The sequence below is a fragment of the Actinospica acidithermotolerans genome (assembly GCF_018139625.1).
GTDB lineage: Bacteria > Actinomycetota > Actinomycetes > Streptomycetales > Catenulisporaceae > Actinospica > Actinospica acidithermotolerans.
In genome coordinates this window covers 1-55,350 of the sequence record NZ_JAGSOH010000022.1, presented here as the reverse complement: position 1 = coordinate 55,350, position 55,350 = coordinate 1, and the positions used below count along the sequence as shown (strand labels likewise).

Here is a 55,350-nt window from a genome sequence, read left to right as displayed (position 1 = left end):
GTCAGGTCGAGGTGGTAGAGGCGTCCGAGGTCGAGCAGCACGTCGGGGCCGGTGCCGGCGCCCGCGGCGGCCGCGAGCGCGGTGCTGAACTCCGCCGCCGTCCCCGCCTCGAGCTCGCCGTCCACGCCGAGCACCAGCGGCTCGCCTGTTTGGAGCGCCGCGGCGCCGCGCACCTGGATGGATGTGGTGGGGATGGGCTCGGTGACGGTCACGGCGGGTCCCTTCGTCGGCAGTCAGACGTTTCAGCCGGTTAACCGCTTCCGCCCGATCCATGCCTCTTGTGATCTTCCTCTCAGCCGCGCGGCCGGGTTTGCGAGACGATGGGACGGTTAAGAGGCCGACTGAATCCGAGGAGGCTTGACCCATGGAAGACGAGGGATCCGCGGCGGCGGCGGCGAAGCTCGGCCTGGCACCGGGAACGCGAGGCTGCCTGTTCGACCTGGACGGCGTGCTCACCCAGACCGCCAAGATCCACGCCAAGGCCTGGAAGAAGACCTTCGACACCTTCCTGCACGCCTACGACAGGCGGACCGGCCGGCAGGACGCGCCCTTCGACGAGAAGGCCGACTACGAGGACTACGTCGACGGCAAGACCCGCGAGGACGGCATCCGCTCCTTCCTGGCCGCGCGCGGCATCCAGGTGCCGGAGGGGGGTCCGGAGGACGCGCCGGGCACCGAGTCGGTGCACGGCATCGGCGCGGCGAAGCAGTGGGCGTTCGTCTCGCTGCTCGAGCAGCACGGGCCGCAGGTGTACGAGGGCTCGATCCGCTACGTGAAGGCCGCGCGGGAGGCCGGGCTCGGCTGCGCGGTGGTCACCTCGAGCACGAACTGCGCGGACATCCTGCGCGCGGCCGGGATCACCGACCTGTTCGACGCGACGGTCGACGGGCACGACGTGTCCGCGCAGAAGCTGCGCGGCAAGCCGGCCCCGGACAGCTATCTCGCCGGTGCCAAGGCGCTCGGGGTCGATCCCGCGTACGCGGCGGTGTTCGAGGACGCGCTCTCCGGCGTCGAGGCGGGCCGCGCGGGCGGATTCGGCACCGTCGTCGGCGTCGACCGCATCGGCGGCGACCACGCCGCGCATCTGTCGCAGCACGGCGCTACGGTCGTGGTCAAGGACCTGAGCGACCTGCTGGGAGCCAATCGGTGATCGGACACACCTGCTTCGACAACGACCCCTGGACCCTGCCGGAGAACCGGTTCGAGATCGACCTGCTGCCGCACACCGAGTCGCTCTTCGCGCTCTCGAACGGCCACATCGGCTGGCGCGGCATCCTCGACGAGGGCGAGCCGCACGGGCTGCCGGGCACCTACCTGAACGGCGTGCACGAGCTGCACCCGCTGCCGTACGCCGAGGCGGGATACGGCTACCCGGAGTCCGGTCAGACGGTCATCAACGTCACCAACGGGAAGATCATCAGGCTCCTGGTGGACGACGAGCCCTTCGACGTGCGCTACGGCACGCTCGTGTCGCACAAGCGCGTCCTCGACCTGCGCGCCGGAGTCCTGCGGCGCGACGTCGTGTGGACCTCCCCGACTGGCCGGACCGTGCGCATCCGCTCGACGCGGCTGATCTCGCTGACGCAGCGGGCCATCGCGGCCGTGCGCTACGAGGTCGAGCCGCTGGACGGCCCCGCGCGCATCTCGCTGGTCTCGGAGCTCGTCGCCAACGAGGAGCTGCCGCACCGGCACAACGATCCCCGCGCCGCCGCGATGCTGGAGAACCCCCTCGTCAGCGACCTGCACGCCGTCGGCAAGACGCGCATCACGCTCGTGCACACCGTGCGGCACAGCGGTCTGCGGGTGGCGGCCGCGATGGACCACACCGTGGAGCTGCTGTCCGAGCACGAGGGCGAGTGGAACGACCCGGAGGCGCTCGACGTGCGCGTCGACTCCGAGCCGGACCTCGGCCGCTGCCTGGTCAGCGGCGTGGTCCAGCCGCACCAGACCGTGCGGCTGACGAAGTTCGTCGCGCACGGCTGGTCCGCGAGCCGCTCGCTGCCCGCGATGCGCGACCAGGTGGACGCCGCGCTCGCCGCCGCGCACTACGGCGGCTGGGACGCGCTGTGCGCCGAGCAGGCCGACTGCCTCGGCGAGTTCTGGAGCCGCGCCGACGTCGAGATCGAGGGAGACGCCGAGATCCAGCAGGCGGTCCGCTTTGCGCTCTTCCAGCTCGTGCAGTCCGCGCGCCGGGCCGAGCAGCGCGCCATCCCGGCCAAGGGGCTGACCGGCAACGGCTACGACGGCCACGCTTTCTGGGACACGGAGTCGTTCGTGCTCCAGGTGCTGACGTACATCGACCCGCAGCCGGTGGCGCACGCCCTGCGCTGGCGGCATTCGACGCTGCCCGACGCCCGCGAGCGCGCCGCGCAGCTCGGGCTGAACGGCTGCGCGTTCCCCTGGCGGACCATAACGGGACAGGAATGCTCGGCGTACTGGCCGGCGGGTACGGCGGCGTTTCACGTCAACGCCGACATCGCCGACGCCGTGATCCGGTACCTGCGCGTCACCGGCGACGTCGAATTCGCGCACGGCGAAGGCATGGAACTGCTCGTCGAGACGGCCCGGCTCTGGCATTCGCTCGGCCATATGGACGAAGCCGGGGACTTCCGGATCAACGGCGTCACCGGTCCGGACGAATACAGCGCCATCGTGGACAACAACATCTACACGAATCTGATGGCGCAGCAGAACATGCTGGTCGCCGCCGAGGTCGTCGCGCACCACCCGGAGCACGCCAGGAAGCTCGGCGTGGCCGCGGAAGAGGCCGAGGCTTGGCGCGAGGCGGCGGACGCGATGTTCATCCCCTATGACGAACTGCGCGACGTGCATCCGCAGTCGGACGGATTCACCGACCACGAGATGTGGGATTTCGCGGGCACGCCTCCCGAGCACTACCCGCTCCTGCTGCAGTACCCGTACTTCCAGCTCTATCGGAAGCAGGTCGTCAAGCAGGCCGACCTCGTCCTCGCGCTGCAGATGCGGTCCGAGATGTTCACGCTCGACGAGAAGCAGCGCGACTTCGACTACTACGAGCCCCTGACGGTGCGTGACTCCTCGCTCTCCGCATGCAGTCAGGCGGTCATCGCCGCGGAGGTCGGCTGCGGCCGCCTCGCGTACGACTACCTGGCCGAGGCCGCGCTGATGGACATCGACGACCTCGAGCGCAACACGTCGGACGGCCTGCATCTCGCGTCGCTGGCCGGATCCTGGATCGCGCTCGTCTCCGGCTTCGGCGGAATGCGGCACACGGACGCCGGGCTCTCGTTCTCGCCGCAGCTGCCGGAGGGCTGGACGCGGCTGTGCTTCGGGCTCGTCCTCGGCGACGGCCGGCTGCGGGTCGATGTGCGGACCGATGGGGTCACGTATGAGTACACGGGCAAAGGCCCGCTCGAAGTGCGTCATGGTGACACGCTGATGCAGCTCGAACCGGGCACGTCGGAGACTCAGCCGCTCAGCCCGCCCAAGCAGCGACCCGCGCCGCCCCAGCCCGCGGGACGCCAACCGGCGCGCCGCGCGCACGACGCCGTTCGCGTCTCGGTGTGATCGCAGCTGACATGTGATCGAATCAGCGGGCCGGCAATGCGTTTGCGATCGCGCGGAACGGTCACTCGGTGGATCGGTCGCGGAATGAGGGAACCGGGACTGGCGCCTGGCGCGTCAACTTCAGGCGTCGGTGCGCGTGTGCCAAGGTGGAGAAGCCGTCGATGAGTCTCACGGAATCCCGCGGAACACCCGGTGCGGTTACGCCGGACGGTTCGCGGTTTCGGCACGAGGCGCTGTTCTATGCGGGAGTCGAGCAGTTCGTGCGGCGTACGGCCCGGTACGTCCGCGAGGCGCTCGCCGCCGCGGAGCCGGTGCTCGTCGCCGTGGTGGAGCCGCGCGCCAAACTGCTGCGCGAGGAGCTGGGTGCCGAAGCGGACGCGGTCGAGTTCTTCGACATGGAGCGCGTCGGACGCAACCCGGCCCGGATCATCCCGGCCTGGCAGGACTGGGCGCAGCGGAACCTGGGGGCGGGCTCCCGGTTTCGCGGCGTGAGCGAACCGCTCTGGCCCGGCCGCACGAGCGCCGAGATCCGCGAATGCCAGAAGCACGAGCAACTGCTCGAGGCCGCGTTCACCGGCGGGCCGGCCTGGTCGCTGCTGTGCCCCTACGACCTCGAGGCGCTGCCGGTGGACGTCATCGCGGCCGCGCACCGCGCGCACGCGGGCATCTCGACCGGGAACGTGCTCGTGGACCCGCTGCCCGACCTCGGCGCGCCGATCATCGAGGTCCGGTTCGACCTCGACGCGCTCGCCGACCTTCGCGCGGCCATCCGCTCCCACGCGGCCGAACTCGGCCTCGCCGACCTGCGCATGGCGGACTTCGTGCTCGTGGCCGACGAACTGGCGGCGAACAGCGTGCGCCACGGCGGCGGCAGCGGCGTCCTGCGGCTGTGGCGCCAGGGCGACTACGCGGTCTGCGAGGTGCACGACCTCGGCGTGATCACCGACCCGCTCGTCGGCCGTCGGCGGCCCGACTTCGCGCACCACGTCGGCGGGGCCGGCCTGTGGACCGCGAACCTGCTGTGCGACCTGCTGCTCATCCGCTCGGCCGAGGCCTACGGGACCTCGGTGCGGGCGCACTTCTCCGTCGTCGCCGGAGGCTGAGGACCGGCCCCGCGGGGCGCAGACGCCCGGGGCCCCCGTGCCGTACGATGCGCTGAGCGATCGCTTACCGGTCCGCGCGCCGACAGACGAGGAGCACCCGATGGACGCCGACGTCATCATCGTGGGAGCCGGCCTGGCCGGGCTCACCGCGGCCCACGAGCTCACCTCGCGCGGCCGCAGGGTGGCGCTGGTCGACCAGGAGAACGCCGCGAACCTCGGCGGCCAGGCCTTCTGGTCCTTCGGCGGGCTCTTCTTCGTCGACTCGCCCGAGCAGCGCCGGATGGGCGTGCACGACTCGCTCGAACTGGCCTGGAGCGACTGGCTCGGCAGCGCGCGGTTCGACCGCGAGCAGGACGAGGACGGCTGGGCCAAGCGCTGGGCCCGCGCGTACGTCGAGTTCGCCGCGGGGGAGAAGCGCTCCTGGCTGCTCTCCCACGGCCTGGCCTTCCTGCCCACCGTCGGCTGGGCCGAGCGCGGCGACCTGCGCGCCGACGGGCACGGCAACTCCGTCCCCCGCTTCCACGTCACCTGGGGCACCGGCACCGGCGTCGTCGAGCCCTTCGTGCGCTACGCGAAGCAGGCCGCCGCGTCGGGCCTGCTCACCTTCCACCACCGCCACCGCGTCGACGACGTGGTCGTGACCGGCGGCACGGCCAGCGGCGTGCGCGGCAAGGTCCTCGCCGAGGACGACTCCGCGCGCGGCGTGAAGTCCAACCGCGACGAGATCGCCGACTTCGAACTCAGCGCCCAGGCCGTCATCCTGACCACCGGCGGCATCGGCGCCGACCACGACCTCGTCCGCCGCCACTGGCCCGAGCGGCTCGGCACCGCGCCGAAGACGATGGTCAGCGGCGTCCCCGCGTACGTCGACGGCCGCGGCCTGGAGATCGGCCGGCGCGCCGGCGGCCGCCTGGTCAACAGCGACCGGATGTGGCACTACACCGAGGGCATCCAGAACTGGAACCCCGTCTGGCCGGGCCACGGCATCAGAATCCTGCCGGGCCCGTCCTCGATGTGGTTCGACGCGCTCGGCCGGCGTCTGCCCAGCCCCTGCCTCCCCGGCTACGACACCCTCGGCACGCTCAAGTACCTGCGCACCACCCCCGACATCGCCGAGTACGACCACTCCTGGTTCGTGCTCACCCAGAAGATCGTCGAGAAGGAGTTCGCCCTCTCCGGCTCGGAGCAGAACCCGGACATCACCGCCAAGGACCGCAAGTCCGTCCTGCGCGAGCGCGTGCTCGGCAAGGGCGCCCCGGCGCCCGTCGACGCCTTCCTCAAGCGCGGCGCCGACTTCGTCGTGGCCGGAAACCTGACCGATCTCGTCAGGAAGATGAACTCGCTCACCGCCGAGCCCCTGCTCGACCCCGACCTCCTGCGCCGCCAGATCGAGGCGCGGGATCTGCAGATGGCCAATCCGTACAACAAGGACGCCCAGGTCCAGGGCATCCGCAACGCCCGCAGGTTCCTCGGCGACCGGCTCGGCCGCGTCGCCTCGCCGCACCGCCTGCTCGATCCGTCCTGCGGGCCGCTCATCGGCGTGAAGCTGCACATCCTCACCCGCAAGACCCTCGGCGGCATCCAGACCGACCTCGACTCGCGCGTCCTCGGCGACGACGGCGCTCCGGTGCCCGGACTCTACGCGGCCGGGGAGGTCGCCGGCTTCGGCGGCGGCGGCGTGCACGGCTACAACGCCCTCGAGGGCACCTTCCTCGGCGGCTGCCTCTTCTCCGGCCGCGCGGCCGGTCGGGCCGCGGCCGCCGCTACGGCCGGCTGATCCCCCCGGCGTCGGCCTCCGCGCCGGCCGTGTCGGCCTTGCCGGAAGCCGCGTCCGCGCCGGCGTCGAGGGTCGCCAGGAACGCGGCGGAGGCCCGGTACGCGCGCTGGATCCGGTCGTGCGCCTGGCTGTAGTCGCGGTAGCGCAGGTAGCGGCCGATGCCCTCGTCCGGGTCGTCCGGCGTGTTGCCGGTCGGCATCAGGTACGCGGCGGCGCCGGCCGGCAGGTCGGTGAACGCGCGGGTGAAACGGTGCCGGCGGGCGATCTCGAAGACGACCGAGGCGACCTCCCACGGCTGCTTCGGCGCGGCCAGCGGCTTCTCGACCAGCCCGGCGTGCAGGATGAAGATCCGGCGCGCGCCCAGCCGGACCGCGCGGCTGAGCGGCACGCTGTCCACGAGGCCGCCGTCGAGGTAGTGCTCGCCGTCGATCTCGACCGGCGGCAGCAGGCCGGGGACGGCGCACGAAGCCAGCACCGCCTCGATGACCGGCCCCTCCGTGAACCAGTGCTCCGCGGCACGCTCGATCGAGGCGGCCACGCACTGGAACGGCAGCGCGAGCTCCTCGATCCGGGCGCCGGCGAGCTCGTCGGCGAGCAGCCTGCGCAGCGTGTCGTTCGAGAACAGGTGCGTGCGGCTGCGGATCGCCGTACTCAGGCGCGTGAACAGCGAGCCCTCGAACACGCCGCCGGAATCCAGCTCGGTCCAGACCTTCTCGAGCCGCCCCACGCACTCGAGGCCCGGGTCGGCCGCGAAGGCGGAGCCGTTGATCGCGCCCACCGACGTGCCCAGGATGAGATCCGGTTCGATGCCCGCTTCGAGCAGTGCCCGGAGCATGCCCACCTCGTAGGCGCCCCAGGCGCCGCCGCCGCCGAGGACGAAGGCGGTCTCCACGCTCACGGACTGGGACAGCTGCTGAGACATCCGGTGAATCCCCCGGCCGCTCGTGCCTACGGTCACGGCCATCGTATCGGCTCGCCCGGCGCCCGGATGTTTAGCTTCCGGCTCGCCGGTTACCCGTGCGTCCGTATCTGCAGGGCCGAACGACCGGAAGTGAAGCTGATCGATGACGCGCACCTCGCTGGACGAACAGGGGCTCGACTCGCCCGACGAGAGGGGCCGGGCCGCCGAGCCGCTGCGGGAGGTTCCGGTCGAGCGCGCGCCGCGGCGTCTGGCGGTACTCAGCTTCGCCGCGGACAAGGACCACCTCGCGCTCGCCCGGATGACGGCGATGCACGTGGCGGGTCTCGCCGGGCTGCCGATCGGCCGGGTGACGGACATCAGGCTCGCGGTGGACGAGGCGTGCGCGCTGTTCCTGGGCGCGCTGCGCGGGCCGCGAACCGACGCCATGGTCACGCTGCGCTTCGACCGGCTCCCGCAGCACCTGCGGATATCCGTCAGCGGGCCCGCGCCCGAGCGCAACCCGGACGCCGAGGACCTCGGCTGGCTGATGCTCTGCGCGCTCGTCGGCCCCCCGCACTGGGAGGTACGCGACGGGATCGGCACGCTGACCATGACCGAACCGCTCTCCCCGGCGGCCGGCGCCTGACGATGAAGACGGACACCATCGCCCGCGATGAGCAGCGCGCCGCGACGATGAAGGTGCTGCGCCACCTCGCGACGCTCTCCCCGGAAGACCCCGACCGCGATCGGCTGCGCGCCGAGATCGTCGAGGACCACATGCCGTACGCGCGGCACCTGGCGCACCGCTACGTGCGCGGCGGCGCGTCCGAGGAGGACTTCGAGCAGGTCGCCTATCTCGGCCTGATCAAGGCCGTGGACAACTTCGACCCCTCCTACGGGACCGGCTTCCTCGGGTACGCGACGCCGATGATCGTCGGCGAGATCAAACGCTACTTCCGCGACACGACGTGGTCGGTGCACGTGCCGCGCCGGCTGCAGGAGCTGACCGGCGCGCTGCGCAAGGCGGTCGAGGAGATGGTCTCCGAGCTCGGCCGCGAGCCGACCGTGCTCGAACTCGCCGAGCGGCTCGAGGCGACGGAGGAGGAGATCGTCGAGGCGATCGACGCCTCCGAGGCGTACACCACCGCGTCGCTCGACCACCCGGTCGGCGAGGAGGCGGACGGCGCGCTGCTCGGCGAACTGCTCGGCGACCAGGACCCGGCGTTCGACCTGATGATAGACCGCCAGGTGCTCAAGAACCTGGTCGCCGGGCTCGGCGAGCGGGACAAGCGGATCCTGCTGATGCGCTACTTCCGCGGGATGACCCAGACGGAGATCGGCGCGGAGCTCGGCGTGTCCCAGATGCAGGTCTCCCGGCTGCTCACCCGGATCCTGCGCGACCTGCGGTCCGGCTTCGGCGGGTAATTCGCTTGCGGTGAGCCCCCCGCTGCCGGAACATCGTGGGCATGTTCCGGCACTCCTTCGCGCACCCGTCCGCAGTCGCGGGCGCGCCGAGGGCTGCCCTGATCTTCCCGGCCTCAGCGCACGCGGCGATCGCAGCGCTGCTCGACGGCGTCCGAAGCTGACCGTTCCCGACCTCGACCCCTGACGGAGTCCCGTGCGGGGGCGGTCGGCGATCCAGGGACTCCGCAGGACTCTTATCCAGGCGGGAACATCGGAATCATGGCGAAGACGCCTTACGTGCGCACGAAGCCGCACGTCAACATCGGCACCATGGGTCATGTCGACCACGGCAAGACCACCCTCACCGCGGCCATCACCAAGGTGCTCGCCGAGCGCGGCAGCGGCACGTTCGTGCCGTTCGACCGGATCGACCGGGCCCCGGAGGAGGCGCGGCGGGGGATCACCATCAACATCGCGCACGTCGAGTACGAGACCGCGACCAGGCACTACGCGCACGTGGACATGCCGGGTCACGCCGACTACGTCAAGAACATGATCACCGGCGCCGCCCAGCTGGACGGCGCGATCCTGGTCGTGTCCGCGGCCGACGGCGTGATGCCGCAGACCGCCGAGCACGTGCTGCTGGCCCGTCAGGTCGGCGTCGAGCACCTGGTCGTCGCGCTGAACAAGGCCGACGGCGCCGACCCGGAGCTGCTCGACCTCGTCGAGATGGAGGTCCGCGAGCTGCTGACCGCGCAGGGCTACCCCGGCGCGACGGTCCCGGTCGTCCGCGTCTCCGGGCTGCGCGCGTTGCAGGGCGAGCCGGAGTGGACCGCCTCGATCGTCGCGCTGCTCGACGCGGTCGACGAGGCCGTGCCGATGCCGGAGCGCTACACCGACGCGCCCTTCCTGCTGCCGGTGGAGAACGTGCTGACCATCACCGGCCGCGGCACGGTCGTCACCGGAGCGGTCGAGCGCGGCGTGGTCCGCCTCGGCGACCGCGTCGAGCTGATCGGCGCCGCCGGCGAGGCGCTGGGCACGGTCGTCACCGGCGTGGAGACCTTCGGCAAGCCGATGGAGTACGCGCAGGCCGGCGACAACGTGGCGCTGCTGCTGCGTTCGATCGACCGCGGGCAGGTCCGCCGCGGCGTGATCGTCGCCGCGCCCGGCAGCGTCACCCCGCGCAGCTCGTTCACCGCGCGGGTCTACCTGCTCTCGGCGAAGGAGGGCGGCCGCCGCACGGCGATCGCCACCGGATACCGGCCGCAGTTCTACCTGCGCACCGCGGACGTGGTCGGCGACATGGACTTCGGCGAGGCCGGCACCGCGCTGCCCGGCCAGACGGTCGAGGTCGGCGTCGCGCTCGGCCGGCCGATGCCGATCGAGCCCGGGCTCGGCTTCGCGATCCGCGAGGGCGGCCGCACCGTCGGCGCCGGCACCGTGACCGCGGTGGTCGAATAGCGGGACGAGATGAAGGACGGCGAGGCGGAGGATCCTGACACGGACCTCCGCCTCACCGCGTTTCCCGGCGATCCCGGTAGAGCTCTGTCACCGCGCGCGCGGCCTCGGCGAGTTCGGCGCGCGCCTCCGGCGGGTCGAGGACCTCGACGGAGTCGGCGTGCGGGAGGAGTTGGCGTACGGCGCGCAGGGCGGGGTACGCGAGCTGCACCTCGGTCCACTCGCCAGCGGACTCGACAGGGTATTGCGCCAGCTGGGTGCCGCTGACGCGGATGAACCAGGCGAGCCGTTCGGTGCGCACGCGGGCGCGGACCGCCACGCCGGCCGAGCGCCGCTCGACCTCGTTGCGCAGGCCGGACCAGACATCGGCGAGTTCGGCCCCGGTGCGGCGGCGTACGGGGTCGTCGGTGATGCGCGCGCCGAGGATGCGGTCCGCGCGGAACAGCCTCGGCTTGGCCTGCCGGTCGGCGACCAGGTACCAGGTCCCTGCCTTGAAGACGAGGCCGTAGGGGTCGACCGTGTACGTGTGGACCTTCGGGTCGTCGCTGTGCCGGTAGCGGATCACGAGCCGGTGATCGGTCACGACTGCGGCGTGCAGCAGGTCGATGTCGACCTCGGCACGCGGCGCCGGCCACCAGCGCTCCGGGTCCACGAGAATCCGGCGGCTCGTCAGCTCGGCGGCCGGGCGATGCGGCGCGGGCAGCGCCGCCATGATCTTGCGCAGCGCCGAGCCGAGTGCCGCGTCCAGGCCGAGCGCGCTGTGCGCGCAGCTCGTGGCCATCACGAACAGCGCCCTCGCCTCGTCGCCGGTCATGCCGGTCACATCGGTGCGGAAGCCCGGCAGCAGTTCGATCCCGCCGAAACGGCCGCGTTCGGCGTACACCGGGACTCCGGCGGCCGAGAGCGCCTCGACGTCGCGGTAGATCGTGCGCGGCGTCACCTCGAGCCGCCGCGCCAGCTCGCTCGCGGGCACCCGGCCGCGCGTCTGGAGCAGCAGCAGGATCGAGAGCAGTCGGTCGGATTTCACCCTGGCATCCTGGCACCAAAACCTGACGGGTTCTGTCTGGTTTAAGCGTGAGCATCGTTTCGCCGCGGCGTCCGGTCGCGGGGGAGAGACGATGGTTCACGGAGGACCTCATGGCAGACGACCGCAGCATCGGCGAGAGCAGCGACCGCGACCGCGCCGGCGACCGCACCGACGGCGGGCAGATCGCCGACCCGCGTCCGTGGTACGCCCGGGCCCGCGCCCAGATGGCGGAGCTGGTCGCCGCCGCGAAGGCCGAGCAGATGCCGGCGCCGACGCCGTGTGCGGAGTTCGACGTGCGCGACCTGCTCGGGCACGTCCTCGGCGGCTGCAACAGGTGGGCGCTGATCGGCGAGGGCGGAAACGGGCTGGCGCTCGAGCCGATGGTCCGCGGCGTGGCGGACGACGAGTGGAGCGCCGCGTACGACGAGGCCTCCGGCCGCGTGGCGAAGGCGTGGGCCGCCGAGGCGAGCATGGAGGCCCTGGTCGCGGTGCCGTGGGGGAGCGCGCCGGGCCGGTTCGCGTTCCACGGCTACGTGATGGAAACGGCGACGCACGCCTGGGACCTGGCGCGTGCGCTCGGCGTCGACACGGCCGGGCTGGATCAGGAGCTGGCCGAGTTCGTGCTCGGATTCGCCCGCACGGTGCTGCCCCCGGAGCGGCGCGGCGCCGAGGTGCCGTTCGCCGCGGTGCACGCCGCCGATGCGGGATCGGCGCCGTGCGACCGGCTCGCGGGCTGGCTGGGCCGCGACCCGAACTGGCGTGCGCGGGCCTGAGATCGTGCGGGGAGGAGCGGCGCGGCGCCGAGGTGCCGTTCGCCGAGGTGCACGCCGCCGATGCGGGATCGGCGCCGTGCGACCGGCTCGCGGGCTGGCTGGGCCGCGACCCGAACTGGGGTGCGCGGGCCTGAGATCGTGCGGGGAGGAGCGGCGCGGTGCCGAGGTGCCGTTCGCCGAGGTGCACGCCGCCGATGCGGGATCGGCGCCGTGCGACCGGCTCGCGGGCTGGCTGGGCCGCGACCCGGACTGGCGTGCGCGGGCCTGAGATCGTGCGGGGAGGATTCGCCGGGCGAAGCGACTCCTCCCCGAAGCGAGCTCCGGTCCGGCCGCGGTGGGGCGCGGGCGTCGGGAACCCCCGCCCCACCGCTGCTCAGAGCTCGATGTTGTCGGCCACGACGCGCAGCTGGTGCCGCGCGAGCGCCAGGTTGCCGCGCGACTTGTCCAGCGCCAGGTAGAGGAACAGCCCGGCCCCGGCGCGCGAGGTCAGCGGCACGATCAGGTGGAACTGGCGGCCGAGGGTGATCAGGATGTCCTCGATCGCGTCGTTCATCTTGAGCATCTCCATCGTGCGCATCTTGGCGCGCACGACCTCGGTGTTGCCCGCGGCCGCGACCGTCAGGTCGAGTTCCTTCGACGCGCTCACCGCGCCGAGCGACATGCCGCTGCTGTAGTCGACCAGCGCTGCTCCGATCGCGCCGTCGACACTCATCGCCTCCTTGAGCGCGGCGTCTACGGTCATGGACATGGGGTGCTCCTTAGATGGTCGTCTGACTTCGGATCTGCTGGTTTCGGCGGCCGCCGCGCCCCCGGGCGCCGGGAGGCCAGCGGCGGCCTGCGGATCGTTCCTTCTCCTGCGTGTCGGCACGCGTATCCACCTCAGCCGCGAACCTCTTTTCGAGTTCCGTTCCGTGCGATTGCCCACCCACCCTCGCAGCGCGGTTCGCCGGCCGGGGCCGGTTCCGCGGGAAAGTCCGCCGAAAGTCCGTTCGAGGGCGCGCGCCACGGCGCTGGCCACCCCCCCGTGGCGTGCGCTGGGCGAACGCCCGGAAAACGCCGCGCGGACCCGGCACTTCGCGGTAAGCCTTTGGCGGTACGCGCGAACCCGCCGCCGAGGCGCGTGCCCCCGCCCCGAAGATCCAAGGACCTTGATGCTCTTTACGCGGTCGACCGCCGACTCCGCCCACCTGACGACCGCCCCGGTACTCACGGCGACGCTGGCCTTCCTGGCCGGTTTCGCCGTCGCGGCTTACGCGGCGTGGCTGCGCGGCCGCCGGATCCGCGCCCGGTACGAGGCGGAGCTCGACGAGGCCACCCGGCTGCGGCCGAACGGCGATCCGCGCGAGAGCGCCCGGCGCGCCTTCGTCAACCTCGCCCGCCGCATCCAGGCCCTGGTCGACCAGCAGCTGCGCGAGCTGCGGGACATGGAGTCCCGGCACGGCGCCGACGCCGACGTGTTCGGCGACCTGCTGCACGTCGACCACGGCACGGCGCTGATCGGCCGGCTCGCCGACAGCCTGGCCGTACTCGGCGGCGAGCGCCCGGAACGCCGTTGGCCGCGGCCGATCCCGGTGCTCGGCGTGCTGCGCGGCGCCATGGCGCGGATCACCGAGTACCCGCGCGTGGACATCGGCCGGCTGCCGGAGCACTCGGTGGTCGACGGCGCGTGCGCCGAACCGCTGATCCACGCGCTCGCCGAGCTGCTGGACAACGCCACCCGCTACTCCCCGCCGGAGGCCAGGGTCGAGGTGAGCGCCTACGAGGTGCCGAACGGGCTCGTCATCGACGTGCTGGACGCGGGCATCGGCATGGGGCCGAACACGCTCGGCCGCGCGGACCTGGCGCTGCGCACCGAGACCATCGGCTTCGAGCTGTCCGCGCTCGGCGAGACGCCGCAGCTCGGGCTCGCGGTGGTCGGCAAGCTGGCCCGCGCGGCAGGGTTCGAAGTCACCCTGCAGCGCGCCGGCGACGTCGGGATCCGGGCCTCGATCCGGGTCCCGGAGGTGCTGCTGCGCGGCGCGCCGGACCCGCGGCCCGAGGTACGGTCCGCGCCCGAGGCCGGGCAGCCCGCGCCCGCCCGCCCGCGACCCGCGCACCGAGGCCCGCGCAGCGCCGAGCCGGCCGAGGTCACCGGCCAGGGCCTGCCGAGACGGCGGCGGTACGACCCGGCCGCCGAGGTCGTCGAGCCATGATGCGGCGACCCGCCCGGCCTGGCGCGGACGCGGCGCAGGACCAGGGCCCGATGGTGCGGCGATCCGCCCGGCCTGGCGCGGATGCGGCGCAGGACCAGGGCCCGATGGTGCGGCGATCCGCCCGGCCTGGCGCGGATGCGGCGCAGGACCCGGGCTCGATGGTGCGGCGACCGGCCCGGCCGTCCGCGGACGCGGCACAGGACCCGGGCCCGATGGTGCGGCGACCCGCCCGGCCCGGCGTGGACGCGGCGCAGGATTCGGGCCCGATGGTGCGGCGATCCGCCCGGCCTGGCGCGGATGCGGCGCAGGACACGGGCCCCGAGCGGATCTACGTGCTCACCGGCGGCCGCGGCGGACCGGCGGCGCGGACCCGGCTCGACCTGGTCACGCTCGTCGTCGCGATCGGCACGCCCTGGCAGAGCTCCGCGGTGACCCAGGCGGTGAGCGCGCAGCGCCGCCTGTTCCCCGAGCACCTCGACATCCTCCGCCGCTGCCGCAGCCCGCTGTCCGTCGCCGAGCTCTCGGCCCATCTGCGGCTGCCGTTCAGCGCCGTGGCCGTGCTGGTCGAGGACCTGCTGCGGGCCGAGCTCGTGCGCACCAGGGACGCGGTGCTGCCCGCCGTCCCCGACCCGGCACTGATCGAGGAGGTACTGCGTGGCCTTCAACGGCTCTGATCCGTTCGGCGGCGTGCGGACCGGAGTACGCGAGCTGGAACCCACCGCGACGGTCGCGCTCAAGATCGCGATCGTCGGCCCGCTCGGCGTCGGCAAGTCCACCATGGTCCGCTCGGTCAGCGAGATCAGCCCGCTGACGACCGAGGAGACGATGTCGCGGCGCTCGGTCCCGGTCGACGCGCTCGGTCCGTCCTCGGCCAAGACCGAGACCACCGTCGCGATGGACTTCGGCCGGATCACGGTCAGCGACCGGGTCGTGCTCTACCTGTTCGGCACGCCGGGACAGGAGCGCTTCTGGTTCCTGTGGGACGGTCTCGTCGAGGGGGCGCTCGGCGCGGTCGTGATCGTCGACGTGCTGCGGCTGGCCGAGAGCTTCGACGTGCTCGAACGCCTCGAGCGGCGCGGCTGCGCGTTCATCGTCGCGGCCAACCGCTTCCCCGGCGCGCCGGTCTACCGGCCGGAGGAGCTGCGCGAGGCGCTCGACCTGCCCACGACGGTCCCGGTGGTCGACTTCGACGCCCGCGAGCGCGAATCCTGCCGCGACGTGCTCATCAGCCTGGCCCGATACCTGCTTGCCGCCTCCCGGGCGCCGCGCGTCGTACGCTGAGGCCATGAGGATGCAGGCGGTCTGGAACGGGAGAGTGCTGGCCGAGAGCGACCGGACGGTGGTCGTCGAGGGCAACCACTACTTCCCGGCGGAAACGGTGAACCGCGAGCTGTTCGCGGACAGCGACACGCACACGGTCTGCCCGTGGAAGGGGACGGCCAGCTACTACACGGTGTCCGTGGACGGCCAGTCCAACCAGGACGCCGCCTGGTACTACCCCGAGCCGAAGCCCGAGGCCGAGCAGATCCGCAACCATGTGGCGTTCTGGCACGGCGTCGAGGTCGGCCCGGCCGAGTAGCCGGCGGCCGGCCACCCGCTCGGCGCCGACCGGTCGCCGATCAGATCTTGCGCGCGATCCCGCCGTAGGCCGGCTGGGAGCGCTTCGGGTCGGCGGGCGGGTCCGGCATCCATTCGTCGATCGGGACCAGGCCCGGCGGGAGCGGCTTGAGCGGGCCGAGCAGCGCGGCGACCTCCTCCGGCGTGCGCGCGATGAAGGGGGTCGCGACCCTTGCCGCGTACGAGCGGGCCGCGTCCTGCTGCGCGCCCGGGTCGTGCCGGTCCGGCGTGCCGTGCGAGATCGCCAAGTAGCTGCCGTCCGGGACGGCCTCCATGAAGTCGCGCACGATCAGCTCGGGCGAGGCGTCGTCCGGGATGAAGTGCAGCACCGCGAACATCATCACCGCGACCGGCCGCGCCAGGTCGATGGTCGAGCGCAGCAGCGGGTGGTCCAGCACCGCGGCCGGGTTGCGCAGGTCGGCCAGGATCGCCTCGCAGCCGTCCACGTCCGCCAGCAGCGCGCGGGCGTGCGCGATCGCGACCGGGTCGATGTCCACGTAGACGACCCGCGCTTCCGGGTTCGCCGCACGCGCCACCTCGTGCACGTTCCCGGCGGTCGGCACCCCAGAGCCGAGGTCGAGCAGCTGGTCCACGCCCAGGTCGGCGACCAGATGGTGGACCACGCGGCCGAGGAAGGCGCGGTTCGCCCGCGCCGCGATGGGCAGCTGCGGCATGGCCTCGGCGCTGCGCCGCCCGACCTCGCGGTCCGCCGCGAAGTTGTTCGAGCCGCCGAGCCAGAAGTCGTAGATGCGCGCGGGGCTCGGCGTGTCCGGGTCGATCTCTCCCAGGCTGAGGGCCAGCTCGGCCCGGTCGACGGGGTCCATCATGCTCACCAGTCTGTCACCGCCGCGCCTCCCGCGCCGGTTTCGGCCGCTGACCTGCGCGGACGGAAGAAATAGCTGGGTGGTGGCCGCCCCGCGGCCGTGGTGCGGGGCGAACACCACCCGGTCCGGCGGCCGGACCCCCACAAGGCCGGGCAACCGGAGGTCACCAGGGCGCGAAGGGGCTCTTTCCACCCGTTGGACGCCCCTTACCCTAGGCGGCGGCGCCCTTCGGTTGCGTCCGCCGCACTGATGATTACCCACAGTCGCCTACGACGGCGGTCGGCGGCCGCGTACGACGCTGGTATGAGGCGCCGACAATTCTCTTAACGCGCAACGCTTTCCGAACGGGTGCCGACGGCGCGTATCCGCTGACGTGAGCGCCGAGCGACCGTATAGTCGCAACCAGAAGTCGAAGGCGGGGATGGCGCACTGAGATGAGCGACGGTTGGATGGCCGAGGCCGGCCCGGATCCGACGGCGACCGCACGCGCGATCGCCGGGGTGAAGGAGGCGTTCCTGGCCGGCGAGGAGGTCGGCGGCGTCGGCCCGCGGGTCCGCCCGGTGGTCGCGCAGTCCTGGCAGCGCTGCGTCGGCCTCGACCCCGCCGAGCACGCCCCGGTCACGCTCACCGGCACCGACCTCGAGAGCTACCGCGCCGCGCACCCGCTCGCCCAGGTCATGGAACTGCTGCGGGAGCTCGTCGGCGGCGTCGCCGAGGACGGCAAGCACCTCATGGCCGTGTGCGACGCGACCGGCAGGCTGCTCTGGGTCGAGGGGCACCGGTGGGCCCGGGGCCGGGCCGAGCGGATGAACTTCGTCGAGGGCGCGGTCTGGGACGAGGCCAGCGCGGGCACCAACGCCCCCGGCACCGCGCTCGCCCTCGATCATGCCGTGCAGATCTTCGCCTCCGAGCACTTCCGGCCCGCCGTGCAGTCCTGGACCTGCGCCGCCGCGCCGATCCACGACCCGGCGACCGGCCGGATCCTCGGCATCGTGGACGTGACCGGGGGCGACATCGTCGCGCACCCGCACAGCCTCGCACTGGTCAATGCGGCGGCGAAGGCCGCGGAGGCGCAGCTCGCCGCGAGCCCGGGCTGGCGGCGCGAGTCCGACGGCGCGCTCTGGGTGCCCGGGGCCGGCGAACCGGCCTCGCAGCCGTACGCCGCGGCACGGCTGCTCGCGCTCGGCCGCGATCAGGCGGTGCTGGTCCAGCGCGGCCGCGAGACGCGCTTCAACCGCAGGCACAGCGAGATACTGGCCATCCTGGCCCGGCATCCCGAGGGCCTGACGGGCGATCAGCTGGCCACGGCCCTCTACGACGACGACTCCGCCTCGGAGGCGACCGTGCGCGTCGAGGTGACGCGGCTGCGCCGGGTGCTCGGCGATCTGATCGGATCCCGCCCCTACCGGCTGACCGCTCCGGTCACCGCCGACTTCCTGGACGTGGCCAGGGCGCTGCGCGAGAAGAACGCGCAGGCCGCGCTCGACGCGTACGCCGGTCCGCTGCTGCCGCGCTCCGAGGCCCCGTCCGTACTCGACGAGCGGAACCGGATCGACGCCAGGCTGCGCACCGCAGTGCTCGAATCCGGCGACCCGAAGCTGATCGACGTCTGGCTCGAACGCTGCGGCCCCGACGACCTCGACGCCTGGGAGCGCCTCGTCCCGCTGCTGCCGCCCGGGGCGCGCCGCGCCGAAGCGGCCGGCCACGTGCGCCGATTGGCCGGGGACCGGGTGCCGCGGCCCGTACGTCACCGAATGCAACGTTGACGTAACGTTCCGCGGACTAGCCTCGGGATCGAGGCCGCGCAACGGCGAGCGGCCCGACTCTCCCGTGGAGGCGCACGATGACGCGGTACGCGGCGCCGGGCCAGCCCGACGCACTGATGTCCTTTTCGACCCGGTACGACCACTGGATCGGCGGCGAGTACGTCCCGCCGGCCGGCGGCAGGTACTTCGAGAACCCGACCCCGGTCACCGGGCAGACGTTCTGCGAGGTCGCCCGGGGCACCGCCGAGGACGTCGAGCGCGCCCTCGACGCCGCGCACGCGGCCGCGCCCGGCTGGGGCCGCACCCCCGCCGCGCAGCGCGCCGACGTGCTCAACAAGATCGCCGACCGGATGCAGGAGCACCTCGCCGAACTCGCGCTCGCCGAGACCTGGGAGAACGGCAAGCCGATCCGGGAGACCCTGGCCGCCGACATCCCGCTCGCGATCGACCACTTCCGCTACTTCGCCGGAGCCCTGCGCGCCCAGGAGGGCAGCCTCGCCGAGCTCGACGACGCCACCGTCGCGTACCACTTCCACGAGCCGCTCGGCGTCGTCGGCCAGATCATCCCGTGGAACTTCCCGATCCTGATGGCCGTCTGGAAGCTCGCCCCGGCGCTCGCCGCGGGCAACGCCGTGGTGCTCAAGCCGGCGGAGCAGACCCCGGCGTCGGTGCACTTCCTCATGGGCCTGATCGCGGACCTGCTGCCGCCCGGCGTGGTCAACATCGTCAACGGCTTCGGTGTCGAGGCGGGCAAGCCGCTCGCCTCCAGCGCCCGGGTCGCCAAGATCGCCTTCACCGGCGAGACCACCACCGGCCGGCTGATCATGCAGTACGCCAGCGAGAACATCAAGCCGGTCACCCTGGAGCTCGGCGGCAAGAGCCCGAACGTGTTCTTCGACGACGTCTCCAGCGCCCGCGACGACTTCTACGACAAGGCGCTCGAGGGCTTCACGATGTTCGCGCTGAACCAGGGCGAGGTGTGCACCTGCCCGAGCAGGGCCCTGATCCAGCGCGGCCACTACCACGACTTCCTCGCCGACGCGGTCGCCCGCACCGAGCGGATCGTGCGGGGCCACCCGCTGGACACCGACACGATGGTGGGCGCGCAGGCCTCGAACGACCAGCTCGAGAAGATCCTGTCCTACCTGGAGATCGGCCAGGCCGAGGGCGCCAAGGTGCTCACCGGCGGCGAGCGCCTCGACCTCGGCGGCGAGCTGAGCGGCGGCTACTACGTGCAGCCGACGATCTTCGAGGGCGCGAACCACATGCGGATCTTCCAGGAGGAGATCTTCGGCCCGGTCGTCTCGGTCGCCGCCTTCGACGACTTCGACGACGCGATCAAGATCGCCAACGACACGCTCTACGGCCTCGGGGCCGGCGTGTGGACCCGCGACGCCGGGACCGCCTACCGGGCCGGCCGGGCGATCCAGGCCGGCCGGGTGTGGACGAACTGCTACCACCTCTACCCGGCGCACGCGGCTTTCGGCGGGTACAAGGGCTCGGGCATCGGCCGGGAGAACCACAAGATGATGCTCGAGCACTACCAGCAGACGAAGAACCTGCTGGTCAGCTATAGCCCGAAGGCGATGGGCTTCTTCTAGGCCGCGGCCGCAGGGGAGCGAGGGCGGCCGGCGCCGGGGCAGCGGCGCCGGCCGGAGACATCGACGTCACGCGAACAACGAAGGGCGGTGCGGAGCGAAGATGGCTGAGGAAACGGCGGTCCACCGCGTCGCCGTCACCGAGGCGGCGGCCGCGGTGCTGCGCGACCTGTACGCGGCCAACGGGCCGCTGATGTTCCATCAGAGCGGAGGCTGCTGCGACGGCAGCTCGCCGATGTGCTACCTCGCCGGGGAGTTCCGCACGGGTTCCGCGGACGTGCTCCTGGAGCGGCTCGAGGTGCCCGGCGTCGCCGAACCGGTCTCCTTCTGGATGGGCGCCGGGCAGTTCGAGCGCTGGCGCCACACACACCTGACCGTGGACGTCGTCCCAGGACGCGGCAGCGGTTTCTCGCTGGAGGCTCCCGAGGGCGTGCGATTCATGATCAGGTCGCGGCTGCTCACCGATCTCGAAGAGGAGGTACTTGATCGAAGAGCGCTGAGATAGATGGATCCCTGCAGCCCGCCGTGCCGATCCTCGTCGGCACGGCGGGTATCCGTCTGCCCGCAATCCCCATCCAAACGCGGCGACGCGGTACGCGGCGGAGCCCCGGGCGTCGGGAGAGGTGTGACGCCCGGGACCTCGTCGCGTACCGCGTGGTGCGCTGTGCGTGAGGTCCGCGGTGCCGGCGGTGCCGGCTCTTCGGCCTAGTAGCCGTACCAGCAGGAGCCGCCGCAGCGGGCGGACACGACGTTGTCCAGGCCGCCGTAGGTGTCCTGCGCGTAGATCGCGGCCGCGATGATGTTGTCGACCGGGTTCCAGATGTCGTTGTAGCCGGAGAGGGCGTACGCGTCGAAGGTGGTCTGCGTGGTCTGCATCAGACCCTTCGACGGGTTGCCGTTGGCGGCGTTCGAGTCGGAGTTGTTCTCGGCGTCCGGGTTGCCGCTCGACTCGTTCATCGCGGTCTCGTAGATCGCGTTGTACGAGACGGAGTAGCCGTTCGCGTTCAGGATCGAGATGGCCTCGTTGATCCAGCCGTCCAGGTTGTCCGCGTACGAGGTGGACGAGGAGCTCGACGAGGAGGAGGACGACGCCGAGTCGGCGGAGGCGCTGGACGAGCTGCCGCTGGAGCTCGACGAGCTGCTCGAGCTCGACGAGGCGGAGCCGTCCGAGTCGGAGGAGGAGCTCGACGAGTTCGACGAGCCGGAGCTGCTCTCGGTGGCCGAGGCCGTCGGGATCTCGAGGGTCCAGCCCGGGTAGATCAGGTTCGGGTCGGTGAAGGTGCGGCCGTCCGACTCGGACTTGTCCTTGTTCGCCGAGAAGATCTCGGAGTACTTGTCGCCGCTGCCCAGCTCGCGCTCGGCGATGCCGGACAGGGTGTCACCGGAGACCACGGTGTAGGTCTTGTCGCTCGAGGACGAGGACGACGAGGAGCCGGTGGTGTCCGAGACGGCGATGACGGTGCCGGTGCTCGTGGCCTTGGCCGCCTGCAGGGCCGCGGTGCGCACGACGGCGCTGGCGACGTGCGTGGTGGCCTTGGGGTGCACGGTCACGGCGGCGGTCGCGCTCGACCCGCTGGTCGCGGCCTGAGCGAGGGCGGGCATCGCGGCGGCGCCGATGGTGGCGGCACACAGGGTTACGGCCCGGGCCCGCTTTCGGGCGCTGAAAAGCCTGGGCTTGCGGTGCGAAGACATGCTTGCTCTTTCCTCTTTGGCCGCCTACCGGGTTAGCTGACGGGTTCGGGCGCAAGAGGTCGCCCTACCGCGCGGACGCGGATTCACCCCAGGGGGATTGGGTCCCCGGCTCCTCGCGGACGGCTGTCGCGTCCGCGTGAACTCGGCGGTGTTGCTGTCGATGCGTAAGTTCGTATCTGAACACCAGCAACTGGATGAGCACACTAGGCCAAAACGGACCCGGGTTTCGAGCCAGAAATGTCACTGAACGATAACGATGCGGAGGGTGGTTGATCCACTCCTCAAACGGCTGTGCGCAGACTTCGATATTCATGAATAATTCGGACAATTTCCGGGAATTGACGCCGGGTCAGCTGACGGGCCGTGGATTCCGCGGCGCTCGCGCGGGGTGGCGTAGGGTCGATCCGAAGCGGTCTGAACGGCGGCGATCGACGGTGAGAGGGCGGTTCCCGTGGCGGAATTCGATACCCAGGGCGACGAAGGCGTCACCCGGGATGCGGCGGACCCGGCGGCGGGGGGCGAGGGCGGCTGGCGGATCCGCGAGGTGGCGGTGCGCGACCTGACCTTCACCGTGGCCGAGCGGGGCGTCCCCGGCGGCCGCCCGGTGCTGCTGCTGCACGGCTTCCCGCAGACCCACCGCGCGTACGACGCGGTCGCGGCCCGGCTCGCCGCGTCGCGAGCTCCGCTCCGGCTCATCGCCCCTGACCAGCGAGGATACTCTCCGGGAGCGCGCCCGGCCGACCCGTCCGCGTACGCCCTGCCGGCGCTCGCCGCCGACATCGCGGGCCTGCTCGACGCGTGCGGGATCGAACACGTGGACGTCGTCGGCCACGACTGGGGGGCGATGGTGGGCTGGTACCTCGCGGCCCGCTATCCGGAGCGTGTTCGCACGCTCACCGCGGTCTCGGTCCCGCACCCGGCCGCGTTCGCCGAGGCGCTCGCGCAGAGTCCGCGGCAGCGGAAGATGTCCGAATACGTCCAGCTCTTCCGCGATCCGGAGAAGGCCGTCGGGGTTCTGCTCGAGGACGGCGCGCGGCGATTGCGTGCTCTTTATCACCCCTTGCCGGATTCCGTGATCGAACCGCACCTCTCCGTGCTCGGCGAGCCGGACGCGCTGCGCGCCGCCCTCAACTGGTACCGCGCGGCCAAGTTCGGCGAGGGCACCTCGGTGCCCGCTATCGAGGCCCCGGTGGTCTTCGTCTGGTCGACGGGCGACATCGCGATCTCGCGCGACGCCGCCGAGCGCTGCGTGGCGTACGCGGCCGGCCCGTACCGCTTCGTCGAGCTCGAGGGCGTGAGCCACTGGATCCCGGACGAGGCGGCCGACGCGCTCGTCGACGTGCTGCCGTTCCCGACCTCCGCCGATCACGAACCCGGGAGGGCCGCATCGTGAGCGCACCTGCCGCCGGCCTCGACCCGTCGCCGCTCGGGCCGTCCGACGTCAAGGCCGCGCAGGACCGCATCGCCGGCCGTGTCCGCCCGCTCGCGGTCGCGCCCGCGGACACGGACCTCCATCCTGGCCGCCGGGTCACGTTCGCGCTCGAGTACATGCAGCACACCGGCAGCTTCAAGGCGCGCGGCGCGGCGAACCTCGCGGGTTTCCATCTGCGGGGCGGCACGATGCCCGAGGCGGGCATCGCCATCGCCTCTGGCGGCAACGCGGGCCTGGCGTGCGCGTGGGCGGCCCGGGCGACGCAGACCCGTGCGACGGTCTTCGTGCCGGAGACCGCGCCCGCGTTCAAGGTCGCCAAGCTGCGCGGCTACGGAGCGGACGTGCGCCTGGTCGGCACCGAGTACGCGCACGCCCTCGCCGCGTCGATCGAATTCGCCCGCGAATCCGGCGCCCTGCTCTCCCACGCGTACGACAACCCCCTGATCGCCGCCGGCGCGGGCACCATCGCGACGGAACTGCTCGGGCAGGTCCCCGACGTGGACACGATCGTCGTGTCGGTCGGCGGCGGCGGCCTGTTCTCCGGAATCGCCGCGGCCGTCGCCGACAGCCCGATCCGCGTCGTGGCCGTCGAACCGGAGAACTGCCGCGCGCTGAACGCGTCCCTCGAGGCCGGCCGCCCCGTCGACGTCGCCGTGGACTCGGTCGCGGCCGACGCCCTCGGCGCACGCCGCGTCTCCCGGATGGCCTTCGACCTGGCCCAGAGCCCGAACGTGACCAGCCTCCTGGTCACCGACGACGCGATCATGCAGGCGCGACGCGACCTGTGGGACCGCAGAAGGGTGGTCGTCGAGCCCGGCGGCGCCACCGCGTTCGCCGCACTGTCGCAGGGCGTATACGTGCCCGAAGAAGATGAGCACGTGGCCGTGATCCTGTGCGGCGCCAACACCGACCCGGCGAGCGTGCTCGCGTGACGGAGCCGGCCCTGGACCGCCGGTCGGCGGTCCAGGGCCGTGGCACGCGGCGCTGAGCTGTGCTGTGCCGCGTTACACACCGCGGCGCGCCGCGCTGAGTCGGACTGTGCCGCGCCGCACGAGTGACTGGGTGTCTCCGCCCTTACGCGCTGGCGCGCCGCTTGCGCAGGAAGAGCCATGCACCGCCGCCGATCAGGACCAGCGCGATACCCTCCGCCAACCCGCCCGGCGTCGTCAGCGACGCGCCGTCGCCGGTCTTCGCGCCGCCGGTCGGATTCACGCCGGAGCTCGCACCAGACGCGACCTTGAGCGTGCCGGTGAACGGGCCTTCGGTATGCCCGCCCGAGGTCGTGCACGTCAGCGAGACCTGATACGTGCCAGGCGTCGCCTTGGCCGGGATCGGACCGGTGCCGCCGATCATGTTCTGCAGGGGGCTGATGCGGATGGACGGAATGGCCACGCTCCCGCCGCCCGTGAACGTGACGGTTCCGGTGGACGGGAAGTCGCAGTTGCCGCCGTCGAACACCGAGATCGTCCCGCCCGGAGCGACCGGGTTCGGCTGAATGATGATCGGATTGGCCGCCGCGCCGACCGCGCTGCCCGCCGCGCACACCGCCGCGAGCGCCACGCCGCCGATGACCGCCGTCCGCCGGCACCTCGTCGTTTCCATGATCGACATGCTGGTGCACCCGCGACCCGGCCACGACCCGCGCTACTCCTTCCAGGGCTTTATTCGAAAGCGCCCGGCGGTCACACCGCGGCTGGGGTGTCCGAGTTCCGTCGGGCGGCGACGATCAGGCTGACCGCCGCGGTCGCCGCGAGGACCACGGCGATGACCGAGAGGGACAGCGACGTCGAGATGTGCGGCGGGTGCACCCCGATGGACGGGAGCGCCTCGAGGACCAGCTTCACGCCGATGAAGCCGAGGATCGCCGCGAGCCCGTACGAGAGGTAGATCAGCCGGTCGAGCAGGCTGCCGATGAGGAAGTAGAGCTGGCGCAGGCCCATCAGCGCGAAGGCGTTCGCGGTGAAGACGATGTACGGGTCCTTCGTCAGGCCGAAGATCGCCGGGATCGAGTCCAGCGCGAACAGCAGGTCCGTCGTCCCCAGCGCGACGATGACCACGAACAGCGGCGTGACCAGGCGGCGGCCGGCCTCGCGGACCGTCAGCCGGGTGCCGTGGTAGCCCTCGGTGCTCGGCAGGGCCTTGCGCACGCGGCGAAGCAGGGCGTTCTCGTGGAACTCCTCCTCGGCCGTGCCGCCGCCGGTGACCAGCTTCCACGCCGTCCACACGAGCACCGCGCCGAAGATGAAGAAGACCCAGGTGAACGAGGCGATGACGGCGGCGCCGAGGGCGATGAACGCCGTGCGCATGACGAGCGCGAGCAGCACCCCGACCAGCAGCACGCGCTGCCGAAGCTCGGCCGGGACCGCGAAGCGGCTCATGATGAGCACGAAGACGAAGAGGTTGTCGACGGACAGGGACTTCTCCGTCACATAGCCGGCGAGGAACTCGCCCGCCTCGCGCGCGCCGCCGGACCACCAGAGTCCGGCGCAGAAGACGCCCGCGGCGACCACCCAGAAAACACCCCAGAGCGCGGCCTCGCGGAGGCTGACGCGGTGCGGCTTGCGGCCGACGAAGAAGTCGACGGCGATCAGGACGGACAGGCCGGCGACCGTGGCCGCCCAGACCCAGAAGGGGACGTGCATGGCATTCCTCCGGCGTACGAGACATCGCCGGAGGTCTCTTCCACCCGCGTCGCGAACGCGCGGGCCGACCGGCCGGGACCGGCCATGGGGCCGATCCGTGGTGACGACCGAATCGTCGGGGGAATACTCCCCTCCACTCACTATTCTGGCAGCTCACCGAGAGCGTGTCGAGGATCGCAGGTCAGCCCGCCGGTCACGTCGCCGAGTCGGGCTCCGCGCCGTCGGCCTCCCTGCTCGCGTCCGGCGGATTCCCGTCGTCTTCGCCCGCCGCCGCCTCCTTGGGGGGCCGGCCGCGGCGGGGCATGCCGCCGACCTCGCGCGGCAGCCGGCCCGCCTGGGCGAGGCCCTGCCTGAGCAGGAACTCGATCTGGGCCGTGGTGCTGCGCAGCTCGTCCGAGGCCCAGCGCGCGAGCGCGTCGTGGACCTTCGGATCGAGCCGGAGCAGGATGCTCTTGCGCTCTGCCATATCAGCTCACTGGTAGAGCGTGCCGGTGTTCACCACCGGCGACGCCGGTTGGTCGCTGCACAGCACCACCAGCAGGTTGCTGACCATCGTGGCCTTGCGCTCCTCGTCCAGGTCCACCAGGTTCTCCTCCGCGATCTGCCGCAGCGCCGTGCGCACCATGCCCACCGCTCCCTCCACCAGCCGCTCGCGGGCGGCGACGACGGCGTCGGCCTGCTGGCGGCGCAGCATCGCCTGCGCGATCTCCGTAGCGTAGGACAACCGCGTGATCCGCGATTCGATGATGGTCACGCCCGCCGCCGCGACCCGCTGCGAGAGCTCGCTGGAGAGCTGCGAGGTGACCTCGTCGGCGCTGTCGCGCAGCGAGATCCGGTCGAGGCCGCGCGAGTCGTACGGGTAGTGGCCGGCGATGTGCCGCACGGCGGTCTCGGCCTGGGTGGTGACGAAGTCGCGCGCGTCCTCGACCGAGTAGACGGACTTCGCGGTGTCCTCGACCTGCCAGACGACGACTGCGGCCATCTCGATCGGGTTGCCGTCGGCGTCGTTGACCTTGAGCGTCTGCGTCTCGTGGTTGCGGATCCGGGTGGAGACGCGCTGCCGGGTGGTGAACGGGTTGACCCAGCGCAGGCCGGTGGTGCGCACCGTGCCGAGGTAGCGGCCGAACAGCGCCACCACGCGCGCCTGCCCCGGCGAGATGGGGGTGAGGCCCTTGACCGCGAGGACGGCCGCCACCAGCACGATGATCCCGGGCGCCGGCGAGACGGACTTCGACGCGGTCAGCAGCGCGATGCCGCCGCCGAGCAGCACCACGCCGAGGACCAGCATGGGGATGCCGGCGAGGCTGGGCTGCTCGCGCTCGCTGACCGGAACCACCGGCACCCGGCCGGTCGTGGTGATGGGTGTGCTCATGGCTGGTCGCCGCCCTCGTCGAGAACCGGGCGCGGTCTGCGCCCCCTGGAGGGATAGCATAGTGATATCACTTTTCGGCGGTCAAGGGGGCGCGCGCCCGGAGCCGGCGCAGCATCCGGGCGTCCGCGAAGCCCACGGCGTGCGCCGCGGCCTCGACCGTCTCGCCGTGGCTGATCATGTGCTCGGCGTGCTCGACCCGCAGCATCTGCTGGTAGCGCAGCGGGGTCAGGCCGGTGCTCTCCACGAACTGCCTGGTCAGCGTCCGCTCGCTCACGCCGGTCACGGCGGCCAGCTCGGTCAGCCGCAACGGCTGCGCGTAGTGCGTGTCGATCTGGTCCTGCGCGCGGTGCACGGCGTCGCGCAGGTGCCAGCGGTGCCGCAGCATCGCGCTGTTCTGCGACTCGTCCCCGGTGCGCCGCGCGTAGACGACCATGTCGCGGGCCACGCGCGCGGCCGCCGCCGGTCCGTGCCGCGTGGCCAGCAGGTGCAGCGCGAGGTCGATGCCGCTCGCGATGCCGGCCGAGGTGACGACGCGCTCGTCGAGCACGAACAGCACGTCGCGCTCGACCCGGGCCCTCGGGTAGCGGCGCGCGAGCTCGTCCTGAAGCCCGTGGTGCGTCGTGCAGCGGCGCCCGTCGAGCAGGCAGGCCTGGCCGAGGACGTCCGCCCCCGAGCACACGCTGGCGACGGAGCCTCCGGCAGCGTGGTGTGCGACGAGCCGGTCCAGCGTCGAACCCCGCGGCCGCGGGCCGGTGGCGAGCGTCGGCTGCCCGCTGCCGGGCACCATGATCAGGTCCTCGGCGGCGAGCTCGGGCCACATCGTGCTCGCGCGCAGTCCGAGGCCCTGCGCGGTCGGCACCTCCTCCCGCTCCGCCACGTAGAACAACTCGTACGGGTAGCCGAATTCGGCCGCCGTCGAGAACACCTGGGCCGGGCCGGCGAGGTCCAGCAGGTGCAGATGCGGCGTGAGCAGGAAGACGACCTTCACGATCCGGTCAGCGTACTCCGACTTCGTCCAGCGCGCCGGAGACCACTTCGTCGACGGTCGCGATCCGGGCGAAGCGCCCCGCCAGCGCGTACTCGACCCGCTCGATCACGGCCTGCGCGGACAAGGTGCGCGGATCGGCGAGCAGCTGCTCGGCCGTGAGCGCGTCCGGGTCGCCGACGGACTCGACCAGCGCGCGGTGCGGGATCGGGTTCGTGGCCGTGCCGTCGATGACGAAGGTGACGTCGTACCCGAAGTCGGACGCGACCCGGGCCGTGGTCTCGCAGCACTGCTCGGTCCGGATGCCGCAGATCGCGACCTCGCGCACACCGTGCGCGGTGAGGATCTGGCCGAGGTTCGTCGTGGTGAACGCGTTGTGCGAGGTCTTGGTGATCTGCGGCTCGCCGGCCTCGGGGGAGAGGCCCTCGATGTAGCGGACGAAGCCGGAGGCGGGATCGAACACGCCGCCGCTGCCCGTCTCGGAGTGCAGCACCCACACGACGAGGTCCCCAGCGCCGCGCGCGTGCGCCACGAGTCGGTTCACATCGTCCACGATGTCCGGGTTGGAGATCGTGGCCCAGATCGGCCGCGCGCGAAAGGACTCCTGGACGTCGATGACGATCAAAGCTCTGTTGGATGGCATACGACGATTCTGTCCACCGGAGCCGGTGTCGCGGTAGATCGAATCCGGTCCGGGAGCGGACCGATCCGGTCAGCAGCGCCTAGGCCGTGTCTTCAAACTATCGCCGGGTCCGCGACGCCTGCCACGCACGCTCGCGGCGTTGCAGGGGCGGTTGCAGACGACCGAGTATGCGCCCGCCCCTGCGCCTTGCGAGCGCACGCGTCAGACGCCGCGGCCTGATCCAACGCAAGTTTGAAGACACGGCCTAGCGGCCGAGCGCCTCGATGACGCTCTGGACGCTCACCCACGCCTTCGCGGTGTTCGCGTCGTCGCCGTGCTCGCGGCGGAACTCGCCGGCGAAGACGGCGAGGTCGGTGAGGTCCCAGCGGAGCGAGTACAGGTCGATGAGCTCGTGGTTCGGCGCGTAGCCGGTGGCCTCGGCGTACTCGTGCAGCACCGAGCCGTCGCCGGGGTCGAGGTTCCACAGGTCGCGCTCGGGCGGGGCGACCTGGGCAGTGTCCCAGTCGATGAGCTTCCAGCCCTCGGCCGTGAACATCGTGTTCCCGGCGTGCGGCTCGCCGTGGGTGAGGACGCGGTGCGCATCGGGGCCCACGCGCGAGACCAGGGCGTCGTACCGCTTGAGCGCGGCGGTGACGGACTGCTCGTGGTGGCTGATCAGGGCGCCGAGCGGGATCGAGTACGGGCCGTGATCCGTGACGGCGGTGCCGTCGGCGAGGGCTCGTTCGAGTTCGTGGCGCATCTGGATGCCGAAGTCGTCGGCCATCGCGCCGCGCGCCGAGCCGGGGGGCGCGCTGTGGACGTCGATCAGCATGGCGACGACGGCGGGCAGCTGGTCCTCGTAGCGGAACTCGCCCCAGCGGAAACTCTCGCCCTCCAGCAGCGGATACACCGCCACGCAGAATCCCTCGCGCGCCGGGATCAGTACGGCGCCGTCGAGGGAGGGGACCGGCGCGACCACGAAGTCGTAGCGCTCGCCGAGGTTCCGCAGCGCCCGCGCCGCCCCGATCCCGGCCGCCAACCGCGCCTGGACCTGCGCGTACGTCTCGTCGGCCGCGTGCCGCCGCCTGGCCAGCTCGTCCACCGTGACGAACCAGCGCGCGCCGCCGGCCTCCACGACCTCCCAGTGGTGGCTGCCGAAGCCCACGGCCCGGTACTCGAGGCCCGCGACCTCGATCCCCCAGCCGCGCGAGAGCGTCGCGGCCAGCGCGTCCTCAGTCAGGCCCTTCGGCGGAGCGAGCATGTCAGCACGATAACGCGCTGGCAGGCCCGCCGCCCGCAATTGGCGGCGGATCTTCCTGCGCTAGCCTGCCCGCGTGAGCGCAGAGGTGTACGTCGGCAGGGCCCCGGCGGAGGGGGCGGCGAACGCGGGGTGGCTGCTCGGGCATTTCATGCCGCCCGGCGACCCGCGGCACAGCGACGAGATCGAGATCAAGTGGGGTGTGCATCCGGCGGGGGAGGAGCGCGCGCAGTGGGTGCGCGGCGAGGCCCGCACGACGTTCGCGGTGCTGGTGTCCGGGCGCTTCAGGCTGCGCTTCCCGGACCGCGACGTGCTGCTCGCCGAGCCGGGCGATTACGTGACGTGGGGCAGGGGCGTGGACCATTCCTGGGTCGCCGAGCAGGAGAGCGTGATGCTCATCGTCCGCTGGCCGTCAGTCCCCGGATACAAAGCAGAGTCGCCGCGCGCCCTGTAAGCGCGGAGTACCGCTATGGTGACGGGGCGGAACCCACAGCCGCCGGCGCTGTGAGTGCTGCGACCACCCACCGATCGCACCCACCCACACCGTTCCGGCGCGTTTCCCGGGGCGGAGAGGACGAGTACATGCGCTTGAGCAACAAAGTCGCCGTCATCACCGGCGCCACGGGCGGGATAGGCCTGGCGACCGCGGGGCGTTTCGCCGCCGAGGGGGCGGGGGTGGTGCTCGCCGACGTGCACGACGCGTCGGCCGAGGCCCGGATGCTCGTCGAGTCCGGCGCGAAGGCCCTCTACATCCACGCCGACGTGGCGGACGAAGCCGACGTCATGGCGTTGTTCTCGGAGATCGAGGCCGAGTTCGGCCGGGTCGACGTGCTCGTCAACAACGCGACCTTCGCATTCGCGAGCAGCGTCCTGGACGGCGGCGGCGCGGTGTGGGACGAGCTGATGAGCGTCAACCTGCGCGGCGCGTTCCTGTGCGCCAAGGCCGCGATCCCGGCGATGGAGCGCGGCGGCGGCGGCTCGATCGTCAACATGTCCTCGGAGCTGGCGCTCGTCGGCGCGCCGGGCCCGGCCGCCTACAGCACCTCGAAGGCGGCGCTCGTGCAGCTCACGCGGGTGCTCGCGGCGGACCACGCGAAGGCCGGGATACGCGTCAACGCCCTGTGTCCCGGGCCGATCTCGACGCAGCAGCTGCACGAGGTGATCAACTCGACCTCCGACCCGGAGCGGCTGCGCCGGACCATCGAGGGGCGCACCCTGCTCGGCCGGCTCGGCCGGGCCGAGGAGGTGGCCTCGGCCTGCGCCTACCTGGCCTCCGACGACTCCTCTTATATGACCGGAGCGACGCTGGTGCTCGACGGCGGCTGGACCGCGACCTGACTCCCCGGCGCCCTGCGTGTCAGCTTGACGATATGCGGACGCGTATTGCAGGGTCGAAGGCTGATGGCAGCGACGAGCACGGAGGCGGCGAGGCGGCATGACGATCGGCGTCTTCATCGTGGACGACCAGGAACTGCTGCGCGTCGGCGTGGCCGCGCTGCTGGAGGTCGAGAGCGAGATCGAGCTCGTGGGCGAGGCGGCGCTCGCGGCCGACGCGCTCGCCCGGATCCAGGCGACGCGGCCGGACGTGGTGCTGCTGGACACGCGCCTGCCGGACGGCGACGGCGTGGCCCTGTGCCGGGCGATCCGCGCCGAGCCGAACCCGGCCGCCTGCCTGATGCTCACCGTGTCCGAGGACGACCCGATACTGCTCGACGCGCTCGACGCCGGTGCCGCGGGCTACGTCCTGAAGTCGGTGCACAGCGCGGAGCTGATCGACGCCGTGCGCAAGATCGCCGCCGGAGGCTCGCTGCTCGACGCCCCGGGCTCGGACGGCCTGCTCGAACGCATGCGCATCGAGGCGGCCAGGTCGGACCCGCTGCGGGACCTCGGCGTGACCGATCGGGAGATCGTCCGGCTGATCGGCGAGGGGCTGACGAACCGCCAGATCGGCTGCCGGCTCAACCTCTCCGAGCGCACGATCAAGAACCACGTCTCGCACATCCTGACCGTGCTCGCGATAGAGCGCCGCACGCAGATCGCCGTGCTCGCGGCCTCGCTCCGATCCGAGGGGGCCCACTGATGGCCGACGCGCTGATCGTCGTGGACCTGCAGACCGCCTTCGTCCGCGGGCCGCACGCCGTGCCCGGCCCCGGGCCGCTGCTCGAGAACATCCGGCTGCTGCTCGGCCGCGCCCGGGCCACCGGCGCCCTCGTCGTCCACCTGCAGAACGACGGCCCGGACGGCGCGCCGGACGAGCCGGGGACGCCCGGCTGGGAGTTGGCGCTGCCCGTCCGATTGAGCGACACGGAAGTCGTCGTACGCAAGACGAAGGACGACGGCTTCGTCGGCACTCGGCTGAACGAGCTACTGCATCAGTACGACGTGGACCGCCTCGTGGTCTGCGGCGTGCAGTCGGAGATGTGCGTCGGCGCGACCGCCAGGGGAGCGATGGAGCGCGGCTACCGGGTTCTCCTGCCGCACGACGCGCACGGGACCTACGACATTCCCGCCGTCGACGGGCTGGCCGAGCGAGTCCCGGCCCACCACGTCGCCCGGGTGGCGGAATGGGCCCTGGGCGACGAGGTCGAGATAGCGCCCCACGCGAGGGACGTGGACTTCAACGAGGTCGCCCGCCGCTGACGCCTCCGCGCCGCCTTGGCGAGCCCGCGGTGGTGACGGATCCGTGCCGCTCTCGGCCGCTGACGGATCCGCGTCCTTGACGCCTCCGCGCCGCCTTGGCTGCTGACGGATACGCGCCGCTGATACCTCCGCGCCCGTGACGCCTCCGCGCCGCCTTGGCGAACCCGCTCCGACGCCCCGTCAGAACGGGAACTTCACGCCGGTCATCTCCTCGGACAGCGACCACAGCCGCGCGGCGCTCTCCGTGTTCTTGGCGGCGTCGGAGCGGTCGACGAGCTTGGGGCCGCCGCGCATCTCGGCGAAGCCGTCGGGGCCGACGAAGCTGTCCCCGGGGAGGTCCTGCGTCGCGGCGTAGAGCGACGGCAGCGCGCCCGCCTCGGCAGATTGCGCGAAGACCGCGTTGCCGACCTTCAGCAGCGCGCCGGTGACGCGGCTGCCCGAATGCGACTGGAGCTCCGTGGCCGCGTAGCCGGGATGCGCGGCCAGCGAGCGCACCGACGAGCCGGCCGCCGTCAGCCGACGCTGCAGTTCGGCCGTGAACAGGAGGTTCGAGAGCTTCGATTGGGCGTACGCGCGGGTCGGCGAGTAGTTGCCGGTCAGGTTCAGGTTGTCGAAGTACATCCGGCCGCGGTCCCACTGGTGCGCGCGCGAGGAGAGCGTGACGACGCGGTCAGTGATCTGCGGCAGCAGCAGGTTGGTGAGCGCGAAGTGGCCCAGGTGGTTCGTGCCGAACTGGCGCTCGAAGCCGTCCGCTGTCCGGCCCTCGGGGACCATCATGATCCCGGCGTTGTTGATCAGCACACTGATCTCGCCGTCCCACTCCGCGGCGAACGCGCGCACGCTGGAGAGGTCGGCCAGGTCCACGCGGCGCACCTCGGTGCTGCCGGGCGCGCTCGCGGCGGCGGCCCGGCCGCGCTCGACGTCGCGCACCGCGAGGACGACGTGCGCGCCGGCTCCGGCCAGCGCGCGGGTGGTGGCCAGGCCGATGCCGCTGTTCGCGCCGGTGACGATCACCGTGCGGCCGGTCAGGTTCGGAAGATCGTTCGTGCTCCATGTTCCCATGGCCCCGAATGTAGCCACTGCCAACAAAGTTGTCAATGACAACACGCGCGGCCTTTTGTATCCTGCTGACCATGGCGAACCGCTCCTACCACCACGGCGACCTGCGCGCCGCACTCCTCGAACAGGCCGGGCGGACGCTGCGGGAGAAGGGGGCCTCGGCGCTCTCGCTGCGCGAGCTGGCGCGCGATCTCAACGTCAGCCACGCCGCGCCGAGCCGCCACTTCAAGGACCGGCGCGCGCTGCTCGACGCCGTCGCCCTGCTCGGGTTCGCGCGGATGGCCGAGGCGCTGGCCAAGGCCGATCCCGGCCCCGAGGCCGGATTCCGCGCCCGGCTCGAGGCGCTCGCCCGGGCGACGGTGGACTTCGCGGTGAGCGAGCGCGAGCTCATTGCGCTGATGTTCTCCAGCAAGGCGGACACGGACGCGCTCGACGACATGCACGAGGCCTGGATGCGTCTGGCGGCGCCCGTGTACGCCGCGATCGCCGACGGCCAGCGCACCGGCGACGTGCACGCCGGCGACGTCGAGCGGATCGCGTACTCGGCGTTCTTCACCGTGCACGGAGTCGCGAACCTCGCCTCGATCGGCGTGATCCCGGAGGCCGACATCGACCAGGCCCTCGGCGACGCACTCGATCACCTGGTCAGAGGGCTGCGACCATAGAAATCAGCAAGGCCGCGCGATTCCGCCGGCGCGTCAGAGGACGACGACGCGATTCTCGTCCGCCGAGATCCGCGCGGCCTCGATCACCTTGAGCGCGGCGACGGCGTCGCCCGGGTCGACCGGCACCGGGCCCTCGCCGCGCAGCGCACGCTGGATCCTCGCGTAGAAGTCCGTGTAGCGGCCGTCCAGCGTCGGCCACGTCTCGAACTCGCCCTCCGCGCCGACCGTGCCGTACCGCTCGCGCGGAGTCACGCCGAAGCCCGCGTCGTGCGGCGTGCGGCCGGCGCGCAGCTCGTCCTCCTGGCCGTCGAGGCCGTATGTCACGTACGAGCCCTGCGATCCCAGCACGCGGAAGCGCGGGCCGAGCGCGGCGGCGGTGGCGCTGGCCCAGAGGTGCGAGCGGACGCCCGACGTGTGGGTCAGGGCGATGAAGGTGTCGTCGTCCGCCGTCGCGCCCTCGCGGCGCACGTCGGCCTGCGCGTACACGTGGGCGGCGGGACCGAAGAGGTTAAGCGCCTGGTCGACGAGGTGGCTGCCGAGATCGTAGAGCAGGCCGCTGCCCTCCTCGGGTCCGCCGGACTCCCGCCAGCCGCCCTTGAGCTTCGGCCGCCAGCGCTCGAACCGCGACTCGAAGCGCTGGACGGTGCCGAGCCGGCCGTCCGCGACGAGCTGGGCGACCGTGCGGAAATCCCCGTCCCACCGGCGGTTCTGGAACACGCTCAGCAGCAGGCCGCGCGCCTTCGCCGACTCGACCAGCGCCTGTCCGTCCGCCGACGTGATCGCCAGCGGCTTGTCGACGACGACCGCGGAATCCGCCGCGAGGGCGGCCTCGGCGAGCGGGACGTGCGTCTTGTTGGGGGAGGCGATGACGACCAGGTCCAGCTCCAGCGGCCACAGCTCGTCGGCCGAGGCGACGACCTGCGTGCCCGGGTACGCCGCGTGGATGTCGGCCCGTCGCGCCGCGTCCGAGGTGACGACGGCGGCGAGCTCGAGGCCGGGGGTGGTGGCGAGCAGCGGGGCGTGGAAGAAGCGGCCCGCCGTGCCGTAGCCGATCAGGCCGACTCGGGCGGCCGCTGGAGAGTTGGACATGGGTCCAGTCAATCACGCGCCCGGTGCGCCGTCCCGGTGTCCCGTCCCCGTGTCCCCGGCCGCGGGGCCGGGGACACGGGGACGGTTCGCTCACGGACTAGATCGCGCCCGCCGGGAGCGTCCAGACCTGTGCCGCGTCGTTGGCGGTGCAGTCCCAGATCTGCAGCTGGGTACCGGAACCGCCGTAGTTCGTATCATCAAGGCACTTATTCGATTGTGGGTTGTAGAGCTGTCCGTTCGACTGCGGTATCCACACCTGTGCTCCGGTGCCGTTGCAGGTGTAGAGATCCACGGTCGTACCGTCGGCGGTGCCGCCTCCGTTGATGTCGAGGCACATGCCGTAGTCCTTGATCAGGCTGCCCGCCTCGACCACCGTCCACTGCTGGGCGCCGGTGTTGTTGCAGGTGTAGACCTGGACCGGGTTGTACAGCGCGGTGCTCGCGCCGCGGTCGTCCAGGCACAGGCCCTGGTAGCCGGTGATCTGGCCGGTCCACTGCCCGCCCGTGCCGCCACCGCCACCGCCGCCGCCCGAGGACGAGCCCGAGGTGGAGTACGCCGCGACGTACGCCACGCTCATCGTGCCGCCGGAGGCCGTGCTGCTCGTCGGCGAGGTGCAGCCGCACACGCCGTTCGGGTAGCCGCCGCCCATCGCCAGGTCGAGGATGATCGACATGTTGTGGTCGAACGCGGCCTGCCAGGTGCTGGTGCCGATCTGCGACTCGTTGACGGTGAAGTACGCGTTGCCGTCGAGGTAGAAGGTGATCGACTCGGCCGAGGTGTTCGTCCGGTTCAGGATCATCGTGTACGTGTGGTAGCCCGACTGGCAGCCGCCGCAGCCGACGAGGCCGCTGCCGATGCCGTTCGTCTCGTTGCAGGGGCCGCCGGGGTCGGTGCCGCAGTGCACGGTGCCGGAGAGCTCGGACAGGGAGTTGACGTCCTCCATAATGTCGATCTCGCCGTTCTCCGGCCACTGGCCCGGGCCGAGCATCCAGAAGGCCGGCCAGTAGCCGACGCCGCCGGTGGGCTGCTCGATGGACGCGGTGACCTCGAGTTCGCCGCCGGCCGGGGCGCCGACGTTCGCGGTCGTGGTCTGGACGCGGCCGGAGGTCCAGTTGCTGCCGCTGCCGAGCGCGGTGATGTCGAGGTGGCCGTTGCCGTCGAGGTGCACGTTCGACGTCGAGTTCGTCATCGTCTCGACCTCGCCGGTGCCGAACACGCCCTGGCCGGTGTCGTACATCCACTGCGAGTCGATGCCGCTGCCGGACGAGCCGGCGAAGCTGTCGCTGAACACGGTGGACCAGCCGGAGGGCGCCCCGGGCACGGTCGTCGCGGAGGCGGAGGAGACCGCGACGACGTCGGTCAGCGCGACCACCATGGCGGGGACGGCGAGCCAGACCAGGAGGCGGCGGAGGAGGGGTGCTCGGGTCGATCTTTCACGGGATATGCGCATGCAGACTTGCCCGCCTTCTCGAAGGAGGTGTTGTGGGTGACGCGCACGGCGCGCGTTGCGAAGCGCCGTAAGCGTTTACGGCGCATCGTGCGCCGCAAAATTGGTCTAGTCAACTGGTGCGGCAGGTTCCGGAACCCGATCCCTTGACACGGCCTCAGATCTGCGGGATCGTCACACGCGAGCATGACAACGTTGTCAGACCCTTGGGAGACCACCCTCATGCCTTCCCTGCCCACCTTCAGTCGCAGAACCCGGATGCGGGCGGCGGTGCCCGTCGTGGCCGCCGTGACCCTCGGTCTCGGCGCCCTCGCGCCGGGCGCCTCGGCCGCGACCCGCGTCGCGATCTCCAGCAACGCCCTCGTCACCGATCCCGGCTCCTACGTCAACCCCCTCATCGGGACGACCAACTCCGCGGACGACTTCCCCGGCGCCGACGTGCCCTACGGCATGGTCCAGTGGAGCCCGGACACCCCGAGCCGCCCGGACGGCGGCGGCTACGAGTACACGGATTCCTCGATCACCGGCTTCAGCCTCACGCACATGTCCGGACCGGGCTGCCCGGCCGAGGGCGACGTGCCGGTGCTGCCGACCGTCGGCGCCGTCGACACCGGTGCGAACGACTCGTTCTCGCACACGGGCGAGAGCGCCTCGCCCGGCTACTACTCGGTGCAGACCTCGAACGGCGTCACCACCGAGCTGACCGCGACGACGCGGACCGGCATGGCCCGCTTCACCTTCCCGGCCACCACGCAGGCCAACCTGATCTTCAAGCTCAACGACAGCGCCAACGGCGACTCCGCCACGCAGTTCGACGTGGTCAGCGACACCGAGGTCCGCGGCTCGGTGACCAGCGGCTACTTCTGCGGCGCGACGAACACGTACACCGTGTACTTCGACATGGTCTTCGACCACCCGTTCACCACGGACGGGACCGACGCCGTCGCCGCGACGCTGAAGAAGGCGGCGACCGACGCGTCGAAGAACTCGGCCGAGCCGGCCAACAAGCCGGCGATCCACGGCGCGCAGCCGAAGACAACGCTGTCAAAGAGCGCGGCCGGCTCGAGCGTCAACGACGGCTACGTCACCTTCGACACCTCGAACAGCCAGGTCGTCCAGGCCAAGGTCGGCATCTCGTACGTCTCCGGCGCGAACGCGGTCGCCAACCGCAAGGCGGAGAACCCGGGCTGGAACTTCAACTCCACGAAGGCCGCGGCGGCGAGCGCCTGGAACAAGCAGCTCGACCAGATCCGGATCGAGGGCGGCACCGTTGATCAGGACACGGTGTTCTACACCGCGCTCTACCACGCCTCGCTGCACCCGAACGTGGTCAGCGACGTCAACGGCCAGTACCCCGGCTTCGACGGCAAGGTGCACACAGTCGACTCGGGCCACGCCGCCGTATACGGCAACTACTCGGGCTGGGACATATACCGATCGCAGGCCCAGCTCGAGGCGTTGATAGATCCTCAGATCGCCTCCGACACGGCCGAGTCCATGCTCGACGACTATGCGCAGACCGGCGAGTTCCCCAAGTGGTCCAACAACAACGGCGAGACCTACGTCATGGTCGGTGACCCGTCGGACGAGATCCTCGCCGACTACTACTCCTTCGGCGCGCGCGACTGGGACACGTCCACCGCGCTCAAGGACATGGTCGCCGAGGCGACGACCACCAACGACGACCGGCCCGGACTCAACTACATCAGCGGTTCCAGCGCGATCGGCTACCTGCCGGCCGACGGGACGTACGGCTGCTGCAACTTCTACGGACCGGTCTCCACCCAGCTGGAGTACGACTCGGCGGACTACGCCATCGCCTCGCTCGCCAAGGCGACCGGCGACAAGGCCGACTACGCGAAGTTCGCGGCCCGCGCGAACAACTGGACCAACGTCTACAACCCGGCCTCCGGCTTCATGCAGCCGCGCCTGGCGAACGGCTCCTGGCTCGCGGGCTTCAACCCGTCCAGCGGCACCGACTTCGTCGAGGGTAGCTCCTGGCAGTACACGGGCATGGTGCCCTTCAACATCGCCGGGCTCGCGGCGGCCGACGGCGGCGCGGCCAACTACGCGAGCACGTACCTCGACCAGGTGCTCTCGGGCATCGACGGCGGCAGCGGCAACAAGGCGGACTTCAGCAACGAGCCCAGCCTCGAACTGCCCTGGGAGTACGACTACACCGGCCAGCCGTACAAGACCCAGAAGGACGTGCGGCAGGTCCAGGACCAGATCTGGACCGACTCGCCCTCCGGCCTGGCCGGCAACGACGACCTCGGCGAGATGAGCTCCTGGTACGTCTGGTCCGCGCTCGGCATGTACCCGGAGACCCCGGGCACCTCGACCCTCGCGCTGGGCAGCCCGCTGTTCCCGAAGGCCGTCGTCAAGCTGGCGAGCGGCAAGACCCTGACGATCAACGGCAAGGGCGCCGCGGCCGCGGCCCCGTACGTGCAGTCGGCCACCTGGAACAGCGGCTCCTGGAACGACGCCTACGCACCGGCGGACGCCACCACCAAGGGCGGAACGCTCTCCTTCACGCTGGGCACCACCCCGAACACCAGCTGGGCGAGCCTGCCGACCGACGCGCCGCCGTCCGACTCCACCGGTGAGGCCTCGGTTCTCGCCGCGGTCTCGCCGGGCTCCGGGCTGATCCTGGCCCCGAGCGGGAGCGGCAGCGCGAAGCTCGTCGCGTCCAACCTGACGAGCAGTCCGACCACGGTGAAGTGGTCGGAGAGCGGCAGCGGAGTGACCGTCAGCCCGTCCTCCAGCACGCTGACCGTCCCGGCGCACTCGACCGCGAGCGTCGCGCTCAAGGTCACCGCGGGTGCGACGGAGGGCTCGTACCCGGTGACGTTCGCGATGTCGTCCGGCGGCACGTCCCTGCTGCCGAGCACGCTCAGCGTGGACGTCGCCTCGCCCGGCGAGCTCTGGCCGTACTACACCAACATCGGCATCTCGACGGACGGCGGCTCCAGCGCGGCCGACTACGACGGAGACGGCTACAGCTACTCCGCCAACGCCCTCGCCGCGCAGAACGTGACCCCCGGCGCCACGATCACCTCGGACGGCGTCAGCTACACGTGGCCGAACGTCCAGGCCGGAGCGCTCGACAACATCGAGGCGAACGGCCAGACCATCCCGCTGCAGCCGACCACGGCCACGAAGATCGGACTGCTCGGCAGCGCGACCAACGCGCCGTCGACGGGAACCACCGGAACGCTGACGGTGACCTACACCGACGGCACCACGCAGCAGATCCCGGTGAACTTCGGCGACTGGACGCTCGGCGCGGGCAGCGAGACCGCCCCCTCCGGCGACCAGACGATCGCCTCGACGACGTACCGCAACGCCGACGGCGGCACGTCGAACCAGACCGTCAACACCTACCTGTTCGCCGTGGACGGAACGCTCACGGCGGGCAAGACGGTCGCCAGCGTCACCCTGCCGAGCCCGACCGACGGAGACTTCCACGTCTTCGCGATCGGATTCGCGCAATGACAGTGACGCCCGGCACGTTCACCCGCTAGCGGCGGTCACCCCGCGCGAGCAGGTGGATGAAGCACCTCGGCCCCGGCCCGCCCCCGCACAGGGTGCGGCCGGGGCCGAGGCGCGCCGGAGCCTAGAAGTCCGATGAGCATCTCTGTTCCGCCCCGGCCGTGCGGCGACCGGGGCGGGAGCCGGCCTCGCAGCGGGCCGACAGGGGTGCGGCGTCCGCCGGCGACCCATCCCCGATGAACTTCGCGACGAGGGCGGCGACCTCGTCGTCGCGCAGGATCCTGTTGTGGCCGAGCCGCTCGGTCTCGACGATGCGCGCCTGCGGCCAGCTCTCGGCGAGCTTCCGGCCGCTGACGACCGGGACGACCGCGTCGCCGGCGTCGTGCACGATGAGGGCGGGCGGCAGGTCCGTGCGGCCGAGGAGCCGGGGCGGCAGGATCTGCGAGGCGAGCTCGACGCCGGTGCGGCGCTCGCCGATGGCGACCATGCGGGACCTGATGCGCTCGCCGAAGCCGAGCATCGGGGCGAGCACCTTCGTGAAGGCGACCGGGTCGATCGGCGGGGCGATGAAGACGGCCTTCCGCGCCGGCGTGCCGTCGAGCAGCACCGATGCCGTGCACGCGGCGCCGAGCGAGTGGCCGACGACCGCGTGCGCCGGGCCGAGCCGGCGGATCACCGCGGCCAGCGCGAGGCTGAAGTCCGGCAGCAGGCTCTGCTTCGCGCCCAGCGCGCCAGGGCCGGAGTCGCCGTGGTTCGGGGCCTCGACGAGCACGACGCGGTAGCCGTCCTCGGCGAGCCTGCGGCCGATCGGCGAGAACTGCCCGCGCCAGCCGCTCCAGCCGTGCAGCAGGTAGACGAGCGGGCCGTCCTCGGGGCCGAGGAGCTCGACCGCGATCTCCGTGGCCCGCGCCGGCTTCGCCGTCCCGTCGCGCCGCGTGGGGCGGCGCCCGGTCCAGTCCGGCAGCGCGACCCGCACCCGGCGGACCTCGCCCATGCCGCCCTCCCGGGAGCGGGCCACGGCCCGCGCGTCCGGCCGGGTCGGGGTGGACCACAGCTTCCAGGCCAGGTACGAGCCGGGCCCCGGGGCCCATCGCTCCAGCAGCCCGAAGACCGGGCGCAGCCGGCCGGCGCCGCGCTCGCGCGGGTTCCGCGGCTTCTCAGCACGAACGGTCGTGCTTTTTTCCTCCGCCAAGGCCATCGGGTGACTCCTGTCGTGGGTGCGTGGTTCAGTGCCGGCGTGCGGCGGCGACGATCGCCTCGAAGGACCGGCGGGCGTGCTCCGGCGCGCGCGGGTCGCCGAGCAGCCGGTGCGCGTGGAAGAAGCCCAGCATGATGCCGTGCAGGTCGTAGGCGAACTGCTCGGGGTCCGCGTCCTCGCGGAAGTCGCCTTCGGAGATGCCGGTCCGGAACATCTGGATGATCGAGTCCGAGCAGTCGCGGTGGTCGCGGACCAGCTGGTCGCGCACCGGCCCGGGCTGGTCGTCGAACTCGGCCGAGGCGGAGACGAACAGGCACTCCGCGTTCGACTCCTGGCTCACCCGGAGCCAGTGCTCGAACAGCGCGCGCACCCGCGGCTCGCCGCGCCGCGTGCGCGTCGCCGGCCTGAGCACCTCGTCGGTGAACTTGTCCCGCGCATAGGCCAGCACCGCGAGCTGCAGCGCCTCCTTCGACTGGAAGTGCGCGAACAGCCCGCTCTTCGACAGCCGGGTCCGGGTGGCCAGATCCCCGATCGTCAGCGTGGACAGGCCCTGCCGCGCGGCGACGTCCGCCGCCTGCTCCAGCACCGCCAGCCTGGTCTGCTCGCCCTTGCCCATGCGCCCATTAAAGCACGTCCGTGCTATTTTCGGCACGGATCTGGTGCGCCGCCCTTGACGCGCCCGGCCGGGCCGGAAATACTAAGCGAGCGCTTAGCCGAGGAGTCTTGCAGTGTCGCAACGAGAACGCGGGCGCCCCGGCCTGCTGGTCGACTGGGGCGGGGTCATGACGACCGACGTCTTCACCTCTTTCGCGGCCTTCTGCGTCCGCGAAGAGCTGCCGGAGGACGCCGTCCGGCAGCTGTTCCGCACCGATCTGACCGCCCGCGGGCTGCTCGTCGGGCTGGAGACCGGCGAGCTGCCGGAGGAGGAGTTCGAGCGCGGGTTCGCCGCGCTGCTCGGCGTGCCGCCGGCCGGCCTCATCGGCCGCATGATGCGCGATACGCGCCCTGAGCCGCGGATGCTCGACGCCGTGCGCGCGGCCCGGGCCGGCGGTGTCGCCACCGGGCTGGTCTCGAACTCCTGGGGGTCCGGCGGCTATCCGCGCGAGCAGTTCGCCGAACTGTTCACCGGCGTCGTCATCTCCGGCGAGGCCAAGGTGCGCAAGCCCGCGCGAGAGATCTACGAACTCGGTGCCGAGGCCCTCGGGCTGCGGCCCGACGAGTGCGTCTTCGTCGACGATCTGGCCCACAACCTCAAGCCCGCCCAAGAGCTCGGTATGGCCGTCGTGCACCACACCTCGGTGGACGAGACGCTCAACCGACTCAGCGACCTACTCGCCGTCGATCTAGCTCCGAGGAGATGACATGAGCCACTACCGCAGCAACCTGCGCGACCTCCAGTTCAACCTGTTCGAGGTCTTCGACACCGCCGACGCGCTCGGCCGCGGCCCCTTCGGCGATCACGACGTCGAGGGCGCGCGCGACATCCTCGCGCAGGTCGAGAAGCTGGCCGTCGGCCCGATCGCCGCCTCCTTCACCGAGGCGGACCGCGAGCCGCCGGTCTACGACCGCGAGGCGCGCACCGTGACGATGCCGGAGGGCTTCAAGCGCTCCTACCGCGCGTACATGGACGCCGAGTTCTGGCGGCTGGAGATCCCCGCCGAGCTCGGCGGCAGCCCGGCGCCGCGGGCGCTGTGGTGGTCGCTCATCGAGTTGGTCCAGGGCGCGCAGGCCCCCGTCTTCATGTTCGGCAGCGGCCCCGCGTTCGCCGGCCTGCTGCAGCGCTTCGGCACCGAACGGCAGAAGCGCGAGGCCGAGCTCATGATCGAGCGCGGCTGGTCGGCCACGATGGTGCTCACCGAGCCGGACGCGGGCTCCGACGTGGGCGCGGGCGTGACCCGGGCGATCCCGCAGCCGGACGGCAGCTGGCACATCGAGGGCGTCAAGCGCTTCATCACCTCCGCCGAGCACGACCTGGAGGAGAACATCGTCCACTTCGTGCTCGCCCGGCCCGAGGGCGCCGGCCCCGGCACCAAGGGCCTGTCGCTGTTCGTCGTGCCGAAGTACCACTTCGACCCGGAGACCGGGGAACTCGGCGAGCGCAACGGCGTCTACACGACGAACGTCGAGAAGAAGATGGGCCTGAAGGTCTCCACCACCTGCGAGCTGACGTTCGGCCAGGAGCGGCCCGCGGTCGGCTGGCTGTTCGGCGACGTGCACGACGGCATCGCGCAGATGTTCCGGGTCATCGAGTCGGCCCGCATGCAGGTCGGCGTCAAGGCGATCGCGGCGCTGTCCACCGGCTACCTCAACGCGCTCGACTACGCCCGCACCCGCGTCCAGGGCCCGGACCTGACCCGCGCCGCCGACAAGTCCGCACCGCGCGTGACGATCAACCGGCACCCCGACGTGCGCGCGATGCTGATGCAGCAGAAGGCGTACGCCGAAGGCCTGCGGGCTCTCTACATCTACACGGCCTCGTGGCTGGACCGCGCGCTGCTCGCCGAGGACGCCGGCGACGCCGAGGCCTCCGCCCTCGCGCACAGCGTCAACGACCTGCTGCTGCCGGTGGTCAAGGGCTTCGGCTCGGAGCGGTCCTACGCCCTGCTGTCCACCAGCCTGCAGGTCTTCGGCGGCTCCGGCTTCCTGCAGGACTACCCGATCGAGCAGTACATCCGCGACACGAAGATCGACACCCTGTACGAGGGCACGACCGGCATCCAGGGCCAGGACTTCTTCTTCCGCAAGATCGCCCGCGACCGGCAGGTCGCCTGGACCGCGCTGAGCGGCGAGATCGAGGCCTTCCTCACCGAGGTCGAGGGCGAGTCGCGGCTGGACGCCGAGCGCGCCCGGCTCACCGCCGCGCTCGCCGACGTGCGCGCGATGGTCGCGACGCTGCTGGACTGGAGCAAGGCCTCGCGGGACGCGGCCGAGGAGGTCTACAAGGTCGGCCAGAACACGACGCGGCTGCTGATGAGCGTCGGCGACCTGCTGATCGGCTGGCTGCTCCTGCGGCAGGCGTCGGTCGCGCTCAAGGCGCTGGACGGCGGCGACGCCGGCGGCGACGAGGAGTTCTACCGCGGCAAGCTGGCGGGCGCGAAGTTCTTCACCGCGACCGTGCTGCCCGAGTTGAGCGCGCGCCGCGCGGTGCTGGAGCAGACCGACAACGCGCTGATGGACGTGGCCGACGGCTCGTTCTGACGCAGCGTCCGGCACGGACCCTCGACGCGGACCACCGACAGCAGGCTAGGAAAGGCGAAATCGTGTACGCATGGCAGGCCACCGCGCTCGGCGAGCCGGATCAGGTGCTCGCGCTGACCGACATCCCGGCGCCCGAGCCGGGCCCGGGGCAGCTGCTGGTCCGGGTGCGGGCCACGGCGCTGAACTTCCCGGACGTGCTGCTGTGCCGCGGCCAGTACCAGATCCGGCTGGAACCGCCGTTCACGCCGGGCGTCGAGCTGTGCGGAGAGGTCGTCGGGCTCGGCGCGGGCGTGGACGAGCGGCTGCTCGGCACGCGCGTCGTCGGCAACCCGGTCCTGCCGCTCGGCGCACTCGCCGAGTACACGCTGATGACCGCCGCCGAGGCGTACCCCGCGCCGGAGTCCCTCGACGACGCCGAGGCCTCCGCGCTGCACATCGCGTACCAGACCGGTTGGTTCGCCCTGCACCGGCGGGCTCGCCTCCAGGAGGGCGAGACGGTGCTCGTACACGCGGCGGCCGGCGGCGTGGGCAGCGCGGCGGTGCAGCTCGCGAAGGCGGCCGGCGCACGCGTGATCGGCGTCGTCGGGGGCGGGGCGAAGGCCGAGATCGCCCGCGGCCTCGGCGCGGACCTGGTGATCGACCGGAAGTCCGAGGACTTCATCGCGGCCGTCAAGAAGTACACCGAGGGCCGCGGCGTGGACGTCGCCTTCGACCCGGTCGGCGGCGACGCCTACACGGGCTCGGCGAAGTGCATCGGCTTCGAGGGCCGGATCGTGGTCGTCGGCTTCGCCGGCGGCCACATCCCGGCGCCGGCCCTGAACCACGCGCTGGTGAAGAACTACTCGATCCTCGGCCTGCACTGGGGCCTGTACAAGCAGAAGGACCCCGGCGCGGTCTGGGCCGCGCACGAGGCCCTGGTGGCGCTCGCCGACAGCGGCGGCATCAAGCCCCTCGTCAGCGAGCGGGTCCCGGTGAAGCAGGCGGTCGACGGCCTGACGGCGCTCGGCCGGGGCGAGACCACCGGCCGCGTCGTCGTACTGCCGTAGCCGTAGCCGTAGTCCGTCAGGACTCGGTCACCTCGGGCTCGGACACGGAGTCGGCCCTGGACTCGGCGCTCGTCTCGGACCCGGGCTCGGCGTCGGTGGCGGGCTCTGTGGCCGGCTCCGCGCTCGTCTCGGATCGACGCTCGGGGTCGCTGGATTCGGCCCCAGACTCCTTTTCGCCCTCGCCCTCGCTCTCGATCTCGGCGTCGGTCCCGCCCTTGACTTCGCTCCCGCTCTCGGCCCCGGCCGCGGGCTCACTCGTGGCCTCTGCCTCGGACGTCGTGGCCGCCGCGGTCTCCGTCGTCGCGGCCGGCGCGGCCGGTGCCTCGGTCTCGATGCGCGGGGTGGCGAACAGGTTCCAGGCGTAGCAGGTCAGCGCGACCATCGTGAGCAGCGCCATCGCGAACGAGGCGTCGTTGGCCGAGCTCGTGTTCGGGGTGTCGTTGACGAACGCCGCCCCGGACACGGCCGCGCCCGCGATGGCCAGCCAGCCGATCAGCGACGTGATCTTGATCCACACGCCGCGCACGGTCAGCGAGAACACCACGAGCAGGCACGCGTTGATGAACACGAGCAGGCCGAAGCCGGCGTGCGCGGCGATCTCGGCCGGCCCCTTGCTCATCGCGTCGCCGAACGACGAGAGCAGCCCCTTGCCCTGGTCGCCCGCGGGCACCTGGACGAACAGGTTCACCCGCATGCCGAGCACGGTCTGCAGGACGAGGAGGATCACCTGCGCGAAACTGAAGTCGCGCAGCCGCCGCGCGGCGAGCACGTGATCGCCGGGTTCGGCGGCGGAAACGGTTGACGAGGATGCGGTCATGGCGACAAACCCTATCGGCCGCGGCCCGGGCCGAATCCCGCGGCCGGCGCGCATCGGGGGCTACCGACGGCTCAGCAGGTTCTCGAGCAGCGGACGGTAGTGATCGAACCCGGGCACCCGCGCCCCGGGGTCCTTGGCCGCCTCGTCCCAGCGACGCAGTGCCACGGCGGCCTGCGCGTATCCGCCGCGCTCGAACTCCGCGACCTCGTCGGCGTCCATCGGGCCGCCCTGCACGCCGAGCGTGAACACGGACGCCTCGGACAGCAGGTCGAAGTAGCCGGGCTCGACGGCGCACAGGTAGCGCTTCGCCGCGACGTGCAGCCGGACCGGCTCCGTCACCGTCTCCGGGAACCGGGCGGCGGCCAGCCAGTCGGCGCCGGAGTGGCTGTGCCGGTTGTCCGTGCCCGCCATCAGCTCGTGCCCGCTGATCTCGCCGGTGAAGTGGCCGACGTCGTGCAGCAGCGCCGCCGCGACCAGCGACGGCTCGGCACCTGCGGCCTCGGCGCACGCGGCGGCCTGCAGCATGTGCTCGGCCTGCGTCACCGGCTCGCCGAGGTACTCGTTCCCGCCCTGCTCGGCGAACAGCCGCGCGAGCACGTCGACAATACTCTGATTCATGGTCGGATATCCCTGGTGTAGCGAGCGCCGGAGTACGGCCAGCGTGCTTGCGGCGGCGTCGAGGTCGGCGTAGCAGCCCTGCAGGTGACGATGCCCGCTCGCGGTGAATCCGGTGCGAGCGTGCAGTATGCGCGTGTTGTCGAAGACGACGCAGTCGCCGGGCTCCAGCCGGAGGTCGAGGCGCGCCTCGTCGCGGTAGAGCAGTTCGGCGAACGCCCGGTACGCCGCGTAGAACGGCGTGATCCCGTCGGCAGTGGCTGTCGCGATCGGCCGCATGGAGCGGTTGTTGAAGCGGATCTGCTTGATCCGGCCCAGCGCGTCGAGCCCGATCAGCGGGTTGGTCGCGGTGAGCTCTGCCTCGGCGTCGCGGTAGCGGAACGTCACGGGCGTGCGGGTGAGGATGCCGAAGGCGTCCGGCTGTTCGCGGCGGAGTGTCGCCGCCGCGTGGAAGCCGTCCACGAGCCCGGAATCGCCGCCCTCGGCGGCGTTCGCCAGGCAGTGCAGCAGCTGGATCGTCGGCACCGGATCGCGGTACGGATTGTCCGTGTGCGGCGTGGATCGGGAGCGCGGTGAACGCCAGGTTCGCCGGATCCTGCTCGACCCGGACGTCGAACAGGTCCCCGTAGTTCGTGTCGCGCACGAAGCCGAAGACCTCGGCGACGCAGAGCACGGTCCGTTCCCGTGCCGGCACGCCGCGCAGCAGGAAGAACCCCTTGGTGAGCAGGGATTCCAGGCACTCGGCCTGCGTCGCGGGATCGTTCGCGAACGCGTTCCATCCGCTCGACGGCACGCCGCCCGCGAAGTCGGCGGCCTGCCAGAGGGTCTTCGCGTCCTCGGCCCGATCGTCGTACGGCAGGCGCCGGCCCGGCCGACTGCCCGCGAGCCAGCCGGCGTCGAAGCGCGACTCGTGCCCGTCCGGGGCGAACACGAACGTCACGCCGCCGTCGGCATCCTGATCGACCCGCTCGATCCGGATATCCTCCGGCCGCGGCAGATCCGTGATCCCGAACAACTTCTGGCCGCTGCCGGGGACGACGCATTGTTCGCAGGGGCAGTTGTCGCGCAGCCAGACGGCGGCCGGGTAGTCCTCGTGCGGGTCCTCGTGCATGCTGTCGTCAGTTCCCTGAGTTGGTCGTCGATGCGGCGGCGGTTTCCGGCGTGGCGGCCCGGTCGCGCACCAGCGGCGAGAGGGCGATGGAATTGCGGATGGTGAAGGCGACGGCGTCGCCGACGTAGCGGTCCTCGGACCACTCCAGGGCCTGCCCGCGCGGATCCGTGGCCCGGCGCCGCTCACGCAACAGCGCGAGGCCCGGCTCGATGGCGAGGAGCCGGGCGTCGTCCGGCGTGGCGTTGACGGCGTCGATCGTGTGCTCTGCGTGCGCGAACACGATGCCGTGTTCCTCCAGCCGTTCGCTGATCGACTCGCGTTCGAGGTCGACGAAGGACAGCAGCAGGCCCGCGCGCTCCACGTACGCCGTGCGCTCGATCATCACCGGTTTGCCGTCGAGCAGCCGCACGCGCACGACGTAGATCACGGGATCGTCCGCGGACAGGCCCAGCTCACGTGCCTGGACCTCCGTGGCCGCTCGCCGTTCGAGGAGCTCGACGCGTCCGCTCGGCTCCGCCCCGATCGACCGCGCCCAGAGCGAGAACGAGCGCAGCTCGCCGAAGTTCTGCAGCCGCGGCACGGCCAGCACCGTCCGCCGCGCTCCCCGGTGCGAGGCGACGACGCCGTCCTCGCCGAGCATCGCCAGCGCGTGCCGGATCGTGCTGCGGGCCACGCCGAACCACTCGGCGAGCTCGTGCTCGGACGGCAGTTGCGAGCCGGGAGGGTACGTCCCGTCGCTGATCGCCCGGCGCAGCCGCAGCGCGACATCCTGGTACAGCGCCGTCATCGGCGAAACCCCCTCGCGGCCCACTTGTAGGTACAAGCTACTGCTTGGCCGTACAAGCTGTCCACGCACAGACCGCCGACGCCCCTCTACGATGACGCACACCTGTCGAGCCGGAGGGGGCCCGCACCATGATGCGAGCGGTCTTGTACGCCACCGTCATCGCGCTGATCTGCTCCCTGGCCGGGACGCCGATCGCGATCCGGCTGTTCACGCGGCGCGGCTACGGCCAGGAGATCCGCGAGGACGGGCCGAAGAGCCACCTGGTCAAACGCGGCACGCCGACGATGGGCGGCATGGTGATCGTGCTCTCCACCGTCGTCGCGTACTTCCTCGCGAAGCTGGTGACCTGGAAGGCCCCGACGCCCTCGGCGCTGCTGGTACTGCTGCTGATGGTCGGCATGGGGCTGGTCGGCTTCGTCGACGACTTCATCAAGATCCGGAACCGTCGCTCGCTCGGCCTGCGGGCCAAGGCGAAGCTCGTCGGCCAGTGGACCGTCACGATCGCGTTCGCGCTGCTCGCGCTGCACTTCCGCGACGCGATGGGCCTCACCCCGGCGAGCGACCACATCTCCTTTCTGCACGACGTCAGCTGGCTCGGCATCGGCCCGGTGTTCGTGCTCTGGTGCTACATCCTCACCGCGGGCTGGTCCAACGCCGTCAATCTCACCGACGGCCAGGACGGGCTGGCGAGCGGCGCCGCGGCGATGGCCTTCGCGGCGTACGTCGTGATCGGCGTCTGGCAGTACGGCCAGAGCTGCGGTCGCGCCGCGGCCGCCGGCTGCTACCAGGTCCGCGATCCGCTCGACCTCGCGATCGTCGCCGCGTCGGTCATGGGCGCCTGCTTCGGCTTCCTCTGGTGGAACGCGTCTCCGGCGAAGATCTACATGGGCGACACCGGTTCGCTCGCCCTCGGCGGCGCCTTCGCCGGCCTGTCCATCTGCACCCGCACGGAGGCGCTCGCCGCGGTCATCGGCGGCCTGTTCCTGATGGAGCTGTTCTCCGTCATCATCCAGGTCGGCTCGTTCAGGCTGCGGCACGGCAAGCGCGTCTTCAAGATCGCGCCGATCCACCACCACTTCGAGCTGGACTGGCCCGAGGTGAACGTGACCATCCGGTTCTGGATCATCTCAGGACTCTGCATGATGACCGGTATCGGCCTGTTCTACGGCGGCTTCGAAGCGCACTGGTGATGCGCGCCCTCCCGGTGCCTCCGGCTGCCGCCGGCAGGCGGCCTCAGCCCTGGTACACGGCCCGCATCCGGCAACCGCGGCTGACCGTCTCCGCGAAGGCACGCGCCGCCGGACCTGGCACGTCCCTGGCACGGAACGCCCAGCCGACGGTGAGCGGCGCAAGACCCCGCAGCTGGACTAGCCGGAGCGCGGTATCGCCGGGCGGCGGACCCGGTAGACGGGGAACGACCGCGTGGCCCACGCCGAGCTCCGCGAGCAGCAGCGCGGTGTCCCAGTCGCCGTGCCCCGCGTCGTCGGCCAGCGTGACGTCCGCCAGCGCGGCGGCGAGACGTGCGCCCGATATCGACTCCTCGGGCAGACGGACCAGGCTCAGGCCGGACAGCTCGGCCACCTCGACCCACGCGCGGTCCGCGTAGATCTCGCCGGCCCGCATCGCGAGCACCCACGGGAGCTCGAGCACCGGCACGTGCTCCACGCCCGGCCTGCGCCCGGCTCCCGGCTCAGGCAGCGTGATCCACGCCAGGTCCGCCGCGCCCGTCACCAGCGTCTCGACGCACTCCCGGCTCGACGCGGCAGTCGAGATCCGCAGGTCCGCCCGCGGGTTGCGGAAACGGAACTCGACGACGGCTTCGGCCATGACGTTGCGCACACTCGTCGCGCCGGTCGTTACCCGGATCGCGTCCCTGGGAATCATGGACCTACGCTAGGGCCCACGAACCTATGGAATGACGAGGCGCGCGTGTGTACCGCACTTATCAGCGTTGATCCGGGCAGCCGCGTACCCGTTCTGCTGCTGTTCGCCCGGGACGAGTTCGTCGATCGCGCCTGGCGGCTGCCCGCGCGGCACTGGCCGAACCGGCCGTCGCTGGTCGGCGGGCGGGACGAGCGCGCCGGCGGCACCTGGCTCGCGGTGCGGCCGGGTGACGGGTCCGCCGGTCCGCGCGTCGCCTGCCTGCTCAACGCCTTCGGCACTTTCGCGAGCCCCGAGCGACGGCTCACCCGCGGGGAGCTTCCGCTGATCGCGGCGTCGCCCGGCGGGTACGTCGGCGACCTCGACCTGACCCGCTACGACCCCTTCCACCTGCTGATCGGCGAGGCGGACGGGATGAGCATGCTGACGTGGGACGGCCGGACCCTGGCGGACCGCAAGCTGGAACCCGGCACGCACCTCGTCTCGAACCGCGGCCTCGAGGTCGAGGACGACCGGCTGCCGACCGCGCCGGAGCGCGCCGTGACGCTGATCGAGGCGCGGATCAGGCATTTCAGGCCCCTGCTGCAGGCCGCGCCGCGCCCCGAGCCGGCTCCCGGCCCCGGCGTGCCGACCCGCGCCGCCTGGGACGGCTGGATGCGGCTCGCGGACGGCGACGGCCTGGACGTCGACGATGTCCGTGCCCTGATCGGCCGGCACGACTGGGGCGGGGACGCGGGCGTCTGGATGACGACGTCGGTGTCGCTGGTCGCGCTGGGCGCCGACGGCGTCCGGTACGACCTGAACCCGGCCCCGCTGGCGGGCGAATGGCTCGAGGTGCCGGTGAGATAAACGGGTGACGGCATGACCCGCCACCGCGTGACCGCTCTAACCGACCTCGACAGACGTGCCGACTCCCGGCCCGGCGATGAAGCGAGCGAGCTCCGCTCCCTCACGTTCGATCGCTGCGCGATCATCCGTGCTCACCTTCTCGAACAGCGAGACGGCCAGCACCGCCGAGTCGGGATCCGGGCCCGCTTTGCCCTTCTTCGTCAGCGTGATCTTCCACATGCCGCGCCACTCGCCGTCGACGAACAGCGTCCCGGTCCGCGCGCCGTTGCCCGGCGGGATCGGCGGCTTGCGCAGGTCCGGGATGAAGCGGGTGCGGTCCGCGTATCCGAAGAACAGGTTGTCGTACTCGGGCAGGAAGCGCACCGGAGCCGGCACGAACTCGGACGGGCGCGGCGCGTCAGGCAGGTCGTAGAGCAACCGGCCGTCCGGCCCCCGGAAGGTGGCCAGCTTCGAGCCGAGCCGGTCCGCGACCTCGGAGAGCCGGGTGAGCCCCGACCACGTCTGCGCGTCCTGCACGGACGCCGGCCCGTAGGCCGCGAGGTAGCGCAGGAACATCCCATCGGGTGACGGCGCGTCCTGCGGTTCGCGGCCGAGATACGCGGCGAACGTCGTCTGCCGCGTCGGCGCGCTCGCGCTCCACTTCCCGCGCGGCGGCACGTGGATCAGCGCGAGCCGGCCGCGGGCGCCGTACGCCAGAGCGTCCGCGTCGTAGCCAGGGAAACGCCGGACGAGCTGCCGGCCGAGCTCCGCGGTGCTGAGCTCCGCCTCGGTCAGCAGTTCGAGGGCGGCCGAGGTCAGCTCGTCGAGGTCGATCCCGATCAGCCTCTTGCCGAACGCGGCCTGCACCGAGCGCGCACCGACCGGGCCGACGAGGCCCTGCCAGGCGAGGGCGTCGTCCGCCGTGACGAGATGGACCGTGGCGCGCATCAGATTCGAGCGCACGACGCGGCGGCCGTCGTAAAGCTCGTCGAGCTCGGCGGGGGAGTAGCGCGCCAGGCGGGTCCACAGGCCGACGTGTGGGGCGAGCGGAGCCTGTGCCTGCATCCCGGCGAGCGCGTGGATCACGTCGTACGGGCGGCCGGTGCCGCGATCGAGCAGCAATTGGCGGCAGAGCGTCGCACGGTTCAGCGCTCTGCGACTCAGGGTTGGTGGCGTTGTGGGCACGCCTCGATTATCGGTGTCCGCCCGCGAGGAGCCTACGAGGGTGCACGCGCGTCCGCGGCTACAGCGCGGCTACAGCGTCACCTGCCGGTAATCGTCGTCGCCCGGCCCCTTGATCCAGGCGGCGACGGCCCGCGGGTCCGCCGACTCCGTCGCGTTGCGCAGCAGGATCCGAGCGGTCCGCAGCGCGTGCGACTCCGTCTCGGCGCGGCCGATCGAGTAGGCCGGGAAGGGCGTCTCGCCCCGGCGCACCCAGTCGACGCGGTACTCCCAGGGGAGTTCGCGCGTGCGCGCCGCGAAGATCTCCCTGCGCACCCGCGCGAGCAGCTGCCCGGAGGTGAGGTTCTCGTTCACTGGAATCAATCCTTGGTGCGGATGGGGAGTCGGTGCTCATTTGCGCCGGGCCTCCGACGGGATGCTAACGTGGCGTCAGATCCGCCCGCGTCCTCACGGAGGGTGACGGATTCGGCTTGCTCAGTTACGCGGAACGTTACAAGTGACGTTTCATTAAATTACCCGGGCTTGGCTAGATCACTCGTCCAGACGCGCGATCGCGGGGGCACGCTTTCCGGGAGCCGACGGGGAAGGGAGTGGATCGCGGTGCCGTTCACGGCCAGCTGGACGCAGAAGGCCCTCGCCGACGAACTCTCCCGGCTGCGCAAGGCGCGCGGCTACTCGGTGCGCGACGTGGCCGAGCGCACCGGCTGGAGCATCGCGAAGATCTCCCGCGGCGAGAACGGCGTGAGCAAGCTCAATCCCCTCGACGTGCGGCTGCTCGCCGCGCTCTACGAGGTCGACGACGCCGACGTGGACCGGCTGTGCGAGATGGCCAGGGACAGCATCGCCGACGCCTGGTGGCGCCGCTACGAGCGCTGGCTGAGTCCGACCTTCCTGGAGTTCCTCGCCTACGAGGCCGACGCGGCGCGCGCGTGGTCCGTGCAGACGATGTTCGTGCCCGGGCTCCTGCAGACGAGCGACTACGTCAAGGCGATCCTCTCCATCGGCCCGGTCCGCGACCCCGACCGCAACGACGCCGACTACGAGGTCAGGCTGCGCCGCCAGCGCCGCCTCGACGAGCCGGAACCGATCCACCTCACCGCGCTGATCGCCGAGTCCGTACTGCACTGGCAGTTCGGCGGCCCCGACGTGATGCGCGGCCAGCTCACCCACCTGTGCACGATGGCCGAGCGGCGGAATGTGAGCGTGCGCGTCATCCCGTTCGCCCACCCGATCCCGATATACCCGGTCGACCTGTTCGAGTCGGGCGGCTCGGCCCCCGCCGTCGTGTTCTCCGAGACCCAGTGGGGCACCCCGTTCACCGAGGACCCCATTGAGCTCCGCCAGGCCCGCCGCGAGATCGAACGCCTCGAGGCGGCCGCGCTGACGGAGCGGGAAAGCAGCAAGATGATCGAACGAAGAATCAGAGAGTTGGATTGATGCGCATCAACGAGTGGCACAAGGCCGTCGCCTCCAACGGCGGCACCAACTGCGTCGAAGTGATGGAGACCGAGGACGGCTTCCTGGTGCGGGACACCAAGGACGGCGGCAGCGGCCCGGTGCTGTCCTTCACCCACGCCGAGTGGGAAGCCTTCCTGGCCGGCGTGAACAACGGCGAGTTCGACCCCGTCGAGGCGTAGTCCGGCTCCTGGTTCGAATTGCCCAGTGATATATCGTTCACCGTCATATCGATTCACTGCTTTACAGATCCGCGAATTGCCTCGCGTGCTGTATCTCCCCGCGACAGCGACCCCGTGCGAGCCCCGTCTCCCGGGGTTGTCTGCGTGAGAGGGGGAATATCGCCGAGGCGACGTCCGCTTCGACGACATGACCTCACCGAACATCCTCGGCGTGCTGGCCAGAGTCTTCGTCGACGACCTCGACAGCGCGCTCCCTGTCTACCGCGCCCTGGCCGACGACGCCGAACCGCAACGCTTCATCTTCCGGGACGTTCGCCTGGTCCGAGTCGGCGCGTTCCTCCTACTGAGCGGCGACACCGCCATCACCCGCCGCACGCCGGACCGCATCCAAGGCCGCGTCAGCTCCGTCTACCTGGCACTCCAGGGCGCCGCCACCCTGCTCGGCATGCTCATAGGCTCCGTCGCCGGCCAGCGCCTGGGCGTCGTAACCACCATGAATCTCGCCGCATTACTCATCGCCGCCTCTGCCGTCGCGGCGTTTCTCATTCAACAGTCCGACGTCGAAGGTGAGCCCTGGCACGCGTGACGTGACGTGACGGACTCCGAGCTTCTGACCGCCCCGCAGGCCGCCGACGCGCCTCCAGTTCGCTGGCAGCCACGCGTTGGGCG

At 71.6% G+C, this 55,350-nt stretch carries 55 protein-coding genes, 2 pseudogenes and 1 riboswitch (1 of these 58 only partly in view); of the genes and pseudogenes, 32 read left to right on the top strand and 25 right to left on the bottom strand.

The features are described 5' to 3' along the window. Window positions 1–212, bottom strand: the 5' portion of a protein-coding gene (locus tag KDK95_RS10685) for an STAS domain-containing protein (RefSeq protein WP_212517916.1). The gene continues 166 nt to the left of window position 1, outside the view; 212 of the gene's 378 nt are visible here — the first part of the coding sequence; its start codon is at window positions 210–212; the stop codon falls past the left edge of the window. A 152-nt stretch (window positions 213–364) separates the two neighbouring features. Between KDK95_RS10685 and KDK95_RS10680 the strand changes: the two genes are divergently transcribed. The 4 genes and pseudogenes from KDK95_RS10680 to KDK95_RS10665 all read left to right on the top strand — a co-directional run bounded on the left by KDK95_RS10680 (window position 365) and on the right by KDK95_RS10665 (window position 6,426). Further along, window positions 365–1,150 (top strand): HAD family hydrolase, encoded by a 786-nt coding sequence (locus tag KDK95_RS10680; protein ID WP_212517915.1) that lies wholly within the window; start codon window positions 365–367, stop codon window positions 1,148–1,150. Continuing rightward, window positions 1,147–3,519, top strand: a pseudogene (locus KDK95_RS10675) (glycoside hydrolase family 65 protein); the annotation flags it as partial. The gene KDK95_RS10680 and the pseudogene KDK95_RS10675, both read left to right, overlap by 4 nt. Window positions 3,520–3,707: 188 nt before the next feature. After that, window positions 3,708–4,649: an anti-sigma factor RsbA family regulatory protein gene (locus KDK95_RS10670; RefSeq protein WP_212517913.1), complete on the top strand. Its 942-nt coding sequence runs from the start codon at window positions 3,708–3,710 to the stop codon at window positions 4,647–4,649. A 100-nt stretch (window positions 4,650–4,749) separates the two neighbouring features. Then, window positions 4,750–6,426, top strand: coding sequence for an FAD-binding dehydrogenase (locus KDK95_RS10665; protein ID WP_212517912.1), 1,677 nt, complete (start codon window positions 4,750–4,752; stop codon window positions 6,424–6,426). On the opposite strand, the gene KDK95_RS10660 is transcribed toward KDK95_RS10665, so the two are convergent. Next, a complete protein-coding gene (locus KDK95_RS10660; RefSeq protein WP_249160855.1) occupies window positions 6,413–7,348 on the bottom strand; it encodes a patatin-like phospholipase family protein in 936 nt (311 codons plus the stop codon). The genes KDK95_RS10665 and KDK95_RS10660 overlap by 14 nt on opposite strands. Window positions 7,349–7,490: 142 nt before the next feature. On the opposite strand from KDK95_RS10660, the gene KDK95_RS10655 reads away from it, so the two are divergent. The 3 genes from KDK95_RS10655 to tuf all read left to right on the top strand — a co-directional run bounded on the left by KDK95_RS10655 (window position 7,491) and on the right by tuf (window position 10,192). After that, on the top strand, window positions 7,491–7,973 hold the full coding sequence (locus KDK95_RS10655) for an ATP-binding protein (protein WP_212517911.1): 483 nt from the start codon (window positions 7,491–7,493) through the stop codon (window positions 7,971–7,973). Window positions 7,974–7,975: 2 nt separating this feature from the next. After that, entirely contained in the window at window positions 7,976–8,752 is a 777-nt protein-coding gene (locus tag KDK95_RS10650) for a SigB/SigF/SigG family RNA polymerase sigma factor (protein ID WP_212517910.1), read from the top strand. Window positions 8,753–9,010: 258 nt separating this feature from the next. Continuing rightward, window positions 9,011–10,192: an elongation factor Tu gene (gene tuf / locus KDK95_RS10645; RefSeq protein WP_212517909.1), complete on the top strand. Its 1,182-nt coding sequence runs from the start codon at window positions 9,011–9,013 to the stop codon at window positions 10,190–10,192. Between the two features lie 52 nt (window positions 10,193–10,244). Here tuf and KDK95_RS10640 read toward each other — a convergent pair whose 3' ends face one another. Next, window positions 10,245–11,216 (bottom strand): helix-turn-helix transcriptional regulator, encoded by a 972-nt coding sequence (locus tag KDK95_RS10640; RefSeq protein WP_212517908.1) that lies wholly within the window; start codon window positions 11,214–11,216, stop codon window positions 10,245–10,247. Between the two features lie 110 nt (window positions 11,217–11,326). Here KDK95_RS10640 and KDK95_RS10635 point away from each other — a divergent pair, with 110 nt between their 5' ends. Next, complete coding sequence (locus KDK95_RS10635; protein ID WP_212517907.1) at window positions 11,327–11,989, top strand: TIGR03086 family metal-binding protein; 663 nt, start codon at window positions 11,327–11,329, stop codon at window positions 11,987–11,989. Window positions 11,990–12,362: 373 nt separating this feature from the next. On the opposite strand, the gene KDK95_RS10630 is transcribed toward KDK95_RS10635, so the two are convergent. After that, complete coding sequence (locus KDK95_RS10630; RefSeq protein ID WP_212517906.1) at window positions 12,363–12,737, bottom strand: hypothetical protein; 375 nt, start codon at window positions 12,735–12,737, stop codon at window positions 12,363–12,365. Between the two features lie 403 nt (window positions 12,738–13,140). Here KDK95_RS10630 and KDK95_RS10625 point away from each other — a divergent pair, with 403 nt between their 5' ends. The 4 genes from KDK95_RS10625 (at window position 13,141) to KDK95_RS10610 (ending at window position 15,760) form a co-directional block, all read left to right on the top strand. Then, a complete protein-coding gene (locus KDK95_RS10625; RefSeq protein ID WP_212517905.1) occupies window positions 13,141–14,181 on the top strand; it encodes an ATP-binding protein in 1,041 nt (346 codons plus the stop codon). Window positions 14,182–14,447: 266 nt separating this feature from the next. Then, window positions 14,448–14,855 (top strand): DUF742 domain-containing protein, encoded by a 408-nt coding sequence (locus KDK95_RS38190; protein ID WP_372463301.1) that lies wholly within the window; start codon window positions 14,448–14,450, stop codon window positions 14,853–14,855. Continuing rightward, a complete protein-coding gene (locus tag KDK95_RS10615) occupies window positions 14,836–15,462 on the top strand; it encodes a GTP-binding protein (RefSeq protein ID WP_307844303.1) in 627 nt (208 codons plus the stop codon). The genes KDK95_RS38190 and KDK95_RS10615 overlap by 20 nt, the downstream gene beginning before the upstream one ends. A gap of 10 nt (window positions 15,463–15,472) precedes the next feature. Continuing rightward, window positions 15,473–15,760, top strand: a complete 288-nt coding sequence (locus KDK95_RS10610; RefSeq protein WP_372463300.1) for a DUF427 domain-containing protein — start codon at window positions 15,473–15,475, stop codon at window positions 15,758–15,760. Between the two features lie 40 nt (window positions 15,761–15,800). Here KDK95_RS10610 and KDK95_RS10605 read toward each other — a convergent pair whose 3' ends face one another. Beyond that, window positions 15,801–16,625 (bottom strand): SAM-dependent methyltransferase, encoded by an 825-nt coding sequence (locus KDK95_RS10605; RefSeq protein ID WP_249160853.1) that lies wholly within the window; start codon window positions 16,623–16,625, stop codon window positions 15,801–15,803. A gap of 431 nt (window positions 16,626–17,056) precedes the next feature. Here KDK95_RS10605 and KDK95_RS10600 point away from each other — a divergent pair, with 431 nt between their 5' ends. From KDK95_RS10600 to KDK95_RS10590, 3 genes are all read left to right on the top strand, one after another. Next, entirely contained in the window at window positions 17,057–18,388 is a 1,332-nt protein-coding gene (locus KDK95_RS10600; protein ID WP_212517902.1) for a GAF domain-containing protein, read from the top strand. Window positions 18,389–18,465: 77 nt separating this feature from the next. Next, window positions 18,466–19,989, top strand: a complete 1,524-nt coding sequence (gene exaC / locus KDK95_RS10595; RefSeq protein WP_212517901.1) for an acetaldehyde dehydrogenase ExaC — start codon at window positions 18,466–18,468, stop codon at window positions 19,987–19,989. A gap of 100 nt (window positions 19,990–20,089) precedes the next feature. Then, on the top strand, window positions 20,090–20,491 hold the full coding sequence (locus KDK95_RS10590) for a DUF779 domain-containing protein (RefSeq protein ID WP_212517900.1): 402 nt from the start codon (window positions 20,090–20,092) through the stop codon (window positions 20,489–20,491). A gap of 200 nt (window positions 20,492–20,691) precedes the next feature. Here the strand turns inward: KDK95_RS10590 and KDK95_RS10585 are convergent, their stop codons facing one another. Beyond that, complete coding sequence (locus KDK95_RS10585; RefSeq protein WP_212517899.1) at window positions 20,692–21,678, bottom strand: LysM peptidoglycan-binding domain-containing protein; 987 nt, start codon at window positions 21,676–21,678, stop codon at window positions 20,692–20,694. 6 nt (window positions 21,679–21,684) lie between these two features. Next, window positions 21,685–21,836, bottom strand: a riboswitch (cyclic di-AMP (ydaO/yuaA leader). Window positions 21,837–22,129: 293 nt separating this feature from the next. Here KDK95_RS10585 and KDK95_RS10580 point away from each other — a divergent pair. Both KDK95_RS10580 and KDK95_RS10575 read left to right on the top strand, forming a co-directional pair. Beyond that, window positions 22,130–23,071 carry an alpha/beta fold hydrolase gene (locus tag KDK95_RS10580; RefSeq protein ID WP_212517898.1) on the top strand — a complete coding sequence of 314 codons (942 nt, stop codon included), beginning with the start codon at window positions 22,130–22,132 and terminating at the stop codon, window positions 23,069–23,071. Next, on the top strand, window positions 23,068–24,042 hold the full coding sequence (locus KDK95_RS10575) for a threonine/serine dehydratase (protein ID WP_212517897.1): 975 nt from the start codon (window positions 23,068–23,070) through the stop codon (window positions 24,040–24,042). The genes KDK95_RS10580 and KDK95_RS10575 overlap by 4 nt, the downstream gene beginning before the upstream one ends. A 142-nt stretch (window positions 24,043–24,184) precedes the next feature. Here KDK95_RS10575 and KDK95_RS10570 read toward each other — a convergent pair whose 3' ends face one another. From KDK95_RS10570 to KDK95_RS10540, 7 genes are all read right to left on the bottom strand, one after another. After that, a complete protein-coding gene (locus tag KDK95_RS10570; RefSeq protein WP_212517896.1) occupies window positions 24,185–24,712 on the bottom strand; it encodes a hypothetical protein in 528 nt (175 codons plus the stop codon). A gap of 80 nt (window positions 24,713–24,792) precedes the next feature. After that, window positions 24,793–25,752: a TerC/Alx family metal homeostasis membrane protein gene (locus KDK95_RS10565; protein ID WP_212517895.1), complete on the bottom strand. Its 960-nt coding sequence runs from the start codon at window positions 25,750–25,752 to the stop codon at window positions 24,793–24,795. A gap of 193 nt (window positions 25,753–25,945) precedes the next feature. Further along, a complete protein-coding gene (locus tag KDK95_RS10560; protein WP_249160852.1) occupies window positions 25,946–26,218 on the bottom strand; it encodes a type II toxin-antitoxin system antitoxin in 273 nt (90 codons plus the stop codon). A 6-nt stretch (window positions 26,219–26,224) separates the two neighbouring features. Then, on the bottom strand, window positions 26,225–27,124 hold the full coding sequence (locus KDK95_RS10555) for an SPFH domain-containing protein (protein ID WP_212517894.1): 900 nt from the start codon (window positions 27,122–27,124) through the stop codon (window positions 26,225–26,227). A 67-nt stretch (window positions 27,125–27,191) separates the two neighbouring features. Further along, window positions 27,192–28,115, bottom strand: a complete 924-nt coding sequence (locus KDK95_RS10550) for a GlxA family transcriptional regulator (protein WP_372463299.1) — start codon at window positions 28,113–28,115, stop codon at window positions 27,192–27,194. A 4-nt stretch (window positions 28,116–28,119) separates the two neighbouring features. Beyond that, window positions 28,120–28,752 (bottom strand): isochorismatase family protein, encoded by a 633-nt coding sequence (locus KDK95_RS10545; protein ID WP_212517892.1) that lies wholly within the window; start codon window positions 28,750–28,752, stop codon window positions 28,120–28,122. Between the two features lie 244 nt (window positions 28,753–28,996). Continuing rightward, complete coding sequence (locus KDK95_RS10540) at window positions 28,997–29,992, bottom strand: phosphotransferase (RefSeq protein ID WP_212517891.1); 996 nt, start codon at window positions 29,990–29,992, stop codon at window positions 28,997–28,999. A 73-nt stretch (window positions 29,993–30,065) separates the two neighbouring features. Between KDK95_RS10540 and KDK95_RS10535 the strand changes: the two genes are divergently transcribed. From KDK95_RS10535 to KDK95_RS10520, 4 genes are all read left to right on the top strand, one after another. Then, window positions 30,066–30,443 (top strand): cupin domain-containing protein, encoded by a 378-nt coding sequence (locus KDK95_RS10535; protein WP_212517890.1) that lies wholly within the window; start codon window positions 30,066–30,068, stop codon window positions 30,441–30,443. 128 nt (window positions 30,444–30,571) lie between these two features. Next, a complete protein-coding gene (locus KDK95_RS10530) occupies window positions 30,572–31,327 on the top strand; it encodes an SDR family NAD(P)-dependent oxidoreductase (protein ID WP_212517889.1) in 756 nt (251 codons plus the stop codon). A 97-nt stretch (window positions 31,328–31,424) separates the two neighbouring features. Further along, window positions 31,425–32,069, top strand: a complete 645-nt coding sequence (locus tag KDK95_RS10525) for a response regulator (RefSeq protein WP_212517888.1) — start codon at window positions 31,425–31,427, stop codon at window positions 32,067–32,069. After that, window positions 32,069–32,629, top strand: a complete 561-nt coding sequence (locus tag KDK95_RS10520) for an isochorismatase family protein (RefSeq protein WP_212517887.1) — start codon at window positions 32,069–32,071, stop codon at window positions 32,627–32,629. Before KDK95_RS10525 ends, KDK95_RS10520 begins: the two co-directional genes overlap by 1 nt. A 180-nt stretch (window positions 32,630–32,809) precedes the next feature. Here the strand turns inward: KDK95_RS10520 and KDK95_RS10515 are convergent, their stop codons facing one another. Next, window positions 32,810–33,691: an oxidoreductase gene (locus KDK95_RS10515; RefSeq protein ID WP_212517886.1), complete on the bottom strand. Its 882-nt coding sequence runs from the start codon at window positions 33,689–33,691 to the stop codon at window positions 32,810–32,812. A gap of 71 nt (window positions 33,692–33,762) precedes the next feature. On the opposite strand from KDK95_RS10515, the gene KDK95_RS10510 reads away from it, so the two are divergent. Beyond that, a complete protein-coding gene (locus KDK95_RS10510) occupies window positions 33,763–34,353 on the top strand; it encodes a TetR/AcrR family transcriptional regulator (protein ID WP_212517885.1) in 591 nt (196 codons plus the stop codon). 33 nt (window positions 34,354–34,386) lie between these two features. On the opposite strand, the gene KDK95_RS10505 is transcribed toward KDK95_RS10510, so the two are convergent. Together KDK95_RS10505 and KDK95_RS10500 are read right to left on the bottom strand one after the other, a co-directional pair. Continuing rightward, window positions 34,387–35,442, bottom strand: a complete 1,056-nt coding sequence (locus KDK95_RS10505; protein ID WP_212517884.1) for a Gfo/Idh/MocA family oxidoreductase — start codon at window positions 35,440–35,442, stop codon at window positions 34,387–34,389. A 97-nt stretch (window positions 35,443–35,539) separates the two neighbouring features. Next, window positions 35,540–36,892, bottom strand: coding sequence for a ricin-type beta-trefoil lectin domain protein (locus KDK95_RS10500; protein WP_212517883.1), 1,353 nt, complete (start codon window positions 36,890–36,892; stop codon window positions 35,540–35,542). A gap of 219 nt (window positions 36,893–37,111) precedes the next feature. Between KDK95_RS10500 and KDK95_RS10495 the strand changes: the two genes are divergently transcribed. Continuing rightward, window positions 37,112–40,384 (top strand): lectin, encoded by a 3,273-nt coding sequence (locus KDK95_RS10495; protein ID WP_212517882.1) that lies wholly within the window; start codon window positions 37,112–37,114, stop codon window positions 40,382–40,384. Between the two features lie 121 nt (window positions 40,385–40,505). Here KDK95_RS10495 and KDK95_RS10490 read toward each other — a convergent pair whose 3' ends face one another. Then, window positions 40,506–41,579 carry an alpha/beta fold hydrolase gene (locus KDK95_RS10490; protein WP_212517881.1) on the bottom strand — a complete coding sequence of 358 codons (1,074 nt, stop codon included), beginning with the start codon at window positions 41,577–41,579 and terminating at the stop codon, window positions 40,506–40,508. Window positions 41,580–41,607: 28 nt separating this feature from the next. After that, entirely contained in the window at window positions 41,608–42,195 is a 588-nt protein-coding gene (locus KDK95_RS10485; RefSeq protein ID WP_212517880.1) for a TetR/AcrR family transcriptional regulator, read from the bottom strand. A gap of 112 nt (window positions 42,196–42,307) precedes the next feature. Here KDK95_RS10485 and KDK95_RS37385 point away from each other — a divergent pair, with 112 nt between their 5' ends. The 3 genes from KDK95_RS37385 (at window position 42,308) to KDK95_RS10470 (ending at window position 45,823) form a co-directional block, all read left to right on the top strand. Beyond that, window positions 42,308–42,940, top strand: coding sequence for an HAD family hydrolase (locus tag KDK95_RS37385; RefSeq protein WP_212517879.1), 633 nt, complete (start codon window positions 42,308–42,310; stop codon window positions 42,938–42,940). Between the two features lies 1 nt (window position 42,941). Beyond that, window positions 42,942–44,777, top strand: coding sequence for an acyl-CoA dehydrogenase (locus tag KDK95_RS10475; RefSeq protein WP_212517878.1), 1,836 nt, complete (start codon window positions 42,942–42,944; stop codon window positions 44,775–44,777). A gap of 62 nt (window positions 44,778–44,839) precedes the next feature. Next, entirely contained in the window at window positions 44,840–45,823 is a 984-nt protein-coding gene (locus KDK95_RS10470; RefSeq protein ID WP_307844302.1) for an NADPH:quinone oxidoreductase family protein, read from the top strand. Window positions 45,824–45,839: 16 nt separating this feature from the next. On the opposite strand, the gene KDK95_RS10465 is transcribed toward KDK95_RS10470, so the two are convergent. Both KDK95_RS10465 and KDK95_RS10460 read right to left on the bottom strand, forming a co-directional pair. Then, on the bottom strand, window positions 45,840–46,640 hold the full coding sequence (locus tag KDK95_RS10465; protein ID WP_212517877.1) for a hypothetical protein: 801 nt from the start codon (window positions 46,638–46,640) through the stop codon (window positions 45,840–45,842). A gap of 60 nt (window positions 46,641–46,700) precedes the next feature. Continuing rightward, on the bottom strand, window positions 46,701–47,780 hold the full coding sequence (locus KDK95_RS10460; protein ID WP_212517876.1) for a TauD/TfdA family dioxygenase: 1,080 nt from the start codon (window positions 47,778–47,780) through the stop codon (window positions 46,701–46,703). Window positions 47,781–47,887: 107 nt separating this feature from the next. Here KDK95_RS10460 and KDK95_RS10455 point away from each other — a divergent pair, with 107 nt between their 5' ends. Continuing rightward, window positions 47,888–48,214: a hypothetical protein gene (locus KDK95_RS10455; RefSeq protein ID WP_212517875.1), complete on the top strand. Its 327-nt coding sequence runs from the start codon at window positions 47,888–47,890 to the stop codon at window positions 48,212–48,214. Here KDK95_RS10455 and KDK95_RS38185 read toward each other — a convergent pair. Both KDK95_RS38185 and KDK95_RS10445 read right to left on the bottom strand, forming a co-directional pair. Beyond that, window positions 48,199–48,366 (bottom strand): annotated as a pseudogene (locus KDK95_RS38185) (gamma-butyrobetaine hydroxylase-like domain-containing protein); the annotation flags it as partial. The gene KDK95_RS10455 and the pseudogene KDK95_RS38185 sit on opposite strands and share 16 nt — an antisense overlap. Window positions 48,367–48,373: 7 nt before the next feature. Then, the gene (locus tag KDK95_RS10445; RefSeq protein WP_212517874.1) at window positions 48,374–49,153 is read right to left on the bottom strand and encodes a GntR family transcriptional regulator; all 780 of its coding nucleotides are present in this window, start codon (window positions 49,151–49,153) and stop codon (window positions 48,374–48,376) included. Between the two features lie 131 nt (window positions 49,154–49,284). Between KDK95_RS10445 and mraY the strand changes: the two genes are divergently transcribed. Further along, window positions 49,285–50,343 carry a phospho-N-acetylmuramoyl-pentapeptide-transferase gene (gene mraY / locus KDK95_RS10440; protein WP_212517936.1) on the top strand — a complete coding sequence of 353 codons (1,059 nt, stop codon included), beginning with the start codon at window positions 49,285–49,287 and terminating at the stop codon, window positions 50,341–50,343. A gap of 43 nt (window positions 50,344–50,386) precedes the next feature. On the opposite strand, the gene KDK95_RS10435 is transcribed toward mraY, so the two are convergent. Next, window positions 50,387–51,037: a LysR family transcriptional regulator substrate-binding protein gene (locus tag KDK95_RS10435; RefSeq protein WP_212517873.1), complete on the bottom strand. Its 651-nt coding sequence runs from the start codon at window positions 51,035–51,037 to the stop codon at window positions 50,387–50,389. Between the two features lie 45 nt (window positions 51,038–51,082). On the opposite strand from KDK95_RS10435, the gene KDK95_RS10430 reads away from it, so the two are divergent. Further along, a complete protein-coding gene (locus tag KDK95_RS10430) occupies window positions 51,083–51,883 on the top strand; it encodes an NRDE family protein (RefSeq protein ID WP_307844301.1) in 801 nt (266 codons plus the stop codon). 36 nt (window positions 51,884–51,919) lie between these two features. On the opposite strand, the gene KDK95_RS10425 is transcribed toward KDK95_RS10430, so the two are convergent. Together KDK95_RS10425 and KDK95_RS10420 are read right to left on the bottom strand one after the other, a co-directional pair. Then, entirely contained in the window at window positions 51,920–53,047 is a 1,128-nt protein-coding gene (locus KDK95_RS10425; protein WP_212517872.1) for a winged helix DNA-binding domain-containing protein, read from the bottom strand. Between the two features lie 69 nt (window positions 53,048–53,116). Continuing rightward, window positions 53,117–53,398 (bottom strand): hypothetical protein, encoded by a 282-nt coding sequence (locus KDK95_RS10420; RefSeq protein WP_212517871.1) that lies wholly within the window; start codon window positions 53,396–53,398, stop codon window positions 53,117–53,119. 246 nt (window positions 53,399–53,644) lie between these two features. Here KDK95_RS10420 and KDK95_RS10415 point away from each other — a divergent pair, with 246 nt between their 5' ends. From KDK95_RS10415 to KDK95_RS10405, 3 genes are all read left to right on the top strand, one after another. Next, entirely contained in the window at window positions 53,645–54,481 is an 837-nt protein-coding gene (locus tag KDK95_RS10415) for a helix-turn-helix domain-containing protein (protein ID WP_212517870.1), read from the top strand. Beyond that, the gene (locus KDK95_RS10410) at window positions 54,481–54,681 is read left to right on the top strand and encodes a DUF397 domain-containing protein (RefSeq protein ID WP_212517869.1); all 201 of its coding nucleotides are present in this window, start codon (window positions 54,481–54,483) and stop codon (window positions 54,679–54,681) included. Before KDK95_RS10415 ends, KDK95_RS10410 begins: the two co-directional genes overlap by 1 nt. 187 nt (window positions 54,682–54,868) lie before the next feature. Next, a complete protein-coding gene (locus tag KDK95_RS10405) occupies window positions 54,869–55,267 on the top strand; it encodes a hypothetical protein (RefSeq protein ID WP_212517868.1) in 399 nt (132 codons plus the stop codon). The last annotated feature ends 83 nt before the right edge of the window (window positions 55,268–55,350 follow it).

Coding starts and splice junctions, on each gene's coding strand:
- KDK95_RS10680 (WP_212517915.1), top strand. CDS start 365: ATGGAAGACGAGGGATCCGCGGCGGCGGCGGCGAAGCTCGGCCTGGCA.
- KDK95_RS10670 (WP_212517913.1), top strand. CDS start 3,708: ATGAGTCTCACGGAATCCCGCGGAACACCCGGTGCGGTTACGCCGGAC.
- KDK95_RS10665 (WP_212517912.1), top strand. CDS start 4,750: ATGGACGCCGACGTCATCATCGTGGGAGCCGGCCTGGCCGGGCTCACC.
- KDK95_RS10660 (WP_249160855.1), bottom strand. CDS start 7,348: ATGTCTCAGCAGCTGTCCCAGTCCGTGAGCGTGGAGACCGCCTTCGTC.
- KDK95_RS10655 (WP_212517911.1), top strand. CDS start 7,491: ATGACGCGCACCTCGCTGGACGAACAGGGGCTCGACTCGCCCGACGAG.
- KDK95_RS10650 (WP_212517910.1), top strand. CDS start 7,976: ATGAAGACGGACACCATCGCCCGCGATGAGCAGCGCGCCGCGACGATG.
- tuf (WP_212517909.1), top strand. CDS start 9,011: ATGGCGAAGACGCCTTACGTGCGCACGAAGCCGCACGTCAACATCGGC.
- KDK95_RS10635 (WP_212517907.1), top strand. CDS start 11,327: ATGGCAGACGACCGCAGCATCGGCGAGAGCAGCGACCGCGACCGCGCC.
- KDK95_RS10630 (WP_212517906.1), bottom strand. CDS start 12,737: ATGTCCATGACCGTAGACGCCGCGCTCAAGGAGGCGATGAGTGTCGAC.
- KDK95_RS10625 (WP_212517905.1), top strand. CDS start 13,141: ATGCTCTTTACGCGGTCGACCGCCGACTCCGCCCACCTGACGACCGCC.
- KDK95_RS38190 (WP_372463301.1), top strand. CDS start 14,448: ATGGTGCGGCGATCCGCCCGGCCTGGCGCGGATGCGGCGCAGGACACG.
- KDK95_RS10610 (WP_372463300.1), top strand. CDS start 15,473: ATGCAGGCGGTCTGGAACGGGAGAGTGCTGGCCGAGAGCGACCGGACG.
- KDK95_RS10605 (WP_249160853.1), bottom strand. CDS start 16,625: ATGATGGACCCCGTCGACCGGGCCGAGCTGGCCCTCAGCCTGGGAGAG.
- KDK95_RS10600 (WP_212517902.1), top strand. CDS start 17,057: ATGAGCGACGGTTGGATGGCCGAGGCCGGCCCGGATCCGACGGCGACC.
- exaC (WP_212517901.1), top strand. CDS start 18,466: ATGACGCGGTACGCGGCGCCGGGCCAGCCCGACGCACTGATGTCCTTT.
- KDK95_RS10590 (WP_212517900.1), top strand. CDS start 20,090: ATGGCTGAGGAAACGGCGGTCCACCGCGTCGCCGTCACCGAGGCGGCG.
- KDK95_RS10585 (WP_212517899.1), bottom strand. CDS start 21,678: ATGTCTTCGCACCGCAAGCCCAGGCTTTTCAGCGCCCGAAAGCGGGCC.
- KDK95_RS10570 (WP_212517896.1), bottom strand. CDS start 24,712: ATGGAAACGACGAGGTGCCGGCGGACGGCGGTCATCGGCGGCGTGGCG.
- KDK95_RS10565 (WP_212517895.1), bottom strand. CDS start 25,752: ATGCACGTCCCCTTCTGGGTCTGGGCGGCCACGGTCGCCGGCCTGTCC.
- KDK95_RS10560 (WP_249160852.1), bottom strand. CDS start 26,218: ATGGCAGAGCGCAAGAGCATCCTGCTCCGGCTCGATCCGAAGGTCCAC.
- KDK95_RS10555 (WP_212517894.1), bottom strand. CDS start 27,124: ATGAGCACACCCATCACCACGACCGGCCGGGTGCCGGTGGTTCCGGTC.
- KDK95_RS10545 (WP_212517892.1), bottom strand. CDS start 28,752: ATGCCATCCAACAGAGCTTTGATCGTCATCGACGTCCAGGAGTCCTTT.
- KDK95_RS10540 (WP_212517891.1), bottom strand. CDS start 29,992: ATGCTCGCTCCGCCGAAGGGCCTGACTGAGGACGCGCTGGCCGCGACG.
- KDK95_RS10530 (WP_212517889.1), top strand. CDS start 30,572: ATGCGCTTGAGCAACAAAGTCGCCGTCATCACCGGCGCCACGGGCGGG.
- KDK95_RS10525 (WP_212517888.1), top strand. CDS start 31,425: ATGACGATCGGCGTCTTCATCGTGGACGACCAGGAACTGCTGCGCGTC.
- KDK95_RS10520 (WP_212517887.1), top strand. CDS start 32,069: ATGGCCGACGCGCTGATCGTCGTGGACCTGCAGACCGCCTTCGTCCGC.
- KDK95_RS10515 (WP_212517886.1), bottom strand. CDS start 33,691: ATGGGAACATGGAGCACGAACGATCTTCCGAACCTGACCGGCCGCACG.
- KDK95_RS10510 (WP_212517885.1), top strand. CDS start 33,763: ATGGCGAACCGCTCCTACCACCACGGCGACCTGCGCGCCGCACTCCTC.
- KDK95_RS10505 (WP_212517884.1), bottom strand. CDS start 35,442: ATGTCCAACTCTCCAGCGGCCGCCCGAGTCGGCCTGATCGGCTACGGC.
- KDK95_RS10500 (WP_212517883.1), bottom strand. CDS start 36,892: ATGCGCATATCCCGTGAAAGATCGACCCGAGCACCCCTCCTCCGCCGC.
- KDK95_RS10495 (WP_212517882.1), top strand. CDS start 37,112: ATGCCTTCCCTGCCCACCTTCAGTCGCAGAACCCGGATGCGGGCGGCG.
- KDK95_RS10490 (WP_212517881.1), bottom strand. CDS start 41,579: ATGGCCTTGGCGGAGGAAAAAAGCACGACCGTTCGTGCTGAGAAGCCG.
- KDK95_RS10485 (WP_212517880.1), bottom strand. CDS start 42,195: ATGGGCAAGGGCGAGCAGACCAGGCTGGCGGTGCTGGAGCAGGCGGCG.
- KDK95_RS10475 (WP_212517878.1), top strand. CDS start 42,942: ATGAGCCACTACCGCAGCAACCTGCGCGACCTCCAGTTCAACCTGTTC.
- KDK95_RS10465 (WP_212517877.1), bottom strand. CDS start 46,640: ATGACCGCATCCTCGTCAACCGTTTCCGCCGCCGAACCCGGCGATCAC.
- KDK95_RS10445 (WP_212517874.1), bottom strand. CDS start 49,153: ATGACGGCGCTGTACCAGGATGTCGCGCTGCGGCTGCGCCGGGCGATC.
- mraY (WP_212517936.1), top strand. CDS start 49,285: ATGCGAGCGGTCTTGTACGCCACCGTCATCGCGCTGATCTGCTCCCTG.
- KDK95_RS10435 (WP_212517873.1), bottom strand. CDS start 51,037: ATGATTCCCAGGGACGCGATCCGGGTAACGACCGGCGCGACGAGTGTG.
- KDK95_RS10410 (WP_212517869.1), top strand. CDS start 54,481: ATGCGCATCAACGAGTGGCACAAGGCCGTCGCCTCCAACGGCGGCACC.
- KDK95_RS10405 (WP_212517868.1), top strand. CDS start 54,869: ATGACCTCACCGAACATCCTCGGCGTGCTGGCCAGAGTCTTCGTCGAC.